This window comes from Kutzneria buriramensis (assembly GCF_003387475.1).
Taxonomy (GTDB): domain Bacteria; phylum Actinomycetota; class Actinomycetes; order Mycobacteriales; family Pseudonocardiaceae; genus Kutzneria; species Kutzneria buriramensis.
Map to the genome: position 1 here is coordinate 229729 of NZ_QUNO01000018.1, position 52956 is coordinate 282684.

The 52956-nt window shown below is 71.7% G+C and carries 38 protein-coding genes (1 of these 38 only partly in view); 23 read left to right on the forward strand and 15 right to left on the reverse strand.

All coding sequences use genetic code 11. The annotated features are described in order from the left end of the window. Together BCF44_RS42060 and BCF44_RS42065 are read right to left on the reverse strand one after the other, a co-directional pair. Nucleotides 1-4146, reverse strand: the 5' portion of a protein-coding gene (locus BCF44_RS42060; protein ID WP_116180095.1) for a type I polyketide synthase. It extends 318 nt beyond the left edge of the window; only the first 4146 of its 4464 coding nucleotides appear in the window; its start codon is at nucleotides 4144-4146; the stop codon falls past the left edge of the window. A 23-nt stretch (nucleotides 4147-4169) separates the two neighbouring features. Then, nucleotides 4170-11789, reverse strand: a complete 7620-nt coding sequence (locus tag BCF44_RS42065) for a type I polyketide synthase (RefSeq protein ID WP_116180096.1) — start codon at nucleotides 11787-11789, stop codon at nucleotides 4170-4172. Nucleotides 11790-12063: 274 nt separating this feature from the next. On the opposite strand from BCF44_RS42065, the gene BCF44_RS42070 reads away from it, so the two are divergent. Genes BCF44_RS42070 through BCF44_RS42080 form a run of 3 tightly spaced genes read left to right on the forward strand, consistent with a single transcriptional unit; the run spans nucleotide 12064 to nucleotide 16468 of the window. Further along, nucleotides 12064-13302 (forward strand): pyridoxal-dependent decarboxylase, exosortase A system-associated, encoded by a 1239-nt coding sequence (locus BCF44_RS42070; protein ID WP_116180097.1) that lies wholly within the window; start codon nucleotides 12064-12066, stop codon nucleotides 13300-13302. Between the two features lie 8 nt (nucleotides 13303-13310). Continuing rightward, nucleotides 13311-15563: an AfsR/SARP family transcriptional regulator gene (locus BCF44_RS42075; protein WP_147328838.1), complete on the forward strand. Its 2253-nt coding sequence runs from the start codon at nucleotides 13311-13313 to the stop codon at nucleotides 15561-15563. After that, nucleotides 15560-16468: a TIGR03564 family F420-dependent LLM class oxidoreductase gene (locus BCF44_RS42080; RefSeq protein ID WP_116180099.1), complete on the forward strand. Its 909-nt coding sequence runs from the start codon at nucleotides 15560-15562 to the stop codon at nucleotides 16466-16468. The genes BCF44_RS42075 and BCF44_RS42080 overlap by 4 nt, the downstream gene beginning before the upstream one ends. A 4-nt stretch (nucleotides 16469-16472) precedes the next feature. Here the strand turns inward: BCF44_RS42080 and BCF44_RS42085 are convergent, their stop codons facing one another. The 3 genes from BCF44_RS42085 to BCF44_RS42095 are packed head-to-tail and all read right to left on the reverse strand — an operon-like array spanning nucleotide 16473 to nucleotide 19228. After that, the gene (locus BCF44_RS42085; RefSeq protein ID WP_116180100.1) at nucleotides 16473-17294 is read right to left on the reverse strand and encodes an NAD(P)H-binding protein; all 822 of its coding nucleotides are present in this window, start codon (nucleotides 17292-17294) and stop codon (nucleotides 16473-16475) included. 27 nt (nucleotides 17295-17321) lie between these two features. Next, nucleotides 17322-17963 carry a response regulator gene (locus tag BCF44_RS42090; protein ID WP_116180101.1) on the reverse strand — a complete coding sequence of 214 codons (642 nt, stop codon included), beginning with the start codon at nucleotides 17961-17963 and terminating at the stop codon, nucleotides 17322-17324. Then, nucleotides 17951-19228 (reverse strand): sensor histidine kinase, encoded by a 1278-nt coding sequence (locus tag BCF44_RS42095; protein WP_116180102.1) that lies wholly within the window; start codon nucleotides 19226-19228, stop codon nucleotides 17951-17953. The genes BCF44_RS42090 and BCF44_RS42095 overlap by 13 nt, the downstream gene beginning before the upstream one ends. A gap of 161 nt (nucleotides 19229-19389) precedes the next feature. Here BCF44_RS42095 and BCF44_RS42100 point away from each other — a divergent pair, with 161 nt between their 5' ends. Beyond that, nucleotides 19390-19587, forward strand: coding sequence for a PLD nuclease N-terminal domain-containing protein (locus BCF44_RS42100; protein ID WP_116180103.1), 198 nt, complete (start codon nucleotides 19390-19392; stop codon nucleotides 19585-19587). 1 nt (nucleotide 19588) lies between these two features. Here BCF44_RS42100 and BCF44_RS42105 read toward each other — a convergent pair whose 3' ends face one another. Both BCF44_RS42105 and BCF44_RS42110 read right to left on the reverse strand, forming a co-directional pair. Then, nucleotides 19589-21250: a hypothetical protein gene (locus BCF44_RS42105; RefSeq protein ID WP_116180104.1), complete on the reverse strand. Its 1662-nt coding sequence runs from the start codon at nucleotides 21248-21250 to the stop codon at nucleotides 19589-19591. Between the two features lie 89 nt (nucleotides 21251-21339). Beyond that, nucleotides 21340-21906, reverse strand: a complete 567-nt coding sequence (locus BCF44_RS42110; protein ID WP_116180105.1) for an LOG family protein — start codon at nucleotides 21904-21906, stop codon at nucleotides 21340-21342. A 65-nt stretch (nucleotides 21907-21971) separates the two neighbouring features. Here BCF44_RS42110 and BCF44_RS42115 point away from each other — a divergent pair, with 65 nt between their 5' ends. After that, a complete protein-coding gene (locus tag BCF44_RS42115; RefSeq protein ID WP_246016121.1) occupies nucleotides 21972-23111 on the forward strand; it encodes a M48 family metallopeptidase in 1140 nt (379 codons plus the stop codon). Nucleotides 23112-23151: 40 nt separating this feature from the next. Here BCF44_RS42115 and BCF44_RS42120 read toward each other — a convergent pair whose 3' ends face one another. Next, nucleotides 23152-23688 (reverse strand): helix-turn-helix domain-containing protein, encoded by a 537-nt coding sequence (locus tag BCF44_RS42120; protein ID WP_116180106.1) that lies wholly within the window; start codon nucleotides 23686-23688, stop codon nucleotides 23152-23154. Between the two features lie 61 nt (nucleotides 23689-23749). Here BCF44_RS42120 and BCF44_RS42125 point away from each other — a divergent pair, with 61 nt between their 5' ends. Next, nucleotides 23750-24589, forward strand: coding sequence for an alpha/beta fold hydrolase (locus BCF44_RS42125; RefSeq protein ID WP_116180107.1), 840 nt, complete (start codon nucleotides 23750-23752; stop codon nucleotides 24587-24589). Nucleotides 24590-24595: 6 nt separating this feature from the next. Here BCF44_RS42125 and BCF44_RS42130 read toward each other — a convergent pair whose 3' ends face one another. Next, nucleotides 24596-25756 (reverse strand): alpha-hydroxy-acid oxidizing protein, encoded by a 1161-nt coding sequence (locus BCF44_RS42130; protein WP_116180108.1) that lies wholly within the window; start codon nucleotides 25754-25756, stop codon nucleotides 24596-24598. Between the two features lie 121 nt (nucleotides 25757-25877). Here BCF44_RS42130 and BCF44_RS42135 point away from each other — a divergent pair, with 121 nt between their 5' ends. The 4 genes from BCF44_RS42135 to BCF44_RS42150 all read left to right on the forward strand — a co-directional run bounded on the left by BCF44_RS42135 (nucleotide 25878) and on the right by BCF44_RS42150 (nucleotide 28522). Continuing rightward, the gene (locus tag BCF44_RS42135; RefSeq protein WP_116180109.1) at nucleotides 25878-27041 is read left to right on the forward strand and encodes a PucR family transcriptional regulator; all 1164 of its coding nucleotides are present in this window, start codon (nucleotides 25878-25880) and stop codon (nucleotides 27039-27041) included. Nucleotides 27042-27182: 141 nt separating this feature from the next. Further along, nucleotides 27183-27764 carry an MPN domain-containing protein gene (locus tag BCF44_RS42140; protein WP_116180110.1) on the forward strand — a complete coding sequence of 194 codons (582 nt, stop codon included), beginning with the start codon at nucleotides 27183-27185 and terminating at the stop codon, nucleotides 27762-27764. After that, on the forward strand, nucleotides 27761-28132 hold the full coding sequence (locus BCF44_RS42145) for an SgcJ/EcaC family oxidoreductase (RefSeq protein WP_116180111.1): 372 nt from the start codon (nucleotides 27761-27763) through the stop codon (nucleotides 28130-28132). The genes BCF44_RS42140 and BCF44_RS42145 overlap by 4 nt, the downstream gene beginning before the upstream one ends. A 12-nt stretch (nucleotides 28133-28144) precedes the next feature. Beyond that, nucleotides 28145-28522, forward strand: a complete 378-nt coding sequence (locus BCF44_RS42150) for a VOC family protein (RefSeq protein WP_116180112.1) — start codon at nucleotides 28145-28147, stop codon at nucleotides 28520-28522. A 39-nt stretch (nucleotides 28523-28561) separates the two neighbouring features. On the opposite strand, the gene BCF44_RS42155 is transcribed toward BCF44_RS42150, so the two are convergent. Continuing rightward, complete coding sequence (locus BCF44_RS42155; protein WP_170218045.1) at nucleotides 28562-30760, reverse strand: discoidin domain-containing protein; 2199 nt, start codon at nucleotides 30758-30760, stop codon at nucleotides 28562-28564. A 351-nt stretch (nucleotides 30761-31111) separates the two neighbouring features. Between BCF44_RS42155 and BCF44_RS42160 the strand changes: the two genes are divergently transcribed. The 5 genes from BCF44_RS42160 to BCF44_RS42180 are packed head-to-tail and all read left to right on the forward strand — an operon-like array spanning nucleotide 31112 to nucleotide 40572. Next, a complete protein-coding gene (locus BCF44_RS42160) occupies nucleotides 31112-34387 on the forward strand; it encodes a DUF4132 domain-containing protein (protein ID WP_116180114.1) in 3276 nt (1091 codons plus the stop codon). Continuing rightward, on the forward strand, nucleotides 34384-35445 hold the full coding sequence (locus tag BCF44_RS42165) for an ATP-binding protein (protein WP_116180115.1): 1062 nt from the start codon (nucleotides 34384-34386) through the stop codon (nucleotides 35443-35445). Before BCF44_RS42160 ends, BCF44_RS42165 begins: the two co-directional genes overlap by 4 nt. Then, entirely contained in the window at nucleotides 35445-37652 is a 2208-nt protein-coding gene (locus BCF44_RS42170) for a DUF5682 family protein (RefSeq protein ID WP_116180116.1), read from the forward strand. The genes BCF44_RS42165 and BCF44_RS42170 overlap by 1 nt, the downstream gene beginning before the upstream one ends. Next, nucleotides 37649-38752: a VWA domain-containing protein gene (locus tag BCF44_RS42175; protein ID WP_116180117.1), complete on the forward strand. Its 1104-nt coding sequence runs from the start codon at nucleotides 37649-37651 to the stop codon at nucleotides 38750-38752. The genes BCF44_RS42170 and BCF44_RS42175 overlap by 4 nt, the downstream gene beginning before the upstream one ends. Continuing rightward, complete coding sequence (locus tag BCF44_RS42180) at nucleotides 38749-40572, forward strand: SWIM zinc finger family protein (RefSeq protein ID WP_116180118.1); 1824 nt, start codon at nucleotides 38749-38751, stop codon at nucleotides 40570-40572. The genes BCF44_RS42175 and BCF44_RS42180 overlap by 4 nt, the downstream gene beginning before the upstream one ends. On the opposite strand, the gene BCF44_RS42185 is transcribed toward BCF44_RS42180, so the two are convergent. The 3 genes from BCF44_RS42185 to BCF44_RS42195 are packed head-to-tail and all read right to left on the reverse strand — an operon-like array spanning nucleotide 40544 to nucleotide 41938. After that, nucleotides 40544-40807, reverse strand: a complete 264-nt coding sequence (locus BCF44_RS42185) for a DUF1905 domain-containing protein (RefSeq protein ID WP_116180119.1) — start codon at nucleotides 40805-40807, stop codon at nucleotides 40544-40546. The two genes, BCF44_RS42180 and BCF44_RS42185, sit on opposite strands and share 29 nt — an antisense overlap. A 39-nt stretch (nucleotides 40808-40846) precedes the next feature. After that, nucleotides 40847-41431, reverse strand: coding sequence for a hypothetical protein (locus tag BCF44_RS42190; protein WP_116180120.1), 585 nt, complete (start codon nucleotides 41429-41431; stop codon nucleotides 40847-40849). A 15-nt stretch (nucleotides 41432-41446) separates the two neighbouring features. After that, nucleotides 41447-41938 (reverse strand): pyridoxamine 5'-phosphate oxidase family protein, encoded by a 492-nt coding sequence (locus BCF44_RS42195; protein WP_116180121.1) that lies wholly within the window; start codon nucleotides 41936-41938, stop codon nucleotides 41447-41449. 95 nt (nucleotides 41939-42033) lie between these two features. Between BCF44_RS42195 and BCF44_RS42200 the strand changes: the two genes are divergently transcribed. After that, a complete protein-coding gene (locus BCF44_RS42200; protein WP_170218046.1) occupies nucleotides 42034-42570 on the forward strand; it encodes an RNA polymerase sigma factor in 537 nt (178 codons plus the stop codon). A 13-nt stretch (nucleotides 42571-42583) separates the two neighbouring features. Then, complete coding sequence (locus tag BCF44_RS42205; RefSeq protein ID WP_116180123.1) at nucleotides 42584-43579, forward strand: CU044_5270 family protein; 996 nt, start codon at nucleotides 42584-42586, stop codon at nucleotides 43577-43579. On the opposite strand, the gene BCF44_RS42210 is transcribed toward BCF44_RS42205, so the two are convergent. After that, nucleotides 43560-44459: a hypothetical protein gene (locus BCF44_RS42210; protein ID WP_116180124.1), complete on the reverse strand. Its 900-nt coding sequence runs from the start codon at nucleotides 44457-44459 to the stop codon at nucleotides 43560-43562. The two genes, BCF44_RS42205 and BCF44_RS42210, sit on opposite strands and share 20 nt — an antisense overlap. A 170-nt stretch (nucleotides 44460-44629) precedes the next feature. Between BCF44_RS42210 and BCF44_RS42215 the strand changes: the two genes are divergently transcribed. The 4 genes from BCF44_RS42215 to BCF44_RS42230 are packed head-to-tail and all read left to right on the forward strand — an operon-like array spanning nucleotide 44630 to nucleotide 49303. Next, nucleotides 44630-46696 (forward strand): HAMP domain-containing protein, encoded by a 2067-nt coding sequence (locus BCF44_RS42215; protein ID WP_116180125.1) that lies wholly within the window; start codon nucleotides 44630-44632, stop codon nucleotides 46694-46696. 11 nt (nucleotides 46697-46707) lie between these two features. After that, nucleotides 46708-47883 carry a poly-gamma-glutamate synthase PgsB gene (gene pgsB, locus BCF44_RS42220; RefSeq protein WP_116180126.1) on the forward strand — a complete coding sequence of 392 codons (1176 nt, stop codon included), beginning with the start codon at nucleotides 46708-46710 and terminating at the stop codon, nucleotides 47881-47883. Further along, nucleotides 47880-48362 (forward strand): poly-gamma-glutamate biosynthesis protein PgsC/CapC, encoded by a 483-nt coding sequence (locus tag BCF44_RS42225; protein ID WP_116180127.1) that lies wholly within the window; start codon nucleotides 47880-47882, stop codon nucleotides 48360-48362. Before pgsB ends, BCF44_RS42225 begins: the two co-directional genes overlap by 4 nt. 35 nt (nucleotides 48363-48397) lie before the next feature. Next, nucleotides 48398-49303 (forward strand): NlpC/P60 family protein, encoded by a 906-nt coding sequence (locus tag BCF44_RS42230; protein WP_211353472.1) that lies wholly within the window; start codon nucleotides 48398-48400, stop codon nucleotides 49301-49303. 69 nt (nucleotides 49304-49372) lie between these two features. Here the strand turns inward: BCF44_RS42230 and BCF44_RS42235 are convergent, their stop codons facing one another. Next, entirely contained in the window at nucleotides 49373-50188 is an 816-nt protein-coding gene (locus tag BCF44_RS42235) for an SAM-dependent methyltransferase (RefSeq protein ID WP_116180151.1), read from the reverse strand. Between the two features lie 242 nt (nucleotides 50189-50430). On the opposite strand from BCF44_RS42235, the gene BCF44_RS42240 reads away from it, so the two are divergent. Both BCF44_RS42240 and BCF44_RS42245 read left to right on the forward strand, forming a co-directional pair. Beyond that, the gene (locus tag BCF44_RS42240; protein WP_246016128.1) at nucleotides 50431-51702 is read left to right on the forward strand and encodes a cytochrome P450; all 1272 of its coding nucleotides are present in this window, start codon (nucleotides 50431-50433) and stop codon (nucleotides 51700-51702) included. Between the two features lie 21 nt (nucleotides 51703-51723). Then, the gene (locus BCF44_RS42245) at nucleotides 51724-52776 is read left to right on the forward strand and encodes an alpha/beta hydrolase (RefSeq protein WP_116180129.1); all 1053 of its coding nucleotides are present in this window, start codon (nucleotides 51724-51726) and stop codon (nucleotides 52774-52776) included. The last annotated feature ends 180 nt before the right edge of the window (nucleotides 52777-52956 follow it).

Consider the following 52956-nt stretch of genomic DNA (forward strand, 5'->3'; position numbering starts at 1 on the left):
CGGGAAGCGGGCGGTGGTCTCGGGAGTCGCGGCGGTCTCGACGAGCTCGGCAAGGTTGCTCAGCGCGGTCCACTCCCGTTGCGCCGCCGGGAGTTCCTGGCGCATGGCCACGACGGTGCCGTGCACGCCGCCGACGATGCGGTCCAGCATGGCGAGCCCGGCGGCGTCGCTGAAGCCGTTGCGCCGGCGGTAGGCGGCGCGGTCGGCGGTGGCCTCGCTGCCGTCCTGCCACGCGTCGTACTGCCAGTGGCCCCACACGACCGTGACGACCTGGGTGTCCGAAGTGGACGCCAGCGCGGTGCCGTAGGCGTCGAGGACAGTGTTCGCGGCGCAGTAGTCGCCTTCGCCGAGGCCACCGAGCACAGTGGACACGGACGAGTAGAGGATCACCCTGCGCGGCGGGGTCTCCGACGCGATCAACTCCGCGATCGGGTCCAGGGCGCGGACCTTCGGGGCCAGCACGGCGTGCGCGTCGGCCAGGGTCTGGCGCTGGGCCAGGCCGCTGCCGGGGACGCCGGCGGCGTGCACGATGCCGTCGATGCGGCCGAACCGTTCCTGGGCCTGCGCGATCGCCGACCGGAACTGGTCCGGGTCGCCGACATCGGCCTTGATCACCAGGGCGTCGGGCAGCTCCGGGACCTCGCCGCCGCCACGGCTGACCAGCGCCAACTTGCTGACGCCCTGGCCGGCGAGGTGCTTGGCCAGTAGTAGGCCGAGGCCCCGCGTGCCGCCGGTGATCAGGTAGGTGCCGGCCCAGTCGGGCTCGCTGGCAGGGGTGATCTCGGCGTACCCCTTGAGCCAGCGGCGGCCGTTGCGCCAGCCGACCAGCGCGGGCTCGGCGGCGGCGTCCTCGTAACTCCAGGGCCCGCGCCGGAGTTCCTCCGCCAGCCGCCGCGCCGACTCGAGCGGGTCGGCGTCCGGCTGGAGGTCGACGCCCCGCCAGGTCAGGCCCGGGTACTCGGCGCGGACGCCACGGCCGAGGCCGTGCACGATCGACCGATACGGGGTGGAGGTATCGCCGCCGACGATCTCCGACGACCCGGAGCTGACGGTCAGCAGCCGCACGCCGTGCTCCTTCGCGGTGCCGGCGAGGGCCTGCACGGTCAGCAGCAGGGTGTCGAAGCCACTGGCGATGGCGGTGTCGGGGGAGTCGGCGAGCAGGCTCCACAGGTGCACGACCTGCACCGGCCCGTCGGCGGCAAGGATCTCCCGGTACAGCTCAGGCACGGTCGGGTCGATCACCACGCGCCGGCCGTCGCGCCGCCGGCCGGTGCCGGGGGCGACCTCGACGACCCGCATGCCGGCGGCCTCGGCGATGTCCGCGAGCCGGCCGCCGACGCCGCTGTCGTCCGCGAACACGACCAGCGTGCCGGCGAGTTCGCCCAGCTCGGCCCGGGTGAGGTCGGTGCGCCAGATCGGGCTGTACAGCAGGCCGCCGCTGGGAACAGCCTGGGCCTTCTCGGTCGCCTGAGGCCAGTAGCGGGTGCGCTGGAACGGGTACGGCGGCAGCGACACGAGCCGGCCGCCGCGCCGGAACGCCGACCAGTCGAGGTCGACGCCGATCTCCCACAGCCGGCCGCACGTCTCCAGCACGCTGACGTTCTCGTCCGGCCGGTCGACGGCCGGCCACGGGGCCGGCAGCGTGCCGAGGACCGTCGGGCGGCCGGTGATGTTCTGTCGCACGAGGCCGCCGAGGGTCTGACCCGGGCCGAGTTCCACGTACGTGTCGGCGGCGAAGTTCTGGACGCTCTCGGCAAAACGGACCGGCTTGCACAGGTGATCGGCCCAGTACTGGGGATCCGTGGCCTGGCCCGCAGTCAGTACCGTGCCGGTGGCGTTGGAAATGATCGAGATCCGGGGAGCACGGCGCTCGACGGTGGCGATCAAAGCCGCCAACTTGTCCTGCATCGGCTGGAGCAGAGTGGAGTGGAACGGGTGCGCGCTGCGCAGCACGCGGGCCGCGATCCCGTTGGCACGCAGGTGCTGCGAGACGACGTCGATGTCCGTCGGCGATCCACTGAGGACGGTCATCTGCGGGCCGTTCAGCGCGGCGATGTCGACCGGAACGGGCAGGTCGGTGAGCTGGTCCGGGCCGGCCGCCGCGGCGAGCATCCGCCCGGCCGGGGCGGACTCGATCAGCCGCGCCCGCTCGGTGACCACCCAGAGCGCGTCGGAGAGCGTGAACACGCCGGCGATGCAGGCCGCCACGTACTCGCCGAGGCTGTAGCCGACGAGCAGATCCGGCTTGACGCCACGGTGTTCGAGCAGCTTGGCCAGCGCGTATTCGATCGTGAACAGGAACGGGTGCGCGATCTCGGCGTGGTCCATGACGTCGTCCGAGGGGCCGCCGCCGAACAGCGACGGCACCTGCACCTCGGCCGGCGGCTCGGCGAAGAACATCTCGCGCAGGTCCACCCCGCACCGGTCGCCGGCGATCGCCAGGCACTCGTCCACGGTGGCGGCGAACACCGGTTCGTGTTGGTAGAGCGCTCTGCCCAGGCCTCGGTACTGGTCGCCGACGCCCGGCAGCAGGAACGCCACCTTCGGCTTCTCGTGCCCCGCCCGCACCGCGGGCTCGGCCATCGCGAACCGCGCCTTGGCGTCCGCCGCGTCGGTGGCCACGACCGCCCGGCGATATTCGTGATGCGTGCGGGCGACCTGGAGCGTATTCGCCAGGTCCGCCAGCTGGACGTCTTGGCCGCTCAGCGCGTCGAGGCGGTCTCGGAGGGCGTTCTCCGACGCTCCTGTCACCGGAAGCAGTTCCAGGCCCTCGACCTCGGTGCGCGCGGGTGCCTCGGCCGCTTCAAGGATCACGTGGGCGTTGGTGCCGGACCAGCCGAAGGAGCTCACCCCGGCGATCGCCTTGTCCGGCAGCTCGGTGAGAGCGGTGGCCGGCCGCACGGTCTCGCTGGCCGCCACGGCCTCCGCCGGCTCGGACATGTTGAGGTTCGGCGGCACCTGCCGGTTCTCGAGCACGAGGATGGTCTTGATCAGGCCCGCGATGCCGGCGGCGGTGTGCGTGTGGCCGACGTTGGTCTTCACCGCGCCGACCTGCACCGGGCTGGTCCGCTTGCCGAACACGTCGTTCAGCGCGCCGAGTTCGATCTCGTCGCCGAGCGCGGTGCCGGAGCCGTGCGCCTCCACGAAGGCGATGTCGTCCGCGGTGACCTGCGCGGCCGCGTGGGCCCGGCGGATCACGTCCACCTGCGCGCTGCGGTTCGGCGCGGTCAGGCCGTTGCTCCGGCCGTCCTGGTTGACCGCGGTGCCGCGGATGACCGCCCGCACCCGATGGCCGTGGCGCTCGGCGTCGGAGAGGCGGGTCAGCAGCACCATGCCGCCGCCCTCGCCCATCATGTAGCCGTTGGCGCCGGCGTCGAACGTGTTGCACCGGTCGGCGAGCAGGGCGTTCGAGCAGCTGTAGATGTACAGGAATTCGTGCAGCGCCAGGTATCCACCGCCGACCAGCACGTAGTCGCACTCGTTGTTGCGCAGCGCCTGCACCGCCAGGTGCACCGCCACCAGCGACGACGAGCAGGCGGTGTCCAGCGAGAACGTCGGCCCGTGCAGATCGAAGTGGTACGCGATGCGGCCGGCGACGACGCTGCCCAGGCTGCCCTGGCCCATGTACGGATCGGTGTAGACGGCGTCGCCCTCGCGGTCGTGCTCCAACTGTCCATATTGGAACGCGTCGGAGAAGCCCAGCAGCACACCGGTTCGGCTGCCCGCAAGCGTTTTCGGGGGCGTGCCGGCGTCCTCCATCGCCTCCCACGCCAGCTCCATCAGCATGCGCTGCTGCGGGTCCATGCGCAGCGCCTCGCGCGGCGGGAAGCCGAAGAACTCCGCGTCCCAGCCGGCGACATCGGGCAGGAACGCCCCGGTCTTCGGCGTGTAGAGCGTGTTGTCGTCGGCGCCCGGGTCGTGGTCGAACCGCCCGCGCGGGAAGTCGGTGATCTCCGCCGCCCGCCCGGCCCGCAGCATGTCCCAGTACGCGGCCACGTCCGGCGCGTCCGGGAAGCGGCAGGACATGCCGATCACGGCGACGGGCTCGTGCGCCCGCGCGTCGGCGTCCGCCATCCGGCGGCGCGCGGTCGCCAGGTCAACGGTCACCCGCTTGAGATACTCGCGGAGCTTGTCCTCGCCGGCCATGTGCCTGCAACCCCAATCCGTCTTTACAGCTGCGTGTCGATGAAGGCGAAGAGCTCGTCGTCGGAGGCCAGGTCCAGGCCGGGCGTGTCCGGGACGAGGGTGCGCAACGTGTCCTGGAGCGCGGCGGCCAGCCGGTCCCGATCGTCGGCGTCCACCGTGGACAGGTCGAGCCGGTCGAGCGTCGCCAGCAGCGCGTCCGCCGGCGACGGCTCGGCCGGCACGAGCTCACCGGCCAGGTACTCGGCGAGCCTGGTCACCGTCGGGTGGTTGAACACCAGCGACGCCGGCAGCCGCAGGCCGGTCTCCGCGCCGAGCTTGTTGCGCAGCTCGACCGAGGTGAGCGAGTCGAGCCCCTGCTCCCGGAGTGGCCTGTCCGGATCGACCGTGGCGGCCGAGCGGTGCCCGAGCGCCACCGCGACCTTGTCCCGGACCAGCCGGAAGATCGACTCGGCGTCGAACTTCGCCGGGGCTTCGGAGACCGTGACGGTCCGGCGCGGCCGGAACAGGTTGCGCAGCACGGGCGGCACGTCGTCGCCCTCGCGGTGCCAGCGTGCGGCGATGAGCTGGGCATTCGGCTCGCGGACGGCGGCGTCGAACATGTCCAGTCCCTGCTGCACGCTCAGCGGCGCGACCCAGGCGACCTTGTTGACGTGCGCGGTCATCGCCGTCGGCAGCGACCAGAGGCCCCACGCGATCGACGTCGCGGGAAGGCCCCGCGAGCGTCGGTGTTCGGCGAGCGCGTCGAGGTAGCTGTTGGCGGCGGCGTAGTTGCCCTGGCCGGGATTGCCGAGCACGCCGGCGACCGAGGAGAACAGCACGAACGCCTTGAGGTTGCCGGCGAGTTCGTTCAGCAGCCAGGCCGCCTCGGCCTTCGGCCGTAGCACCGCGTCCAGCTTCTCGGGCGTCAGCTCGGTAACGGTGGCGTCGTCGAGGATGCCGGCCGCGTGGATCACGGCGGTGACGTTCCGGCCCCGCAGCAGCTCGGTGACCTGCGTGCGGTCGGAGACGTCGCAGGCGACGACCTCGCCGGGCAGATCGGTCGACGTGGCGCCGCGTCGGGACACCAGCAGCAGGTCGCTGATGCCCTGGGAGGCCAGGTGCCGGGCGATCAGCGCGCCGAGGCCGCTTGTGCCGCCGGTGATCAGCACGGTGCCGTCGCCGAGGTCCACAGTGGACCCCGAGTTGGCGTGCTTGACCACCCGGGGCACCAGGAACCGGCCGTCGCGGACGGCGAACTGCGGCTCGTCGGTGGTCGGGACCTCGTCCTCGGCGCAGTCGGCCAGCACGAACCGCCCGGGGTGCTCGGACTGCGCCGAACGGACCAGTCCCCACACCCTCGAACCGTCCAAGGTGGACGGATCGGCGAGGAACACCAGCCGCTCGTCGGTGTCCTTCTCCACCCACTGCTGGACCTGGGCCAGCACGCTGTGGAGATCCCCCTGCCGCGCAACGGTGAGCGACGCCGTGCCGGTCGGCTCGGACTCCACCCAGTCGATCCGGTGCAACTCGGCCGTCGAAACGCCGCCCTTCGGCGCGGGCGCCAGGGTCAGCGACTCGACGCCGCCGATCTGCGTGCCCGATTCGTCGTAGATGGCCAGAGATCCGTTGCCGATGCGGACGCGGAGGCGGTCGACGCCACGGCCGTTGAACCACACGCCCGACCAGGCGAACGGCAGCTTCAGCTCGTCGGTGTCCAGGACCAGGATGTGCAGGGCGGCGTCCAGCAGCGCCGGGTGCAGCGTGAAGGCGCCGGCATCGGGGACCGCCACCTCGACCAGGAGGTCGTCGCCGTCGCGCCAGGCGCTGCGGAGGCCCTGGAACGCCGGGCCGTATTCGTAACCGCTGGTCGCGAGCCGGTCGTAGGCGTCGGTGAGGTCGATCGGCGTGCCGACCGGCCAGCTCTGGAGCCGACCCGAAACCGTCGGCGCGTCGGTGAGGAAGCCCGTCGCGTGCCGGATCCAGTCGCCGTCGGTGCGGGAGTGGATCGCCAGCGAGCGGCGGCCGTTCTCCTCGCCGCCGACCGTGACCTGGAGCTGGACCGCGCCGGTCGCCGGCAGGACGAGCGGGGCGTGCAGGGTGAGATCCTCGATCTGGTCGCCCTCGGCGGCGGTCAGCGCCAGGTCGACGAACGCCGTGCCCGGCAACAGGACCGTGCCGTTGACGGCGTGATCCACGACCCAAGGAGCGCTCAGTCGTGACACCTTGCCGGTCAGCAGCCGGCCTCCGGTGTCCGCCACCGGCACCTCCGCGCCCAGCAGCGGGTGGCTGGCGCCTTCGTTGGTGTGCAGCCAGAACCGCTGCCGGTCGAAGGCGTACGTGGGGAGGTCGACGTGGGTCGCCGCCGGGCCGACGATCTTCGTCCAGTCGACCGGCGCGCCCTGCGTGTACGCGGTCGCGGCGGCGATCAGGAACTGGTGCTGGCCACCCTCGTTGCGCCGCAAGGTGCCGACGGCGGTGCCGCCTACGCCCTCGTCGGCGAGGATCTCCCGCACCGCGCCGGCAAGGATCGGATGCGGGCTGACCTCGATGAACAGCGGGCTCGGGTGGTCGCGGAAGGCTCGCACGGCGGTGTCGAAGCTGACCTGGTCGGACAGGTTGCGGTACCAGTAGTCGGCGGTCATGGCCGTGCCCGGGATGAACTCGCCGTGGCACGAGGAGCAGATCTTGGTCGTCGCCTCGGACGGGTTCAACGAGCCGATCTGCCGCAGCAGCTCGTCGCGAACGGCCGCGACGTGCGGAGTGTGGGCGGCGTAGGCGACCGGCGTCCGGCGGAGCTGCACCTCCTCGCCGCAGGCGGCGACGAACTCGTCGATCGCGTCCAGGTCGCCGGCGATCACCGTGGCGGTCGGGCCGTTGTCCACGGCCACCCAGAGTTTGCCCGGCCAGGGCGCGATCCGCTCGCGGACCTCCGCCGCCGGCAGGCCGACCGCCAGCACGCCGCCCGTCCCGTCCAGGGCCCCGACGATCTGGCCGCGCAGTGCGCTGATCTTCGCGGCGTCGGCCAGCTGGAGCGCCCCGGCCACGGCCGCGCCGGCGATCTCGCCCTGCGAGTGGCCCACGACCGCCGCCGGCTCGACGCCGATCGACCGCCACAGCTTGGCCAGCGACACCATCAGTGCCCACAGCACCGGCTGCACCACGTCGGTGCCGTCCAGGGTCGGCTCGCCCTTGGTGAGGACGTCGATCACCGACCAGCCCGTGTGCGGTTCGAGCGCCTCCGCGCACCGCCGCAGCTCATGGGCGAAGGTCTCGTTCTCGCGCAGCAGATCCACCGCCATGCCGACCCACTGCGCGCCCTGACCGGGGAAGACGAACACCGGGGTCGCCTCACGGGGCGCCTCGCCGGTGACCAGTGCCGGGTGCGGCTCTCCGTCGGCCAAGGCCGTCAGGGCCTCGCGCAGCTCGTCACGCGAGGAGGCGACGATGACCGCGCGGTGCGGGAAGGCCGGCTTGCGGGCCAGCATCGCCGCGGCGGCGTTGAGGTCGCCGGTCTCGGCGAACGCCGCCAGACGGGATCCCTGCGCCCGCAGGGACTTCTCGCTACGGGCGGAGATCACCCAGAGCAATGGCCCAGCGGCCGCCTTCTCCTCCCGAACCCCTTCCCTTCCCTCCAGGATCACGTGCGCATTGGTGCCCGACATGCCGAAGCTGGACACCGCCGCACGCTTGGTGCCGGCCGGCCATGCCCGGTCCTCGGTCAGCACCCGGCCGTTGCCCTCCGACCAGTCCACTTTGGACGTCGGAGTGTCCACGTGCAGGGTGCGCGGCAGCACGCCGTGCCGCATCGCCTGCACCATCTTGATCACACCGGCGACGCCGGCGGCGGCCTGGGCGTGGCCGATGTTGGACTTCACGGAGCCTAGCCACACCGGCCGGTCCGCCGGGCGGTGCTGGCCGTACGTGGCGAGGATCGCGTTCGCCTCGATGGGGTCGCCGAGCGCGGTGCCGGTGCCGTGGGCCTCCACCACATCGACGTCCGCAGTGGACAGACCGGCATCGGCCAGCGCCTTGCGGATCACCTGCTGCTGGGCCAGACCGTTGGGCGCGGTGAGGCCGTTCGACGCGCCGTCCTGGTTGACGGCGATGCCACGGATCACCGCCAGCACCTGGTGGCCGTTGCGCTCGGCCTCCGACAGGCGCTCAAGCACCAGCACGCCGGCGCCCTCGGAGAACGAGGTCCCGTCGGCGCTCTCGGCGAACGCCTTCGCCCTGCCGTCGACCGAAAGCCCGTTCTGGCGGGTGAACTCGACGAGGTTGCCGGGATTGGACATCAGGGTCGCGCCGCCGGCCAGCGCCAGCGAGCACTCGCCGCGGCGCAGCGACTCCACCGCCAGCTGGATCGCCACCAGGGACGACGAGCAGGCGGTGTCGATCGTCAGCGCCGGGCCGTTGAAGCCGAAGGTGTAGGCGATGCGACCGGAGGCGACGCTCAGCGCGGTGCCGGTCATCAGGTGCCCGTCGACGACGCCGGTCGGCTGGTGCAGCCGCGGCCCGTAGTCCATGGCCATCGCGCCGACGAACACGCCGGTGGCCGAGCCGCGCAGGTCGGTGGGGTCGAGGCCGGCGCGCTCCAGCGCCTCCCACGAGATCTCCAGCAGCAGCCGCTGCTGCGGCTCCATGGCCAGCGCCTCGCGCGGGCTGAGCCCGAAGAAGGTGGCGTCGAACGTGTCGGCGTCGTGCAGGAAGCCTCCGTTGCGCGTCACGCACGCGCCGTCGAACAACGCGTCCAGATCCCAGCCGCGGTTCGACGGCAGCGGCGTGACGGCATCCTCGCCGGACGCGATGAGCCGCCAGAACTCCTCCGGCGAGTCGGCCCCGCCGGGGTAGCGGCAGCCCATCGCGATCACGGCGATCGGGTCCGAGCTCGAAACCGGCTGTGCCAGAGCGGTTTCCGGCTCGCCGTCCGCCCGCAGCGCCTCGACCACCCGCTGAGGGGTCGGATAGTCGTAGAGCAGCGAGGTCGGCAGCTTGCGCCCGCTCTGTGCCGAGAGCAGGGCGCGGAGCCGCATCAGCGAGCCCGAGTCGAACCCGAGTTCCTTGAACGGGCGCGAGGCGTCGACCGCCGTCGCGTCCCTGTGCCCCAGCACGGAGGCGACCGCGCCGAGCACCATTTCACTGAGGTCTCCGGAGTACGCAATCGCTTGCGGCGCGGCGACTTCGCCGTACCAGTGGCGCTCGCGCTGGAAGCGGTAGGTCGGCAGGTCCACCCGGTGGCCGGTGATCGCCCAGTCGACCGGCGCGCCGCCGACGTACGCCTCGGCGAGCGCCCGGCGGATCCGCTCGGTGCCGCCCTCGTCGCGGCGGAGCGTGCCGCTCACGGCGATCTCGCGGCCGGCCTCGTCGGCGGTCTCGTCGATGCTGTTGAGCAGCAACGGGTGCGGGCTGCACTCGATGAACCGGCCGACGCCGTCGGCCAGCGCCCGACGCGTGCCGTCGATGAACCGGACCGGCTGGCGCAGGTTGGCGAACCAGTATTCGGCGTCCAGCTCGCGGGTGTCCAGCGGCTGGCCGGTGACGGTGGAGATGAACGTCACGTCCGTCGCTTGTGGACGGACCGGCGCGAACAGCGGCAGCAGCTCGTCGCGCAGCACCTCCACGGCCGGCGAGTGGGAGGCGTAGGCCGCCGGTACGATCTTCGTCCGGACATCGGCCAGCTTCTCCTGCAACTGGGCCAGTTCCTCCGCCGGACCGGCCAACACCACCGACCGCGGCCCGTTCACGGCGGCGATCGACACGCCCGGCGGCAGCATCTCGCCGACGACCGACGCCGGCGCGCCAACGGACATCATGCCGCCGCCGGTCAGCCGGCCGGCGATCTTGCTCCGCAGCGCGATCACCCGCGCGCCGTCGGCCAGCGACAGCGCGCCGATCGCCGTCGCGGCGGCGACCTCGCCCTGAGAGTGGCCGAGTACCACGTCCGGGGTGACGCCGTGGGATCGCCACACCTCGGCCAGCGACACCATCACCGCCCACAGCGCCGGCTGCACCACGTCGACCCGGCTGAGGTCGCCGGCGGTGCGCAGCAGCTCCAGCACGTCGAAGTCGACGAACGGCTCCAGCGCCTCCGAGCAGGCGGCCAGCTTTTGTGCGAACACCGGCGACTCGTCGAGCAGCGCCTGTGCCATCTCCGCCCACTGGCCGCCCTGGCCGGGGAAGACGAAGGCCGTCGAGCCGGGGGAGACCTTGCCCACCACAACGGAATCCGAGGGCCGGCCGGTGGCCAGCGCGTCGAGGTCGTCGAAGACGACGGCCCGGTGCTCGAACTGGGTCCGGGTGTGGAGCAGGGAGTACGCGATGTCCTCAGTGGACGAAAGCGCTTGCGCCTGGGCCTTCAGGGCCTGCGGCGAACGGGCGGTGATGATCAAAGGGGCGTTCGTGCCGGTCGAGGAAACTCTTTCCTCCTCCGGACCGGCCGTCACGACCAGGTGGCAGTTCGTCCCGCCCACGCCGAACGAGCTCACGCCCGCGACCCGCCGACCGGTCGGCCAGGTCTGCCGCTCCCGCACCACGTCCAGGTTCAGCTCGGCGAACGGGATGTCCGGGTTGGGCGTCTCGAAGTTCAGGCTGGCCGGCAGGATCCCGTTGCGCACGCTCAGGATCACCTTGAGCAGCCCGGCGATGCCGGCGGCGCCCTCCAGGTGCCCGATGTTGGTCTTCACCGACCCGACGAGCAGCGTCCGGTCCGCCCGCAGCGTCGCGCCGAGGGCCCGCGCCTCGATGGGGTCGCCGACGCGGGTGCCGGTGCCGTGCAGCTCCACGTACGCGACCTCGTCCGGCGCGATGCCGGCCTGCGCGTGCGCCAGGCGGATGACCTCCTGCTGCGCCTCCCCGTGCGGCACGGTCAGACCCTCGCCGCCGCCGTCGTTGTTGACGGCCCCGCCGAGGATCACCGCGTGCACCCGGTCGCCGTCGGCCAGGGCGTCGGCCAGGGGCTTCAGCACGATCACCGCGCCGCCCTCGCCGCGGACGTAGCCGTTGGCGCGGGCGTCGAACGTGTGGCAGCGGCCGTCCGGCGACAGCGCCCCGAACTCGGCGATGACCTCGGTGGTCTCCGGCAGCAGGTTCAGGTTCACGCCGCCGGCCAGCGCCACCGAGCACTCGCCGCGGCGCAGCTGCTCGCACGCCGTCTGCACGGCCACGAGCGACGACGACTGGCCGCTGTCCACGGCGAGGCTGGGCCCGGTCAGACCGAGCAGGTACGACACGCGGTTGGCGATCAGGCTGCGGTGCGTGCCGGTGAGGGAATGGGGGCCGGCGCCGAGCTGCGAGTGCAGCAGCGCATAGTCGCCGTTGATCGCGCCGATCACCACGCCGGCGTTCGAGCCGCGCAGCGAATCCGGCGCGACACGCGCGTTCTCCAGCGCCTCCCACGACAGTTCCAGCACGAGGCGCTGCTGCGGATCCATGGCCGCGGCCTCGTTCGGCGAGATGTCGAAGAATGCGGCGTCGAAACGGTCCACGTCCGCGAGGAATCCGCCGCGGCGGAACTCCGTCAGCCCCGGCCAGCGGCCATCGGGGGCATCGGTGATGGCGTCGCGACCGGCGTCGAGCAGGCGCCAGAACTGCTCGGGGTTCTCGGCCCCGGGCAGCCGGCACGCGATTCCGACCACGGCGATCGGCTCGTTCGCACCCTTGCCAGACATTCGCTCACCGCCGTCACGAGAAGGGAAATTCGCTGCCGATCGTGCGGTGTGCGGAATGGGCCGGGCAAGGCGGCGACGGTGGCAGGAATTGCTCGGCAACAACCGGACACCGACGGCTCACGCGCGAAATAACGCACCGCCCCCGCCGGCGTCAACACCCCGCCCCACCCCCTACGGGTCCGGCGAATATGGGGGACCGGCACCCATGTGGGTAGTGGGGGGCGCTTGACAGAGTTCGGCGGGAAGTTGAGGGGGCAAGTGATCGAGGGGTGCCATGTCGAACACGACGGAGCCGTTCCCCCGGGTGAACGGCGTGCTGACGGTGGGTGGTGTGCCGGTGGACCGGCTGGCGGCCCGCGTCGGCGGCACGCCGTTCTTCGCCTACGACCGCGACCTGCTCAGCCGGCGGGTCGCGGCGGTGCGGGCCGCGCTGCCGGCGGAGATCTCGCTGAGCTACGCGGTCAAGGCCAACCCGATGCCGGCGGTGCTGCACCACATGAGCGGCGAGGTGGACGGCTTCGACGTCGCCTCGGCCGGGGAGTTGCAGAAGGCCCTGGACACGACGATGCCGGCCGACCGGATCAGCTTCGCCGGCCCCGGCAAGACCACCGACGAGCTGGTCCAGGCCGTCGCGGCGGGCGTCACCGTGGAGCTGGAGTCGGCGGGTGAGCTGACTCGCGTGCGGGAAGTGGGGGAGCGGCTGGGTATCCGGCCGCGGGTGGCCCTGCGCGTGAACCCGGATTTTTCGGTGCGCGGCTCGGGCATGACGCTCGGCGGCGGCGCGCAGCAGTTCGGCATCGACGCCGAGCAGGTGCCGGCGGTGCTGGCGCGGCTCGGTGACCTGGACTTTCACGGCTTCCACGTGTTCGCCGGCTCGCAGAACCTGCGTGCCGACAGCATCTGCGAGGCCCAGCGGGCGACCGTCGACCTGGTGCTCAAGCTCGCGGAGCTGGTGCCCGTCCGGTACGTCAATCTGGGCGGCGGCTTCGGCATCCCGTACTCGGCCCGGGACGCCGCCCTGGACCTCGGGCCGATCGGCGAGAACCTGGCCAAGCTCGTCGACACGCAGTTGCGCCAGCTGGACGCCCGCGTGGTGATCGAGCTCGGCCGCTACCTCGTCGGGGAGGCGGGGATCTACGTGACGCGGGTGGTGGACCGCAAGCACTCGCGAGGCACGACGTTCCTCGTCGTGGACGGGGGCCTGCACCACCAGCTCGCGGCGTCCGGCAACTTCGGCCAGAAGATCCGCCGCAACTACCCGCTGACGGTGGCCACGTCGGAGTCCGCAGTGGAGACCGTGACCGTCGTCGGCTGCCTGTGCACGCCGTTGGACCTGTTGGGCGACAAGGTCGAGCTGGCCCGCGCGGACGTCGGCGACCTGATCGCGATCTTCCAGGCCGGCGCGTACGGGCTGACCGCCAGCCCCACCGCGTTCCTCGGCCATCCGTCGCCGCGCGAGGTGCTCGTCGGCGGCACCGCACCAGTCTCGGGGGAGAACCAGTGCAGACAATAGCTTTCCGAGTGTTAGGCCTACTTCAGGTCAACGCCGTGCCGGTCACCGCCCGCCGACAGCAGGTGGTGCTGGCCATGCTGCTGCTCAACGCGAACCGGGTGGTGCCGCTGGACGGCCTGGTCGACGCGCTGTGGGGCAGCAACCCGCCGGCCACCGCGCGGGCCCAGATCCAGACCAGCATCTCCGCGCTGCGCCGGCTGCTGGTCACCGCCGGCGTCGGCGAGCGGATCCGGGTGCGTGGCCTCGGGTACACGATCGAGCTGGCCCCTGCCGAGCTCGATCTGCACGTGTTCGAGGACCTCGTCGGCCGGGGCCGGGCGGCGCAGCGGCCGGACTGCGCGCGGGAGGCCTTCCGGACGGCGCTGGAGCTGTGGCGTGGGGAGCCGCTGACCGGCGTGGACAGCACGGTCGTGCGGGCCAACCAGGTTCGCATCGCCGAGCGCCGGGTGGAGGCGTTCGAGGAGTGCTTCGACGCCGAGCTGCGGCTCGGCCTGCACCGCGAGATCGTCGGCGAGATCTCCAGGCTGGTGGAGGAATTCCCGCTGCGGGAGCGGTTCGTGGGCCAGCTGATGACCGCGCTGCACCGGTGCGGGCGGCGCGTCGAGGCGCTGTCGGCGTACCGGGACGTGCGGCAGACGCTGGTGGACGAACTCGGTCTGGAACCGGGCCCCGACCTCCAGCGGCTGCACCAGGACATCCTCAACGGCCAGGTCGTGAAGCCGGTGGCCGCAAGCGTTTCCGCGCCGCGCATGCTGCCGGCGCGGGTGCCGTACTTCACCGGGAACGGTTCGTTGCTGGACGCCGTGCGCGCGCAGCTGACCGACGACAACGGGCCGTTGGTCGCCGTGATCACCGGCCGTGGCGGCGTCGGCAAGTCCACTGTGGCCATTGAAGCCGCGCACCGGCTCGCGTCCGAATTCCCGGACGGCCAGCTGTACGCGCGGATGACCGAGGACACCGCGGATGTGCTGGAGCGGTTCCTGCTGGCGCTGGGCTTCACGGCGATCCCCGCCGACGTCGAGGGTCGGGCGGCCCTGTACCGCAGCGCGATCGCCGGCCGGCGGGTGCTGACTATCGTCGAGGACGCCGCCGATCTCGCGCAGATCCGGTCGCTGGTGCCGGGCACCGCGTCCAGCCGGCTGATCATGACCACCCGGGCGCGGACCGCGCCGCTGCCCGGCTCGACCGTGTTCGAGCTGGACGCGTTGGACGGTCAGGACGGCATCGAGCTGCTGTCGGCGATGGTCGGCGGCGAGCGGGTATGGGCGGAGCTGCCCGCCGCGGGTGAGCTCGTCGAGCTGTGCGGCGGGTTGCCGCTGGCGTTGAGCGCGGCGGCGTCGATGCTCGCTGCGCGTCCACATTGGACGTTCACCACCGTGGTGTGTCGGCTTCGCAACTCCCTCGACCACCAGGTGCGGGCCAGCTTCGAGCGAACCGTGCGCGCGTTGCCGCCGGTGTCGCGGAAGTTGTTCGCACGGCTGGGTTCGCTGGAGACCGTCAGCTTCGCCTCCTGGGTGGCCGCGCCACTGCTGGACATGGACGCCGCCACGGCCGCCGACGCGTTGGAGGGGCTCGTCGACGCCCGGCTGGTGGACGTGGCCGGCGCCGGTATGGCCGCGCGCTACCGCATGGACAAGCTGGCGCGGGTCTACGCCCGGGAACTCCTTGCCACGCAGGACTATGACGGCTTCCTGACCAGGCTTTTCGGCGCCTGGCTGCGGCTGGCCGACGAGGCCAGGCTGCGGCAGGGCTTCGGCACCCGCGGCGACGCCTCGCGCTGGCCGCTCGCTGACGTCGACGAGCTGCTGGCCGACCCGGCCGCCTGGTACAAGCAGGAATCCGGCGCGCTGCTCGCGACCGTGCGGCACGCCGCTTCCATTGACGCCGTGGAACATTGCTGGAATCTCGCCGTCGCTGTCGCCGATCTCGCCGGCGCTCAGGGGAAGTTCGCCGACTGGCGGGAGAGCGTCGAGTGCGCCCTGCGGGCCGCGCTGCGCGCGGGCGACCGGCTCGGCGAGGCGGCCATGCAGTACCTGTTGGGGGAGTTGGACGTTCGGGAGCACCGCTACTCCCAGGCGTCTGCCCGGATCCGGCTGGCGCTGGGCATGTTCGACCGCCTCGACCAGCCCGGCTGGCAGGGGCTGGCGGAGCGCTCCCTCGCCGTCGTCGAATGGTCCACCCGGTCGCGGCGGCAGGTCGCCCTCGTCGGCGCGCCCCGGCTGCCGCGGCCCGCGCCGCTGAAGTACCTGGAGGAACGATGACCATCGGAGCCGCGCTGCCCGCCGGGGATGCCGGGCACGCCAAGAACATCGTCGACGAGCTGGTCGCCCAGACGCGACAGGCCGCCGACGCGGGCCTGTCGTCCGTCTGGTTCACCCAGCTGTTCGACCACGACGCCATCAGCCTCGCCGCGCTGGCCGGGCGAGCCGTGCCCGGCATCGAGGTCGGCACCGCCGCGGTGCCGCTCTACTCGCGGCACCCGCTCGTCATCGCCTCGCTGGCGCAGACCGCCCAGGCCGCGACCGACGGCCGGTTCACGCTCGGCGTCGGCCTCGGCGTGCGCGGCCTGCTCGAACCGGCGTACGGGCTGCCGTATCCGCCGCCGATCCGCCTGCTGCGGGAGTCCCTGGAGGTGCTCAACCAGGCCCTCGACGGTGACCGGGTCTCCTTCACGGGGTCATCCGTCGTCGCCCGGCCGTCGCTGTCCACCACCGTCGCCGGCGGGGAAGGCGTGCAGCTGCTCGTCGCGGCGATGGGGCCGCAAGCCCTGCGCGCCACCGCCGAGTTCGCAGACGGCACCATTCCCTTCCTCGCCGGCCCCCGCGCCCTCGAACGCCAGATCGTCCCCGCCTTCGCCGGCTCCTTCGAACCCCGCATCGTGGCGGCCGTGCCGGCTGTGGTCACCGACGACGTCGATGCCGTCCGCGCCATCGCCACCGTCAACCTCGGCTACTACGCCGACATCCCCTCCTACCGTCAGATCCTCGACGTCGAGGGCGTCACCCACCCCGCCGACCTCGCGCTGATCGGATCCGAAGCGGAGGTGGCGAAAGGCATCCGGCGCTACTTCGACGCCGGCGCCACCGACGTCGTGCTGATCCAGTCCGGCATGCGCTCGACCGCGGACCGCCTCCGCACGTGGCAGCTGGCGGGCTCCCTGATGTGAGGAATCACCGGAACCGTTCCGCATTGGCGATCGCCCAGTCCGCGAACGTCCGCGGCGGGCGGCCGGTGATCTCCGCGACCGTCGGGTGGACCGTCGCCTCGTCGAGCGTTCCGTCGGAGTAGAAGCTGAAGAACGCGTCGACGTACTCGGCCGGCATCTGCGCTTGCATCTCGGCGCGGGCCTCGTCGTCGGGCTGGGCCTCGTACCGCAGTTCCCGGCCCAGCGCCGCGCCGAGGATGCGTACGCGGTCGCTCGGCCGCAGCGCCTCGGGCCCGGTCACCGGGTACTCGCGACCCTCGTGCTCGGCCGACACCAGCGCCTGCACCGCGACGGCCGCGATATCGGCCGGGTCGACGACCGCCGACGGCACGTCCGCCCACGGCGCCCGCACCACGCCCGCCCTGATCTGCGCTGCCCACTGCAACGCGTTGGTCATGAACATCCGTGGCCGCACCATCGTCCACGCGAGCCCTGACGCCCGCAGCGCCTCCTCGGTGTCGATCATGTAGCGGGCGACGGCGTTGGTGCGGTCGCCCGTCTCGGCCGAGCCGCCGGACAGCAGCACGACCCGCCGCACCCCGGCCTTCTCCGCCTCGCTGAAGACGTCCGGCGAGTAGCCGCTGAGCAGGAACAATGCGCCGGCGCCGGTCAGCGCCGGGCCCAGCGTCGACGGGTTTGTCAGGTCAGCGGCCACGGCGGTCGCGCCGGCCGGCACCGCTGATTTCGCCGGATCCCGCGTCAGAGCGGTCACGGCTTCGCCCACTTCGAGCAGTTGGCGAACGACTTCACGGCCCACGTTGCCGGTCCCCCCGGCCACAACGATCATGCGCCCATGCTAGCCAGTCGCGCGCGGCTAGCCCTTGAGAAATCGGAGAACTGCCAGCACTCGGCGGTGGTCGCTGTCGGCCGGCGGCAGGTCGAGCTTGCTGAAGATGTTGTTGACGTGCTTGGCGACCGCGCTCTCGGAGACGACGAGGGCGTCGGCGACGCCGGCGTTGGAGCGGCCCTCCGCCATCAAGCCCAGGACCTGTCGCTCACGGGGGCTGAGGCGTGTGAGCGGATCGCTGCGCTTGCGGAGCAGGAGCTGGGAGACGGCCTCGGGATCGAGGGCGGTGCCGCCGTCGGCGACACGGCGCAAGGCCGCGAGGAACTCGCCGACGTCGGCGACGCGATCCTTCAGCAGGTAGCCGATGCCGCTGGTCTCGGTGGCGAGCAGCTCGCTGGCGTAGCGCTCCTCGACGTACTGGGAGAGCACGAGAACCGCCATGGTGGGCCACTGGCGGCGGATGACCAGCGCGGCCCGGAGGCCCTCGTCGGTGTGGGTGGGCGGCATGCGGACGTCCAGCAGCACCAGGTCGGGCTCGTGGTCGGCGACGGCGCGGAGCAACTCGTCGGCGTCGCCGACAGCCTCGACGACCTGGATGCCGGCGCCGTCGAGCAGCCGGACGAGGCCCTCGCGCAGCAGGACGGAGTCCTCGGCGATCACGACACGCATGGCAACTCCGCGGTGAGAACGGTGGGACCGCCGACGGGGCTCTCGACGTGCAGCGTGCCGTCGATGGAGCCGACGCGCTGCGCGAGCCCGAGCAGGCCGGCGCCGGCGACCTCGGCCCCGCCGCGGCCGTCGTCGGCGACGACAACGGTGATCATGTTGTCACGGCGGCTGACCCGCACGTCGACGCGGGACGCCCCCGAGTGCTTGGCGACGTTGGCCAGCGCCTCGGACACCACGAAGTAGGCGACGGCCTCGGTGGTCCGGGACGCGCGGCCCGACAGGTCGACGGTGAGCGTCACCGGAACGGGCGACCGCGCGGAGATGCCGGACAGGGCGGCGTCGAGACCCCGTTCGTCCAGGACGGCCGGATAGAGCCCGCGCACGAGGTCCCGGAGCTCGGTCAGCGCCTGCTTGGCCTCCTCGTGGGCCTCCTCGATGGCCCGGCGCGCATGGTCGGGCACGTCGTCGAGGTCGAGGCGGGCCATGCCGAGGTTCATGGCCAGCGACACCAGCCGCTGCTGGGCGCCGTCGTGCAGGTCCCGCTCGATACGCCGGCGTTCGGCGTCGGCCGCGGCGATCACGTCGGCCCGGCTGTGCACCACGGTCTCCACCTGCGCGGACAGCGCGGCGAGCTGGTGTCGGCGGCTCGGCCCGAGCAGGGTGACGGCCCGCGCCAGGTCCAGCCGGACGGTCCCGACGGCCACCCACGGCGCCAGGTGGAACGCCACCACGCCAAGGAGCATGAGCAGCGGCACCTCCGGCCACGGCGCCCAGAACACGGACAGCAGCAGCGCCGGCCCGCCCAGCCACAACCCGACCGTCACGGTGAAGCCGACCGCGGCGAAGAAGCCCTCGAAGAGGTGATAGACCAGCTGCCGCCAGGTGGATTCCCGGCCGGCGAGGCCGAACACGAGCGTGGGCCGGCTCCACGGCGGGCTCGGCACGCTCGTGCCGAGCAGCACCCGCACCCGCCACCGCTGCACGGCCGTGCACGGCACGGTGCACCACAGCAACGCGCTGAACAGCGGAATCGTCAGCACGAGGGTCCAGCCGCGCAGCGGACCCGTGAGGTTCAGGGCGGGGATCAGCAGGCCGAGGAAACTCGAGCCGGCCAGCGTCGAGAAGATGGCCATCAGGGCGACGAGCCCGAGCACGACGGCCGAGGCGACCAGCCCGATGAGCACGTCCACCGCCAGGTTGGTGGTGGCCCGCCACGGGCGAGCCGTCCACGGTTCCCGCAGCACCCGGCTGACCAGCGTCGACATGCGGACAACGGTAGTGATCGCCGGCGGGCCCGGCCATGTCGCCAGCATCCGGCCGGACCTGTACCTAGCACCACCCCAAAGACGGATGTCCGCGCCACCGACGCGGGCCGCCCGATGGGGCATGCTTGCACTGTCCACTCCGGACGAAGGAGCTGAGCAAGATGACGTTCACTCACCTGCTGATCGTGCTGCCGCTGTTCGTGCTGGACGTCGCGGCGATCGTCGACGTGCTCCGCCGCGACTTGCCCGGCGGCACCAAGTACGGCTGGGTCGTCGTCGACCTGTGCCTGCCGTATGTCGGCGCGCTGGCCTGGTTCGTGTACGGGCGGCGGTCCAAGGCCGTGCGGGCCTCGGCCTGAGTCACTCCTTGCCGGCGATGACCTCCAGGTCGGCGTTGAGGCCGGTGCACGACTGGCGGGCGGAGTTGAGCATGGACTCCAGCAGGTGCAGGCGCATCAGCTCGGGGGAGCCGCGACCGGCGGGACCGCGCAGGGTCTCGTAGGTGCGCTGCGTGACGTGCGGCTGGAGGATCACCACGCGCATGTCGTCGGTGGCCACCCGCGCGTCGAGCTGGCGCAGGAACTCCCGCCGACCCCGCACCCGCTGGCCGTCGATCCACGACGCGGGGCTGCGCACGGGCGGGCGGGACAGCTGGGGCCGGAGGTGGCCGCGGCTGATGTAGATGAGGTTCTTCACGGCCTGGCTGACGACGACCTCGTACGCGGCGGCCGAGACGTCCCGGTCCCGGGAGTCGCTCTTGGCCGCCTTCACGTGGATCAGGCTCAGCACCCGGCTCGCGGAGACGTGCAGGAAGTCGGCGACCTCGCCGGGGCCGTCGTCGCAGATCAGCCAGCCGTGCGCATAGTGGCGGGCGACCCAGTCGAACAGGGACGTGTCGCTGCCGATGTGGTCGTGGATCTGCTGCGGGCTGTCGGCGCGGGGCTTCTCGCGGCGGATGTCCCAGCCCCGGAAGTCCTCGAACCGCCAGTTGCGAAAGGGGTATTCGGGGGCCCGTGCCTGCCAGAAGCGGCCGCGGCTGTAGGAGTGGCCGGACTGGTAGTACACGGTGACCAGGTCGGTCTCCAGCAGCGGGGAGTCGCCGTCGAGCCGGACCTTGTCGCCGGCGAGCTCGGGGGTGACCTCGGCGCCGTCGAGCAGGAACGCCGCCGAGTCGGGGAATCCGGTGACCGGCAAGGGATTGTCGCGTGCGGACAGCGCGAGGTCGCGGAGCTCGTCGCTGAGCGCGCCGGCCGGCAGGGTGTCGGGGTCCTCCACGATCACCTCGAACGCGTCGCGCACCTCGGCGATGTCGGCGGGACTGGCCAGCATGGCGAGGAAGTCGGGCCGCTCGGCGCCCTGCGCGCGGGCGTCCTCCAGCAGGTCGAGCAGTTCCGTCGCCATCGCCGTGAACGTCTCGAAGTCGGCCCGCTGGCTCAGCCACACCAACGCGTTACGCGGCGTTGTCCCGGCGTTTCCCTTGAGCAGCAGCAGATCCGGCCGCAGCGGCAGCGCCGCGCGGGCGGAGCCGGCGACGTAGGAGCCGTCCTCGTGCGGGCTGAGCGTCTGTTCCACGCTGCTGCCGCTGAGCACCTTGCCGTCGGCCTTGACGCTGGTGCGCCGGTGAATTCCCCGTAGCCACAGGTTTTTCACCTCGCCCCGGATCAGCGCGCTCTCCAGCACCTCGGACGGGTACCGGCGCAGCGCCGGCTGCCGGTCCAGCCAGGTCTGGAGCCGCTCCTGGCCGGGCCGGTCGGTGCACACGACGATGAAACCGCCGCGCCGCAGGGCGATCGTCAGCTGATGGGTGACGTCGGTGAAGCCGGCGTCGGGGCCGGCCCAGGTCGGCGGGTCCTCGCGCCGCCGCACGAAGGCCAGCACGCCGTCGGACTCGTGCCGCGCGACGACGTCGCCGCGCCCGGAGGTGAGCAGGAACTCGGTGAGGGAGCCGAAATCCTCGCCTTCGAGGACCACGACGGAGAAGTAGGGGCGGACCGACGCCAGCGGCAGCTCAGGGGTGTTCATGGTGACGCACCTCCCGACCACAAGTGTCGCAGGTGGACGCCGCCGGGCCGACCGAAGTCACCCGGATGCTGCCGGCTACGGCAGGCCGCTCAGCCTTCCCTGGACCACCTGTAGGTCGGCGGGGTGTACGTGGCGAACCGGTCGAGCAGCGCCGCCAGGTCGGTGTCCACGAGCAGCACGTCCCGGTACGGCTTGCGCAGGAAACCGGTCTCGACCATGGTGTCGGTGAAGCGGATCAGGTGCTCGAAGAAGCCGTCGACGTCGAGCAGGCCGACCGGCTTGTCGTGCAGGCCCAGCTGGGCCCACGTCCACACCTCGAACAGCTCCTCCATGGTTCCGACGCCGCCGGGCAGCGCGATGAAGCCGTCGGACAGCTCCGCCATCAGCGCCTTGCGGGCGTGCAGGCCGTCCACGATGTGCTGCTCGGTGAGGCCGTCGTGGGCGACCTCCCACTTCACCAGGCTCTCCGGGATCACGCCGACCACCTCGCCGCCGGCAGCCAGCGCAGCGTCGGCCACCGCACCCATCGTGCCGGCCTTGGCGCCGCCGTACACCACGCCGATGCCGCGCTCGGCCAGCGTCCGGCCGACCATCCGGGCGGCGGCCAGGTGCACGTCGCCGCCGTTGGACGAGCCGCAGAACACGCAAATCCGCATGGGCCGGATCCTATCGATCGGCCGATTCCGCCACGCCCGTCGGTGGCCGTGGCTACTCTGGAGCGGTGACTTCTGCGGACGACTCGACCGGTGGTGTGGCCCTCAGCGAGGGACGGGTGCGCTTCCCGGGCATCAGCCCGCGCGCGTACGAGCACCCGGCGGACCGCGGCGCGCTGGCCTCGCTGCGCATGGTGCCGGGCTTCGCCCAGGTGCTGCGGGCGGTCAACGGGGCGTTCTCCGAGCGCAGCGAGCGGCTGGCCTCGCTGGCGACCTCGATCCGGGTGGGGCCGCAGGCGTATCCGGCGCTGGACCGGATCCGCAACGAGTGCGCCGAGATCCTCGACGTCGACCCGGCGCCGGAGCTGTTCATCGAGCGCAACCCCGAGGCCAACGCCATGACCATCGGCCTCGACCAGCCGTTCATCATCGTCACCACCGGGCTGGTGGAGGCGCTGGACACCGAGAGCCTGCGGTTCACCATCGGGCACGAGATCGGGCACGCGCTGTCCGGGCACGCGCTGTACCGGACCATGCTGCTGCGTCTGATCCGGCTGCTGGCCAGCATGTCGTGGATGCCCGTGGGCTACTGGGGCCTGCGCGCGATCATCGCCGCGCTCAAGGAGTGGTACCGCAAGGCCGAGCTGTCCGCCGACCGCGCGGGGCTGCTGTGCGTGCAGAACCCGGAGACGGCGCTGCGCTTCCACGTGCTGCTGGCCGGCGCTGTCGACGCGTCCGAAGTGGACACCGAGGCGTTCCTCGCCCAGGCCAGTGACTACGAGTCCGAGGGCGATGTCCGCGACAGCGTGCTCAAGCTGCTCAACGTGATGAAGGGGACCCACCCGCTGGCCGCGGTGCGCGCCGCCGAGATCAAGAAGTGGGCGGAGAGCGACGAGTACCGGGACATCCTGGCCGGCACCTATCCGCTGCGCACCGAGGACCCGCACAACCAGTGGGCCGACGACGTGAAGTCGGCGGCCAGGTCGTACCGGGACGCGTTCGTGGAGACCACGGACCCGCTGGCCAAGGTGCTCAACGAGGTCGGCGGCGTGGTGTCGGAGGCGGCCGGCAAGCTGTGGGCGAAGTTCACGGCCCGTCCGGAGCAGCCCCCGGCCGACCAGCCTCCCGCCGACCAGCCTCCCGCCGATGAGCCCCCCACCGACGAGGCTCCCACCGACGGCGAAGCCCCTCAGGACAAGCGCCCCTAACCCCCGCGAGTCGCGCCCACAGACACACCGAAATGCGGTTTCAGGCAGACGGCGGCGCGGTAGGGAACAGGATCGGGCTGAGCAGGTACGGCGCCCGGCCGGGCGCCGGCTCGTTGGCGACCGACTCCCGCAGCACCTCGCGCATCCTGCCCGTCATCGCCGCGAGTTCCTCGGGACTGAGCCAGAGCGTGCCCTGTCGGTAGGACACGCCGTCGGCGGCCGGGTCGGCCCCGTCACGGTCGAGGTACGCGTTGAACTCGGCGATCAGCACGGCCATGGCGACGGCGAATCCCCGGCGGTGCTCCTCCGTGGTCATCGCGGCGGCCGCGTCGGCGTCGATCACGGGCCGGTCCTGGCGTAGCCGGTAACGGCGCTCGACCGCCCCGCGCACCCGCTGCTCGCCGGCCACCTCCAGGAAACCCGCCTCGACCAGCGGCGCGACCTGCCGGTACACGGTCACCTTCGACACGTCGGGCAGGCGCGCGCACAGCTGCGTGGTAGTGAGCTCCGCCCCGCCGGTGAGGGCGTGCACGATGCGCAGGCGGACGGGGTGCAGGAGCAGGTCGACCGTGTTCACCCCCGAACTATTTCACATGCGATACCATTATCGAAGTTGAAATCGTTCCTGAGGGGGAGCCATGCGAGACGTCTCCGGACGGCCGGTGTCGGTGAACGGCCGAACCGTCCACGTCGAGGAGTCCGGCCGGGGGTCGGACTGGGTGGTCTTCGAGGCGGGTGGCGGCTGCGGCCGCACCTGCTGGGATCCGGTGCCGCCGCTGCTGGCGGAGTCGGCTCGCCTTGTGGCGTACGACCGGGCCGGCCGCGCGCTCAGCGGGCCCACGCCCCGGCAGCTCGACATCGACGACTTGACCGATGATCTGGTCGCGATGACCGAGGCGGTCGTCCCGGGCGACTTCGTGCTCGTCGCGCACAGCATGGGCGGGCTGGTCGCCCGCCGCGCCGCCGAACGCCTGGGATCACGGCTGCGCGGGCTGCTGCTGGTCGACCCCACGCCGGAGACCTCCCCGATCTACGACACCTGGGACCAGACCACCGCGAAGATCGACCGCATGCTGGCCGTGACGCAGGCGCTCAGCCGTTTCCGGCCGCTGGCGCGGCTGTTCGGCGGCAACGTCCGACACCTGTTCTCCGCCGACACCTTCGAGGCCATGCTCGCCGAGAACTTCACCCCGGCCGGGATCGCCCAGACCCGTGCGGAAATGCGGGCGGTGGCCGCGGCCATCCCGCAGTTCCGCGCCCAGCCGCCCCAACTGCCGAAGTGCCCGACGATCGTGCTGTCCGCGGCCCGCGCCGCCAAGGGACGGGAACCGCAGAACGCGTCCATGAACGAACACCAGCGCCGCTACGCCGACAGCCTGCCGGACGGGCGCCACGAGAGCGTCGACTCGGCGCACCTCATCCAGGCCGAGCAACCACAACTCGTCGTCGCGCGCATCCAGCAACTCCTGGGCACGTAACGGGAATCAGGAGATTCGGCGCAGCGAGTCCGGGGTGAGATCGGCCAGCGTCGGGTAGCCGTCGACGGCCATCAGAAGATCCGCCTCGGCCAGCAGCGACCTCAGGACGTGCACCACGCCGTCGGCGCCGCCGAGGGCCATGCCGTACGCGTACGGCCGGCCGACGCCGACGGCGGTCGCGCCCAGGGCCAGGGCCTTCACGACGTCGGTGCCGGACCGGACGCCGGAGTCGAACAGGACCGGCAGCCCGCCGGCGGCGGCGACCACGCCGGGCAGGCAGTCCAGCGCCGGGATGCCGCCGTTGGCCTGCCGGCCGCCGTGGTTGGAGCAGTAGATGCCGTCCACGCCGCCGTCGCGCGCCCGCCGGGCGTCGTCGGGGTGCTGGATCCCCTTCACGATCAGCGGCAGCGACGTGATGGACCGCAGCCACGGCAGGTCGTCCCAGGTCAGGGGGTTGCCGAAGAGCTGCGCCCAGAGCCCGACGGTCGCCATCACGTCCTCGGCGGGGTTCTTGCCCAGCCGCGTCCGGAACACCGGATCCGAGGTGTAGTTGGCCAGGCACCGACCCCGCAGCTGCGGGAAGTTGCCGGTGGACAGGTCCCGCGGCCGCCACCCCGGGATCCACGTGTCGAGGGTGACGACGATGGCCTTGAACCCGGCGGCCTCGGCCCGGCGCACCAGGCTCTCCGCCAGCTCACGGTCGGTCGGCGTGTAGAGCTGGAAGAAGCCGGGGGTGTCGCCCAGCCGTGGCGCGACGTCCTCCAGCGGGTCCTCGGTCAGCGTCGACAGCACCAGCGGCACCCCGGTCCGCGCGGCGGCCTCGGCCCCGGCCAGGTCGCCGTGGCCGTCCTGCGCGCACAGCCCGAGCACGCCGATCGGGGCCATGAACAGCGGCGACGGCAACGTCAGCCCGAACATCGACACCGACAGGTCGCGCTCCCTGGCACCGACGAACATCCGGGGCATCAGCCCCCAGTTCTGGAACGCCGTGGCGTTGCTCCGCTGGGTGTGCTCGTCGCCGGCGCCACCGGCCACGTAGGACAGCAGCGACGGCGGCAGCGCCTGCGCGGCCCGCGCCTCCAGTTCGTCGAAGGCCATCGGCAGGGCCGGCGCGATCCCGCGCAGGCCGCCGAAGTAGATCTCGTACTGGAAGTCGCCGAAGGCCATCGAATCCCTCCCGGTTGGCGGCCGTCACAATCCTGCGCCAGAAGTTGCCGGCAGCGTACTGCGAATCCACCCAGCTCGCCGGCATGATGATTGTGACGGGTCACAACCGAGGGGGCGACGAATGCTCGACGACGCACACGTGCCGCTGCTGGTCGACCGCGTGCTCGACCGCCTCGTGGAGCGGCTGCCGAGCTACGGCTCGCTGCCTGTGGAGGCGCTGACCACCGACGTCCGGCCGATGGCGGAGCGGGCGCTGCGCGGCTTCGTCGAGTCGCTGCCCGACGGCGGCGTGCCCGATCCGGACCTGGTCCGGCAGGCCCGCGAGTCGGCGATCGCCCGCGGCGAGGAGGGCGTCCCGATGGCGGCCATCCTCGACGCCTACCTGCTGGGCCTCCAGGAGAGCGTCACCCAGCTGCGGCCGGAGCTGGAGCGGGCCGGCAGCGCCGAGCTGATCGACTTCTTCGGCGCGGTGCTCACGTTCCAACACGTTGTGCACCAGGCGATCGCGGCCGGCTTCCTCGAACATCGCGAGAGCACGGTCGGCGAGACGCAGGCGGCCAGGGGAGCGCTGCTCGCGGCGCTGGTCGACGGCGGCGACGCCACCGACGCCGCCTACCGCGCCGGGATCCGGCTGCCCGAGCGGTACGTCGTGGCCGCGCTGGCCATCGGGCCGCACCCGGACGAGCACCAGGCCGGCGTCGACAACGTCGTGGCCGCGCGGAGGAAAGTACGGCGGCTCAAGGTGGAACTCGAACGCCTCGGCCGCGACGACGTCCTGACAGCGCTTTCCCCGACCGGCGGCCTCGCGCTGTTGCCGGCCGGCGACGACCATCTGCACGCCAGGCTCACCGCGGCCGCCGGCGCCGACGTCACCGTGGCGCTCGAGACGGCGACGCCGGGAGCAGTGCCGAAGGCGGTGCGGCTGGCGCGTGAAGTCCTTGAGGTGGCGGTGAAAACCCGCCGCGAGCCGGGCGCCTACCGCCTCGACGACGTGCTCCTCGAATACCAGCTGACCCGCCCCACCGAGGCGTCGGCACGGCTGCGAGCCGCGCTGGATCCGGTCGACGGCGACCTGATCCACACCCTCGATGCCTACCTGGACAGCGGATTGCGGCGCAACGCCACCGCCGCCGCGCTCGGCGTGCACGCCAACACCGTGGACAACCGCCTGCGCCGGATCGGGCGGCTCACCGGCCTCGATCCGACCCGCCCGGCGGACCTGCCGATGCTGCGCGCCGCCGTCGCCGTGCGGCGGATGTCCGCCGAACCTGGGCCGATCGGGTGATCAAGCCCGCCGGCAAACTCGTACAACTGTCAACTGTTTGAAAGCAAACGTTTGAGTGCGAACCTTTCTGAGCCAACTCTGAACCGATATGCGGCATCGTCGGTGGGGCCCACGAGGTCCACTCAGAAAGACAACGCCCGCATGCCCACACATCCCACCCCTGCCGTGGTGATCTGTCCCGACGTCGTCGAGCGGTTCCTGGCCGCCGCGCTGCCGGTGTACGAGTCGCTCACGCCCGAGCGCCCCCTGCCCTGCTTCGCCGTGCTGCTGGGGGAGTCCACGCCGGCGACCACGCACGTCCGCCGCCTCGCCTTCGGCGCCAACGCCCGCACCACCTCGCCGGCCGCGGTCGAGGAGTTCGCCACCACCATCGTGCCGAGATTCGGCAGCGCCTACGAGAACACCGACCGCGGCTACTGGCTGGACCCCGCCGACCTGCTGCACATCAGCCTCGCGGGGCAGCGGGAGGGCCTGGAGATACTGGGATCCATCCACATGCACCCGGACTGGCACCGCATCGCCCGGACGCCGGCCGAGCGCTCCTGCACGCTGTCGTCCCGGCCCACCCCGATGGACGAGCACGTGTTCGCCGCCACCGGCTGGCCCGTCAACGTCATCTGCTACCTGGAGCGGATCAACGGCCTGACCAGCTACAACGTCGAGGCGTGGAGCCCGGGCGGCGCGGCTGTGCCGGTACGGACCACAGTGAGGGCGGCGGCATGAGCAACGAGATCACCAGGCTCTGGGACCGGATGGCCGACGGCTGGGCCGCCGGATCGGGCGAGCAGTTCGCGGCGGTCTTCAGCCAGGACACCGAATTCGTGAACGTCCGCGGCGAGGAGCAGCGCGGCCGCGACACCGTCGCCGCCGGCCACCGGGCCCTGTTCGAGACCCACTACCGCGGCAGCACGCTCACCGCGGACGTCCGCTCGATCCGGTTCATCACCGAGCACGCGGCCGTGGTGCACGTGGCGTCGACCGTGCACACCGCCGACGGCGAGGCGATCGGCACCCACGCGCAGGCCGTCGTCGAGCGCCGCGACGGCGAGTGGCTGATCAGCGCCTTCCACAACATGATCCCCGCGAACTGACCAGGAGTTCCCATGCCCACGGCCAAACTGCGCCACCTCGCCTTCACCGCCCGCGACGCCGTCGGGCTCGCGCACTTCTACCGCGACCAGTTCGGGATGCGGATCTTCCACACCGACCCCGACGGCAGCCAGTTCCTCACCGACGGCGTGATCAACCTGGCGATCATCCAGCAGGCGCTCGACGGCGACGTGCCCACCGGCTTCAACCACTTCGGCTTCCACGTCGACGACGTCGACACCGTCGCCAAGAACCTCGTCGACGCCGGCCTGCCCGAGCCGGCCGTCCGGCACACCACCCGGCCGTTCGCCGAGTACCGCGCCATCGACCCCGAGGGCAACTGGTTCGACCTGTCCGCGCACGGCTACCTCCCGCCCGGCGAACAGGAGTAGGCCCGAGGGGCCACGGCAAGGCTGTGGCCCCTCGGTTTTTCACGCCATGTCCACCTCGAACTCGGACACCTGGCCCGCCGGCCAGCCCGTGTTCCCGGTGAACGTCAGCCGCACGAACCGCTGCGAGGCCGCGCCGAACGACACCGACGCCGTGTTGCCCGACGCGGGATCGAAGGTGTAGCCACGCGATCCGACCAGCGTCGACCACGAGGTGCCGTCGGTGCTGCCCTGGATGGTCAGGGTCTGCGTCCGCGCTCCCCACGCCGAGGACGGCGGCAGCTTCAGCACCACCTTGTCGACCGAGTACGCCTGGCCGAGGTCGACGGTCAACGACTGCGGGAACGCGTTGTTCGTGCTCTCCCAATAGGTGTTGGCGTCGCCGTCGTTGGCGTTGCCCGGCGGGAAGCCGCCCTGCGAGCCGCTGGCGGAGATCGCCTTACCCTTGGCGAGGTTCGTGCCGGAGCTCGGCGGCGCGGGCGGCCCCGAGTTCGGCGGCGGCCAGGTCGAGCAGTCGCCCCAGGTGCCGGAGTAGCCGCTGTCGCCGGAGCCGTTGAAGGTCATCTTCGGGATGGACGTCGGGTAGGGGCAGTTGTACGTGCCGACCACGCCGACGCCGCTCGCGTTGAGGTTGCTGACCGACACCGTGCCCTGGGTCTGCGACTGGAGCACGAAGGTGCCCACGCCCTGGACGGTCGCGCCGTTGACGGTGATGCCCTGGATGGACTTGCCGGCGCCGTTGCCGTCGATGAACTGGATCGCCTCGTACGGGCTGTCGATCGCCTTGAACCCGGTGACGTTGATGGTCACCCCGGTGATCGCCTCGTCGCGGGCGTCGAACCAGAGCGCGCCGACCCCGAACTGCCAGTTGGGATCCAGCGCCCCGGCGCGCAGGGTCGTGTTGTCGGACAACGTGATCGTTCCGCTCAGCGGGACGCTGCTGAACCGGTTGGCCACCAGGATGCCGCCGCCCAGCGCGTTGGTGTCCTGCACCAGGTTGCCGCTCACGGAGTTGTCGGAGCCGCCGTAGAGCGCGATGCCGTTGGCCAGATTCGGCTGCACGACGGTGTTGTCGGTCAGCGAGTTGCCGGAGTCGGCCTGCCCGTTGGACCACAGCGCCAGGCCGTCGTCGCCGTTGTTGCGCAGATAGTTGTTGCTGAGCGTGGAATTCGTGACGGCGCCGTCGAAGTTGATGCCGTCGGCCATGGTGTCGATGATCCGGTTGCCGGTGATCGTGAGGTTGCTCGACGCCCCGTTCATCAGCCACAGGCCGCACTTGGTGTCCTGGATCCACAGGTTCTGCACGACGGACCCGGTGCCCAGCACGCCGTGGAAGCCGTTGTCCGGGCTGCCGTCGTTGCGCTCGGTGACGTCGCCGAAGATGGCGAAGTCGTAGAGCCTGATGTTGCCGGATGCCGAGCCGTTGTTGAAGATGTTGTTGCCGTGCAACGTGGTGTACCACGGACCGGCGCCGCGAATGGTCACCTGGTCGACCTGCAACGCGGACGGGATCTCGAACCGCCCGGCCGGGATCCACACCGTCTTGCCCTGCGACTTCGCCGCCGCGATCGCGTTGCGGAAGGCCTGCGAGTCGTCGGACGAGTCGTTGGCGGTGGCCCCGTAGTCGGTCACCGACAACGAGTTCGCCGGCTGCGTCGCCGCGCCGCCGACCTGCTCGAAGTCGGCCAGGTCGATGGTGGCCTGGCCGACGTCGCCGCCGTCGGCCTGCACCCGGACCTTGGCCCCGGCGCTCAGGTTCTGGCCCAGCAGCAGCCGCGAGTCGTCGAAGAAGTGGTGGTTCTTCGCGCCCGGGATCCAGCCGGTGTCGATGTACATGTACCGCGAGGTCACGGAGAGCCCGGTGGACAGCTTCGTTCCGTTGACGTACACGGAAAGCTGGCCGGCGCTGCCGTCGGGCAGGCTGTAGTGGACGTTGATCGAGTTCGCCGCGGCCGGCAGCGTGAACTCGACGTACTGGCCCTGGCCGATGCGCACGGCCTGCCGGCCGGACGCCTCCGAGGCCAGGCTGGCCTGGGTGTAGTCGGGGCCGACGGGTGAGCCGTTGGTGGCCGAGCACTCGGCCTCCACGGTCCGGAACGGCACGCTCGCGCCGCCCGAGGCGGTGGTCGGACAGGTGGCCGCCGCGGCGGGAGTCGTCCCGGACAACAGGGTGACGCCCGAGACCACCAGCGCCGCGGCCAGCACCAAGGGCATGCCAAAGGCAGGGTTGGCAGGCTTCATCGACTGCTCGCTTCCTGGTCCCGCGAGGCAGGGTGCGGAACCACGTGCCGCCGACTCTACGAATTCCGACACATGGCCGCAAGAGTTCAACCGAAAGCCGCAAGAAGGCGACAGGCGTCGTTGTCGGTTCCGGCCGAGTGCGAGGCCCCGCCACCGCTTCGCCCGGTTGCCGGATTTCGGGGGCCGCCACGCACGCGCCCACGATGGCAGCCGACGCGGCGCCCGAAATCCAGCAAGGGCGAGGCGGTGGCCCCGAGGGGGCCGAGCCCCGCGCGGGACGCGCGGCGTGAAACTGTCAGACCCCCTGAATAGGGTTTCGCCGCAGTTGATCGCTCGGGAGGAAAGAGCACGGTGGAGCACGAGGACTCGCTGGTCATCCCCGACCATTGGCGGCGCAACATCCACTACCGCCGGGACCGGCCGGTGCTGCGGGCGTTCAAGGTGGACGAGGGGCGGGCGGAGTCCGCCCGCAAGCAGTTGGAACTCCGCCGGGAGTGGATCGTCGCGGCGTTCGACAACCCGCGCACGATGCCGGCGCTGGGCCGGGCCGGCCACGCGTACCTCGCGGGGGAGCGCACCGCGCTCGGGGCGGCGGCGCTGATGATCACCGGGCAGGCGCACGAGCCGTATCTGCTGCAGGACTGGCTCCAGCGGCAGGGGCCGGCGTTCGCGGCGGAGGCGCTGCTCGAGTACTGCCGGCTGATCGTGTCCTTCGACGACGCGTCCAAGAAGGACCAGGACGCCCCGCGCTACATCCGCTACCTGCAGGCGGACGAGCGGGTGCCGTGGCAATGGCCGGGCGTCGCGTACCTGGAGACGGTGCGGTTCGCGCTGGCCTGCGCCGACGACGAGGAGTACGCGCGGGCGGTCGAGGCGCTCGCCGACAAGCGCGACACCGAGATGGCCCGGCTGGTCGCGGCGTTCCTGCTGCCGACGGAGTCGGCGTGGGTCGACGAGCTGTACGAGAAGCTGGAGCAGTGGGGGCCGGCCCGCTATCTGGGCACTCTCGCCGCGTGCACGCCCGGCACCGTCGAGCAGCTGCGGACGCTGGACCGGATCGTGGCGGCCACGGCCGCCATCTACACCCTGGTGCACACCATCGGCACGGACATCGCGCCCTACCTGATCAAGCGCCTCGACGAGGAGCGGTCCGGCGGCGACACCCGCAAGCTGCTCGTCACGGTGATCGCCGCGCTGCCGACCGACGAGGCCTTCGGCGCGCTGGTGTCGCGGTCGGGGCAGAAGCACATCCAGAGTGGACTGGTCGCCGCAATGCGGCAGTTTCCGTTACGGGCCTTGCGAATGCTCGCCGCGGCGGCCGGCCGTGACGCAACGGCCGCGCACCTGCTCGCCGGCCACTTGCAGGCCAATCCGGAGCTGCTGGACGTGGAGCTGCCGGCCAACCTGAAGGCGGTTGTGGAGCGGGTCGCCGCCAGCTCGGCCCGCGTGCCGGACGCGCCGCCGGAGGCGCTGCCGAAGCTGCTGGTCAGTCCACCGTGGACGGTGAAGAAGGCCAAGGCCAAGGCGATCGTGCTCCGGCTGGAGCCGCCGAGCGGCATGACCGTGCGCTGGGAGCCGGGGGAGCGCGCGGACTGGCAGTCCCGGGCGGAGGAGCACCGCTGGCTGCTGGACCGGATGCCGAAGAACCCGGACGGGCAGATCGAGTGGGAGCACATCGCGGGCCAGGTGCGATCCGGCCAGGCCAGTCGTCAGATGGTGTGGGCGATGTGCCAGTTCGGGCCGGAAGACCTGATGCGGCCCCTGCTCGACCACCGGCTGGAGCGGCCGTGGTCGGGCGAGTCGTACACCGCGCCGATCCTCGCGCGCTTCGAGACGGACGCGCTGCCGATGGTGTACGCGGGGCTCGACGACCACCCTGCCAGCTACTGGGACCTGTTGCTGCCCTTCGCCGACGCGGACATCGCGCTGCGGATGGCCGGCTGGTACGCCCGCCTCAAGTCCGCCCGCGAGACGGCGACCGCCTGGTTCGCGCGGCACGGCGTGTCCACGGTCCGGCTGCTGGTGCCGGCCGCGGTGGGCAAGGTCGGGGCCGGCCGCCGCGCCGCCGAGGCAGCGCTGCGGCTCGTGATCTCCCAGACGTCGCTTGAGGCAGTGCTGGCCGAGGCCGAGACGTACGGACCGGAGGCGCGCACGGCGATCGAGGCGCTGGCCGCGACCGACCCGTTCGACATGCTGCCGGCGAAGGTCCCGGCGATCGAGTGGGTCACTGTCGACCAGCTGCCGCAGGTCAAGCTGCGTGACGGGTCGGGGCTGCCGCGCGAGGCGACCGAGCACGTGTTGACCATGCTCGCGATGTCCCGCCTGGACGAGCCGTACGCGGGCGTCGACGTGGTGCGGGACCTGTGCGATCCGGAGTCGCTGGCCGAGTTCGCGTGGGCGCTGTTCGAGTTCTGGCGGACGTGCGGCGAGAACCCCAAGGACGGCTGGGCGTTGGCCGCGCTGGGCCTGATCGGCAACGACGACACCGTGCGCCGGCTGTCGCCGATCGTGCGGGCCTGGCCCGGCGAGGGCGGCCACAGCAAGGCCGTGACCGGCCTGGACGTCCTGTCGGCGCTCGGCAGCGAGGTCGCGCTGATGCACCTGAGCTCCATCGCGCAGAAGGTCAAGTTCAAGGCGTTGAAGCAGCGGGCCCAGGACAAGATCGCCGCCGTCGCCCGCGACCTGAACCTGAGCCCCGAGCAGCTGGCCGACCGGCTCGTGCCGAATTTCGGCCTGGACGACGCGGCAACCATGCGTATCGACTACGGCCCGCGGTCGTTCACCGTCGGCTTCGACGAGCAGCTCAAGCCGTACGTGATGGACCAGGACGGCAAGCGCCGCAAGGACCTGCCCAAGCCCGCCGGCAAGGACGACCAGGAGCTCGCGCCGGCCGAGCACGCGCGGTTCGCCGCGCTGCGCAAGGACGTCCGCACCGTCGCCGCCGACCAGATCCTCCGCCTGGAGCAGGCGATGGTGGTCCGGCGAGACTGGTCCGCCGAGGAGTTCTCGACGCTGCTCGCCGGGCATCCGCTGCTGTGGCACATCGTGCGCCGGCTGGTGTGGATCACCGATGCCGGCGTCGGCTTCCGGGTCGCCGAGGACCGCACGCTGGCCGACGTCAACGACGACACCTTCACGCTGCCCGAGGACGGTAGGGTCCGGCTCGCGCATCCACTCGACCTCGGCGACGACCTCGGCACGTGGTCCGAGCTGTTCGCGGACTACGAGATCCTGCAACCGTTCCCGCAGCTGGGGCGGCTCACGTACACGCTGTCCGACGACGAGCGGACCGCCACCGCCCTCAAGCGGTTCGAGGGCGCGACGGTGCCGATCGGCAAGGTGCTGGGGCTGACCAAGCGGAGCTGGCGGCGGACCCAGCCGCAGGACGCCGGCGTGGAGTGGGGGATCGTGCGGCCCTCGCCCGGCGGCGTGGTGGTGATCGACCTCGACCCGGGCATCGCCGTCGGTGCGATGGACGTGTTCCCGGAGCAGACGCTCTCCGCGATCCGGCTGGAGGCCGAGGGCTCCGACGGCTGGCGCTACCACGCCCAGCCGCGCGAGTTCGGCGAGCTGGACCCGATCACGGCGTCCGAGCTGCTGGCCGAGCTGACCGAGGTGACGGCGTGAGCAAGGACCTCCAGCGGCCGCCTGCCGAGCTCCGCTACGCCGACGAGCTGGCCGCACTGCGCGCCGAGGACACCGATCCGCGGCCGCCGGGCTGGGCGCTGAGCCTGGCCGCGGCGCGACGGTTCATCGTCGGCGACGACCGCGGCGTGAGCCGCAAGTTCGTCGGCGATCCGTCCCTTGTGGACCGTGCGCTGGTCACCCTGGCCACCAGTCGCGGCCTGATGCTGGTCGGCGAGCCGGGCACGGCCAAGTCGCTGCTGTCCGAGCTGATCGCGGCGGCGGTGTCCGGCGAGTCCACGCTCACCATCCAGGGCGGCGCGGCCACCACCGAGGACCAGATCAAGTACTCCTGGAACTACGCGCTGCTGGTCGCCGAGGGGCCGACGCCGCGGTCGCTGGTGCCGGCGCCGATGCTGCGCGGCATGGCCGAGGGCAAGCTGGTGCGGTTCGAGGAGATCACCCGCTGCCCGCTGGAGGTCCAGGACTGCATGCTGTCGCTGCTGTCCGAGCGGGTGCTGGCGATTCCCGAGCTGACCGGCCCGGACGGCATGGTGTTCGCCCAGGCCGGCTTCAACGTGATCGCCACCGCGAACACGCGGGACCGCGGCGTGAACGAGATGAGCGCCGCGCTCAAGCGGCGGTTCAACTTCGAGACGGTCTTCCCGATCGGCAGCTACGACACCGAGCTCGGGCTGGTCGAACGGGAGGCGGCCCGGCTGCTGGAGCAGTCGGGGGTGGCCGTCGCGCCGCGCCGGGACGTGCTGGAGGTGCTGGTCACGGCGTTCCGCGACCTGCGCGACCAGCCCGAACGCCTGTCCACGGTGATGAGCACCGCCGAGGCGGTGTCCGTCGCGCACGCCGTCGGCCTGCGCGGCTGGTACTTACGCGGCGAGGCCGGCACGGCGGCGGACATCGTGGAGTGCCTGGCCGGCACGGCGGCGAAGGACAACGCCGACGACCTGGCCCGGCTGCGGCGGTACCTGGAGCAGCAAGCCCCGCGCCGGCACGGCGAGCAGTGGCAGGCGCTGCACGCCGCCCGACACCTGCTGCCCGGCTGATGACCGTCACCTACATCGGGGTCCGGCACCACAGTCCCGCGTGCAGCCGGCTGGTCGCCGCGACCATCGAGGCGATCCGGCCGGCCCACGTGCTGATCGAGGGGCCGGCCGACCTCAACCACCGGCTGGACGAGCTGCTGCTGGGCCACCGGCTGCCGATCGCCGTCTACACGTACTACCGCGACGACGAGCGGGTGCACGGCTCGTGGACGCCGTTCTGCGACTACTCGCCGGAGTGGGTGGCGCTGACGGTCGGCCGCTCGGTGGGGGCGGAGGTGCGGTTCATCGACCTGCCGGCCTGGCATCCGGCGTTCGCCGACCGCCGCAACCGGTACGCCGACGCCGATCACCGGTACCGGGCGGTGACCGAGCGGCTGTGCCGGGAGTTCGCCGTCGACAACGTGGACACGCTGTGGGATCACCTGGTCGAGGCGGTGCCGGACGATGAGCTGGCCGAGCGGTTGACCACGTATTTCGACCTGGTGCGCGGGGAAACCGTTGCGGGGGAGGACGATCGGGCCCGCGAGGAGTACATGGCGTCGTGGGTGCGGGCCGCCGGCGGTCCGGTTGTTGTTGTCACGGGCGGGTTTCACACGCCGGCGATCCGCGCTTTGGCGGTGGGTAAGGGTCCTTGGCCGGAGGTCCCACAGCCACCGGCGGATGCCGTCGGCGGCAGCTACCTGGTGCCGTACTCGCACAAGCGGCTGGACGCGTTCACCGGCTACCAGTCGGGGATGCCGTCGCCGGAGTACTACCAGCGGCTGTGGGAGGACGGGGTCGGTGGCGCCGCCGACGCCATGGTGGAGGAGGTGGTGGTGCGGCTGCGGAAACGCCGGCAGTTGGTGTCGACCGCCGACCTGATCGCCGCCCGTACGCTGACCTCCGGCCTGGCGCGGCTGCGTGGCCACGAGTTTCCGTCCCGCACCGACGTGCTGGACGGGCTGGTCAGCGCGTTGGTGCACGACGATCTGCCGCAGCCGCCGCCGTGGAGCACGCGTGGGACTCTCGCGCCCGGCACGCATCCGGCCATCGTGGAGATGGTCGCTGCGTTCAGCGGCGAGCGGCTCGGGCGGCTGCACGCGGCGACGCCGCTGCCGCCGCTGGTCGCGGACGTCACCGCCGAGCTGGAGCGGCTGGGCCTCGACGGCGAAGGCCCGGTGACGTTGGATCTGACCGCCGAACTCGCGCGGAGTCGGACGTTGCACCGGCTCAGGGTGCTGGGGGTGCCGGGGTTCGAGCGGCGGTCCGGGCCGTCGAGCGGGGCGGATCCGGTGCTGGACGAGCAGTGGCAGCTCACGCCCGACGACGGCCGGCTGCCGGCCCTGATCGAGGCCGCCGGGCACGGCGCGACCCTCGCCTCGTGTGCGGCGTCCATGTTGCGCTCGCAGATACCCCAGGCAGGTATCGCCGACCTGGCGACGCTGCTGTTCGACGGGGCGCTGTGCGGCATCGACATGGAGGTCACGGCCGCCCTCGCCGACGGCATCGCGACCGCCGGCGAGCTGGACGCCCTCGGGCACGTGCTGGCCACTGTGCTCGGATTGTGGCGGCACGACCGGATTTTCGGCACCGCCGGCAGTCCCGCGTTCGAGCCGCTGATCGCCGCCGCGGTCGACCGGTCGCTGTGGATCATGGAGGGTGTGCGGGGCGGTCCCGCGCCGGCCGAGCCGGCGCGGCTGCGCGCCGTCGTCGCGACCCGGGATGCCTTGCGGCACGCCGGATCCGTGCTCGACATCTCCCGGTCGACCGCGCTGGACGTCGTCGCCCGGATCGCCGCCAACGCCGACGCGCCGCCCGATCTCCGCGGCGCCGCCTGCGGTTTCGGCTGGTCGCTGGACGCCGAGGTGGACGCCGTCGGGGCGTTGGCCGGGGTCTCCGGGCCGCGGATCGTCGGCGACTGGCTGGCCGGCCTCTTCGCTGTCGCCCGCGACCGGGTGCTGTCCGACGACCGGGTCATCGCGGTCCTGGACGACGTCGTCAGCGGAATGTCCGAAGAGGACTTCCTCATCGCGCTACCCGCACTGCGGCAGGGCTTTTCCTTCTTTCCTCCCGCCGAGCGGGAGACCGTCGCCCGGATGGTGGTCGACCTGGGCGGCGGCTCGGCGCGGTCGCTGCTGCGGGCCGAGGTCGACCCGCTCGTGGTCGCCCGGGGCATGGCGTTGGAGGCCACCGTGGACAGAGTGCTGGCGGAACAGGGGTTGCTGTGACGGATCTGCAACGGTGGCGACTCATCCTCGGGCAGCCCGCCGACCGGCACACCGGCTGCCTCGTCGGTGAACCGCTCCGCCGGGATGCCGCCCTGGATTGGCTCTACGGCAGGGATCCCGAGCTGCAACGGCAGGGCGTGCGGCGGGGCGGGAGCGGCGATTCGGTGGTGCGGACCGTCGACTGGCTCGACGACGTGCACCGGCTGTTCCCCAAGGAGACCATCGAGCGGCTGGAGCGGGACGCCGTCGAGCGGTACGACATCACCGAGGTCGTCACCAACCCCGAGGTGCTGTCGAGGGCCGAGCCCAACCCCGCGCTGCTGCGGGCCGTGCTGCGCACCAAGCACCTGATGAACCCCGAGGTGCTGCGGCTGGCCCGGCGGATCGTCGCCGCCGTCGTCGAGGAGCTCATGCGCAAGCTCGCGCGGGAGGTGCAGCAGCCCTTCTCCGGCACGCGGAACCGGCGGCCCAGCAACGTCAAGAACTCGCGGAACTTCGACTTCCACGCCACCGTTCGCGCCAATCTCGCCCACTACCAACCGGAGCAGCGGCGGCTGCTGATCGAGCGGCCCCGGTTCGTCAGCCGCACGCGGCGGCGCGTCGACCAGTGGCAGCTCGTCCTCATCGTCGACCAGTCCGGGTCCATGACCAGCTCCGTGATCCACTCCGCGGTCACCGCCGCGTGCCTGTGGAGGCTGCCCGGGCTGCGCACCCACCTCATCGCCTTCGACACCAACGTCGTCGACCTGACCTCCGACGTCACCGATCCCGTCGAGCTGCTGATGAAGGTCCAGCTCGGCGGCGGCACCGACATCGCCAAGGCCGTGGCCTACGGCGCCGGCCTGATCGACAACCCGCGGCGGGCGATTCTCGCCGTGGTGACGGACTTCTACGAGGGTGGCGACGAGAACCGGCTCGTGCGGACCGTGCGCGGGCTGGTGGAGCAGGGCACGCAGGTGCTGGGTCTCGCGGCGCTGGACGAGGACGCCAACCCCAGCTACGACCGGCACCTGGCGCAGCGCCTGGCCGATGTCGGGGCGCACGTCGGCGCGATGACGCCCGGAGAGTTGGCGGAGTTCGTGGCGGAGAGGCTGGGATGAACAGGCACGATCTCCTCTCCCTCAACGAGGATTCCCTTGTCGCCCTGGCCAACCGCGGCCTGGTCAAGCGCGCCGGCCGCGAGACCGACGTCATCGTCGAGGTCGATGGCGACGTGGTGCGCGGCACCTTCCCCGACGGTGTTGTCACGGTGTTGCCGCCCGGGGTCGGGTTGGACGGTGCCTCGTGCACCTGCGGCGCGAGTGGCGTGTGCCGGCACCGCATCGCGGTGGTGCTTGCGTACCAACGGGAACAGACGGTGCCGACCTTCGAGCCGTGGTCGCCGGGGGAGCTCACCGACGAGCTGCTGACGGCGGCCTTCGGCGAGCGGGTGGTGGCGGCGGCGCGCAAGGCGTATCGGGCGTTGCCGGTGCGGCTGCGGCGTCCGACGGCCGAGGATCCGGTGGCGAGCGCGGAGTTGCCGCTGTGCACGGTCCGGTTCCTGGTCCCGGGCGAGCTCGGATACGTGCACACGGACGTGACGGCCGACAGGCGCGACGAGTTCGTGGTGCTGGCGGTGTGGGCGTTCCGCGAGGCGGACGAGCGCGGGGTGCTGGAGTTCGAGGCGGGCGCGGGGACGTCGACGGATGCGGACTTCGGGGCGGTGCCGGAGCTGATCGAGCAGCTGGTGGCCGACGGCGCGGTGAACGCGACTCCCGTGCAGGAGGCGGCGCTCCGGCGCGCGCAGCGGGACCTGGCTGAGCGAAACCTGCACTGGCCGGCGGCCGCGATGGCGGATCTGGTCGATCAGGTCGCCGCCTACCGAGCGAGAAGCGCATCCTACGACCCGACCCGGTTCGCGGCGTTGGTCGCCGAACTACACGCCCGGCAGCACTCCACCGGGCCCCGGTCGCAGGTCCTCGGCACCGACGAACGGGCCGAGACGCCACTGTCCCGGGTGCGGCTGACGGCCCTGGGCTGCCGGGTCCTCGACGAGCACACCGCCGAGGTGTACTTCGCCGGCCCGACCACGGTGTTCGTGCTGCGCAACCGGTGGGACAGGGTCGACGCATCGCGACGCGTCGCCGGCACGACGCTGGGACGGCTGGCCGCGTCGAACGTCGTGTCGGAGTCGGCGGTGCGCAGCGCCAGCCGGGTCGTCAGGCTGACCACCGGCCGGGTCGCCAAGACGTCGATCACGCCGGTGGGGGAGGCCTGGGCCGAACTTCCCGTGCTGGTCAGGGACTTCGCGGCGTTGGAGGCGGAGCTCGCCGCCCTGCCGCCGGCGTTCGTGCGCCCCCGCGTCGAGGCCGAGCTCGTGCGGGTGCTGGCCGTCGCCGAGGTCCGCCACGTCGGCTACGACCCCGGCGCGCAGCGCCTCGACGCCGTCATCGCCGACGCCGACGGCGTCACCGCCACGGTGTCCGCCCAGCACAACCCGCACTGCCCGGCGGCGCTCGACGTACTGGCCAAGTCCCTCAGCGACGGCCCCCGCATGATCAGCGGCACCGTCCGCCGCGCCGGCGGCCTCGTGCTCGACCCCTGCGCGGTCCTCACCAGGGACGGCGTCGTCGTCCCCGACCTGGCCGATGGCGAACCGACCGCGCTTCCGGCGGGTTCCTGGACCCCGTCGGAGCCGCTCGCGGCGGCGATCGCCGCCGCACTGGAGGCCACGGCCGAGGCGGCGCATCGGGGCCTGCGGCATGCCACCGCTGGCGTCCGCACCCGGCTCGAACAGGCTGCCCAAAGCCTGCGCAGTGTCGGCCTCGGCCGGACGGCCGACCTGCTGGCCGCCGCCGAGAAACCGGAAGGCTGGTGCGCCGCGCACCTGAGGCTGCTCGTCCTGGCGGAGCTCAGAGGCGTTCATCCAGCCGGATCGTGACGTCGTCGCCGACGTCCTTGCCGATGGCCTTGCGCACGGACGCCTTCACGGGGAGCTTGTGCGTGCCGTCGCCGAGCGCCATGAACGAGCTCTCGAAGGGCACGCCGTCCACGCTGCCGCGCACCTTGACCAGGCCGTGGGTGCCGAAGAACTCGGCGGACCGCGGCCACACCACGTACGTCCACCCGCCCTTGGCGGGGCTGCGAACCAGCGTTGCGGTGAATTCAGTCAGCATGCCCCAGTATCGAGACCGCCGACGGAATTTCGACACCGGTCAGCTCTCCTCCTCCGCGGGCTCCTCCTCCACGCGGTACGCCACGGTCTCCTCGGCCGGGGGAACGACCGGCAGGGTTTCCTCACGAGGCGGCGAGGACACGGCGACCAGCGCGCAGGCGGCGCCGAGCAGGGCGAGATAGAGGCCGGGGCCGATGACGGGGGTCAGCGCCTGCCCGGTGGCCCCGGCGAGCTGGGACAGGAAGGTGGCGGTGCTGAAGCCGGATGCGGCCAGGTAGAGGCCGCTGGCGACGCCGATGCCGCCGGCGACCAGCGAGGCGTTGCGGGTCCACCGGAACTCGGCCCGCAGCGACGCGGCGGCGACCAGCAGCAGGGCGACACCGGCGATCATCGTCACGACGCCGACGTACTGCGGGATGTCGTGGCCGATGCCGAGGTCGAGGCCCCAGGCGTTGACGGCGGCCTGCGCCTGGTCGCCGTCGCCGGGCAGGGGCAGCGTCACCAGGTTCAGGAAGGTGCTGCCGACCAGCAGGATGCCGCTGGCGAACAGGAATGCGACGGCGCGGGTGCCGGGCCGCGCCGTGGACGTGACGACGGGAATGGGCGCGGTGTCCTCGTTGGGCATCGGCCCACCGTACGTTCAGTGCTTGCGGACCACCCGCTCGGGGGAGCCGGGTTGCCAGACCGTGACGTCCATGTGGCCGCCGTCCACCTCCACCGCCGACGCGCTGGTGATGTCGGCGGCGTAGAACGGGCTGAACACCTGTCCGCGCAGGTCGAAGCCACTTTCTTGATACAGGTCCTCGGCGTAGCGGGCGTGCAGGTCGAGGTCCTGGACGTCGTGCACGGTGCCCCACAGCTTGGCGTCGCCGTCGGCGACGTGGGTGTCGACGGTGGCGGTGTGCAGGCAGAACCGCGGGTCGCGGCCCAGGTCACGGAACTTGGTGGTGCCGGGCATGCCGGACAGCCACAGCTGGCCCTCGAACAGCCGCGGCTCCATCGGGCTGATCCGCGGCGAGCCGTCGGCGCGCAGCGTGGCCAGGAAGCACAGGTTGCCGGTGGCGGCGTGCCGACGCCGGAAGACGGCGGCGATGCGCGGCGCGAGGTCGGTGAATTCCTGCCAGGACGTCACACCACAGCAGCGTATGGGAACGAAGGGGGTGTCACCGGCCAAAAGGCGTGGTGCGGAGTGAGACGGCGCCGCTGGCGCGAACAGGAGGTCCGGGGGTGACTGGGCTACGCGACGCCGCCGAGCTGGTCGAGCTGTACGACAACCAGGCCCGTTCGCTGCACCGCTACCTGGCGGTCAGGGTGGACGTCCAGGTCGCCGACGACCTGGTGCACGAGGCGTTCCTGACGGCGTGGGAGCGCCGGGCCGACTTCGACCCGAGCCGGGCCGGCCTGAAGGCGTGGGTGTACGGGATCGCCACGAACCTGCTGCGCCAGCACGTGCGCACCGAGGGCCGGCGGCTACGGGCGCTGGCCCGCGAACACGGCCGGCGGGTCGTCACCGACCGGGTGGACGAGCGGATGGCGGCCGTCATCGACGCCGAGACGCTGGCCGCCGACCTCGCGGAGACGCTGGCCGAGCTGCGGCCGGAGGAGCGGGACGTGCTGCTGCTGGTGGCCTGGGCTGACCTGACGCCGGCCGAGATCGCCGAGGTCACCGACACCCCCGTGGCGACGGTCCGGACGCGCCTGTTCCGGGCCCGGGCGCGGCTGCGCGCGCGGATGGGCGGACTGGAGGGTGACGGCGATGCTTGATGGACTGCGTCCCATGGAGGACGACGTGGTCAAGGCGGCGGTGTCGGAACTGCCCGAGATGTCCGACGAGGCGGTCGCCGCCGGCCGCGCCAAGCTGCTGGCCGCGATGCGCCCCGCAACTCCGGTCGCACCTCTCCGGCGGCGCCGGGCCTGGTTGGTGGCCACCGCGGTGGTGGTCGGCGTGCTGGTGCTGACCCTGGTCGGACCGGCCCTCGTGCCCGACGACTCCCCGAAGGTCGGCACCGCCACGGCCGCCGAGGCGCTGAGCCAGGCCGCCACCGAGACCGGCGACGTCGTCCTGCGGCCGGGGCAGTTCCTGTACGTCCACAACAGCACCCGCGTGATGTCCTCGGCGAACCGAGACCAGGACGACATCGCCTGGGCGTACATCGCCGACGAGACCTACGAGACCTGGGTGCCGGCGGACCAGGGGCAGACGTGGGAACTGCGGCGGACCAGCACGGGCGCCAAGACCTGGGTGAAGGGCTCGCCGGCGGACGTGCCGAAGGACCTGCCGCCGCTGATGGAACTGGGCGATTGGAAGGCGAGGAACGGCGAGTTCTGGGGGCGTTCGGAGCAACCGTCGTTTTTCCACCCGACCCCGGCGTATTTGGCGGCGCTGCCGCGCGACCCGCGCCAGTTGTTTCAGAAACTCAGCGCCGAAGAGCACGGCGATCAGGGCGCCGATCTGTTGCGGGTCATCGGATTGGGCCTGGACACCGGCCTGATTCCGGCGGAGCTGCGCAAGTCGGTGTACGAGGCGCTGGCCTACGTGCCGGCGCTGCAGATCGTGGACGACACGGCCGACCTCGACGGCCGGCGGGGCACGGCGTTCGGCGTCACCCAGGGCCGGGACAGCGTCCAGCTCGTCATCGACACCAGAACCGGTGCATACCTCGGTTCTCGGGAACTGTTGGCGCGGGACTGGGCCGGTGTCAAGGCGGGCACCGTGACGAGCAGCTCCTCGCTGACGTCCAGGGTGGTCGGCGCTATGGGATCGACGAGTTGAGCGCGCCGACCAGCGCCGCCACCAGCTGGGCCCGCAGCGCGGGATCCGAGCGGATCTCGCTGTCCGACTCGATGTGCGCGAACACCGCGCCGATCGAGTCGGCGTCCTGTCCCTGCACGTTGGTGGTGCCTTCGAGGTTGCCGCAGCTTTCGCGCCAGGCCCGGCAGACGACGGTGCCGCCGGCGGCGACGCGGTCGGCGATCTGCTCGTGCAGCGAGGTGTGCTCGGTCGCGCCCGCGGACACCACGACACCGGTGCCGGGCAGGCTGCGGTCCTCGTACCCGTGCAGTTGCACCTGCGGCAGGCCCTTGCGGGCCAATGCATCGGCGACGAGGTTGAACAGCGAGTTCGCGTTGTGCGCGACGTCGGCGAGCCCGCCGGCGGCCCGGCGGTGCGCGCCGGCGATGAGCACCGCGGATCCGGGTAGCGCCTGGTACAACTGGACACCGACCTGTTCGGTGTCCAGATCGAAATTCGGGTGCGGCACCTCGATGACCCGCCGCGGGGCCACCCCGTAGTCGGCGATGTACATGCCCCAGCCCCGCTCCACGTCCGGCTCGGTGGCGGCCAGCAGGAAGTGCCGCCCGGACACGGTGTCCCGGCCGTCGGTCAGCGTGAACCCCAGCGGTGTAAGCGTTTGCACGTAACTTTGGGTGTTCTTCCCGCCGGTGAGCAGGGGAATCAAGCCGGACAAGGCGTCTTTTCCCTCACGGACCGTGGGCGGCCGGTACGGCGCGTCCGCGCTGAGCGCCGCGGCGAACTGCGAGGCCCGCTCGGCCAGATCGGTGTCCGGCGAGCGGTCCGGAATGTTGATCAACACCAGTGCCGCCACGCAGGCCAGGCCGAGCGCGATGACCAGCGCGTTCCGTGCAGAAGCCAAGGATTTCTCCGGGTTCCAAGCCGCCCGGCGGTGGCCGCTCTCGGTTGTTCGGTTGCGAATCGTGCTTGCCTTGTGACTCGAATCATACTCTAATAGGCAATGAAGTAGACAGTACGCGTGGAACGCAGCAACTCCGCCGCCGCGTTTGACCGTCCTCTGTGGACCGATACATGGAGAGCGCGTTGGTGGCGATTGTGCCCGGCCACAGGCCGGTGGAAAGCGGGTTTCCGGACGGGCTGCGGACGCCGGTCGCGGTCGTCGGCGCCGCGTTGGCCCTGCTGATCGCGTGGTGCATGATCGAATTACCCGCCGCCGGGGCCCGCGGCGGCGCGCAAGTCGTTGCGCAGTCCCAGGAACTGCTCGTGAACGATTTAGCTCGGGCCACCGCCGACTCGATCAGCGACGTCGCCGGCGACCTGAGCACGGCCGGCGCGCTGTACACGGTCCATCCCGACAAGACGCCCGCCGCGACCCTCACGGCGTTCACCCGCGCCTGCCCGCAGGCCCGCGGTTTGGCCCTGGTCCGACGGTCCACCGGCACCCTGTTGGCCGGCACCGGCGAGCCGGTGCCGATGGAGTCCTTGCCGAACAAGGACGTCGACCGCATCACCGTCAACCTGGTGCAGGACCAGTCCGGCGCGACGGTGGTGCTGACCGCGGCCCCGCTGGCCGGCACCGACTGGTTGGTGCTGGTCACGACCGGTCTGAAGATCGCCGCCGCGACGCTGTCCGGCGAGCCGGCGGAGGCGTTGTTGCTGACCACGAACGACGGCCAGGTGGTCAAGTCGCGCGGCGACTTCGACCCCTCGTACCAGCAGTTGGTCAACACTGCCAGCGCGAACGCGACCGCCGTCGGCAGCGTGACCGGCGAGGCCGGCAAGGGACCGGTGGTCAATGGCGTCCGGACGACGCCGATTGCCGTCTACGCCCCGATTCTGACGGGTGATCCGGCTAGGCCACTCGGGCTCAACCTGGTGCTCGTCGGCTCCGCGCCGGGCCAGGGCGCGCCGCAGACGCCGGTGGAGACCGCCTGGGCCACCGTGGCGTTGGCGGCCGCCGCGGCGACCACGTTGCTGCTGCTGGTGTTCGGCCTGGTGCGGCCGCTGCGCCGGTTGCGCGCCGCCGCGCTCGGCGGCCACCACAAGCGCAGACACCGGCTGCGCGAGGCGCGGATCGTGGCCGGCGCGCTGGTCGGCGACGCGGTAGTGGACAAACGGGGCCGGATTTCCGCCCGCACCCTGGTGTTCGCCGCGGTTGCTCCACTGCTGGCCTGTTCCGTCGCGGTCGGAGTCGTTGCGTGGGAAACAGTTCCGACCGTGCCGGAGCTGGTCGTGCAGGGGGAGCGCGGCCTCGCCGACGTCACCGCCGGCGCGCTGCGTGACCAGCTTTCCGCAAGCCTGACCGACCTGCGCTCGTTCGCCACCCACGCGACCGGCGACGTCGGCTCGCTGAAACCGGCGCTGGGCAACCTGATCGCGCAGAACAGCCGCTACCGCAGCGTCTACGTGACGGACGCGAACGGCGCCGTTGAGGTGACGGCCGGCCGGACGCCGCTGCGCACGGTCGAGCGGCCGCCGGCGGGATCCGGCCTGCACCAACAGAACACAGCTGGGCGTATTCCGGTGCTCTACGCGAGCACGCCTCTGCCGGATCACTCGCACGTGCTGATCGGCGAGCTCGATGTGACCAAGCTGTCGTCGATCCTGCGGCGCAGCGCCGGCAACGGCAAGCTCGTCGACGCCGGACTGCGCACCCTCGCCTCTGCCGACGGCTACCGCGCCTTCGACCCGCTCACCGACCAGTCCCTGCGGCAGAGCGTCACCGACGCGCTCGGCGGCGTCGGCCGGCCCGGCACCGACGAGATCGACGGCCAGTGGTACGTGATCGCGGCGACCACCGTGCACGGCGGCCAGAGCGTCGACCCGCTGCGCTGGACCGTCGTGCTGCAACAACCGCTGACCACGCTTCCCCTGCCGGACAACGTGGTCCGCCGCCACGTCCTGGCCGCGGCGCTGGCCGCGGGCACCGCCGCGCTGCTGCTGCTCGGCTGGTACCACCTGTGCTTCGTGCGGCCGCTGCGGCGGCTGGCGACCGCCGCGGACCGACTCGCCCGCGGCGACCTGAAGACCGTGATCTACCCGGAGCGGCTGAACGAAATCGGGACCATCACCCAGTGTCTCGACGCCACGCGCAGACAACGCGCCGACACCACCGCCCCTGTCCCCCTGCTGGTCTAGGAGCACCCCGAATGCGTTTCCTCTACACCGTCTATGCCCTGTCCTGCCTGGTGCTGCTGGTGTGCGGGATCGTCGAACAGCGCAGACACAACAGGAATCTCGCTCGGATCAACCACCGCGTGCTGGTCAACGGCATCCGCGGCAAGTCCTCCATCACGCGGCTGTGCGCGGGCGCACTGCGCGGCGGGGGACTGGTCACGGTGGCCAAGACCACCGGCACCGCCGCGCGCTTCATCCACCCGGACGCGCGCGAGGAGCCTGTGCACCGCAAGTTCGACATCGCCAACGTGGTGGAGCAGATCGCCATCGTGCGCCGTGCCGCCGGCTACGACCCGGACGCCCTGGTGATGGAGTGCATGGCGGTCGCCCCGCCGCTGCAGGAGATCAACCAGACCAAGCTGATCCGGTCGGACATCGGCGTGCTGTGCAACGTCCGCGAGGACCATCTGGCGGAGATGGGGCCGACGCTGGACGACGTGGCCCGGTCGCTGTGCCGGTCCATGCCGGTCGGCGGCGTGTGCGTGACGGCCGAGAAGGAGCGGCTGCACATCCTCGAGGAGGAGGCGGCCAGGCGGAACTGCCGGCTGATCTCGGTCGACCCCGAGTCGGTCGGCGACGCCGAGCTGGCCGCCTTCGACTGGATCACGTTCAAGGAGAACGTGGCGATCGCGCTGGCCGTGGCCGAGCTGCTCGGCATCGGCCGGGCCGACGCGATGGCCGGCATGTGGGAGGCGCCGCCGGACCCCGGCGTGCTGCGGGTGGACCGCTATGCGGCGCACGGCAAGCGGCTGTCGTTCGCGAACGTGTTCGCGGCCAACGACCCCGAGTCGACGGTGATGAACATCGAGCACCTGCTCGACCACGGCGCGATCGGCCGGCCGCTGCACATCGTGATCAACTGCCGGCCGGACCGGATCGAGCGCAACGGCCAGATGGGAGCGCTCATCCCGCGGCTGCAACCGGAACGCGTGCTGCTGATCGGCGAGCCGACCCGCAGCGCGTTCACCGCGATCCCGTCGGACTGGCGACACCGCGTGGTCGACCTCGGCGGCCGGCGCAGCGCGCCGGAGATGCTGGACGCGGTCGTCGCCGGCATCGACGGGCACGCCTCGCTGGCCGCCATCGGCAACATTCACGGCCAGGGCGAAATCCTGCTCGCCCAACTGGAAACCCTGGAGCGGCTATGATCAGCCAGGAGCTGTCGCCGGAGGTGGCCACCCTCGGGCTGGCCATCGGGCTGTTGTTCTCCCTGCTGTGTTATCTGACGACCAACCTGTCCCCGGGCGGCATGATCACCCCCGGCTGGCTGGCGCTGACCCTGGTCGAGGACTACCGGCGCGCGGCGGTGGTGGTGCTCACGACGGTGCTGACCTATCTGGCCACGCTCGGCCTGAGCAAGGTCGTGATCCTGTACGGCAAACGGCAGTTCGCGGCCGTGGTGCTGCTCGGGGTGTTGTTGCAGACAACGGTGTTCGTGCTGATCCAGGACCACTACCCGCTGCTGTACGTGCACGAGACGCTGGGCTTCGTGGTGCCCGGGCTGATCGCGTACCAGCTGGTCCGCCAGCCGCCCGCGGTGACCGTGCTGGCCACCGGGTCGGTCGCCCTCGCCTCGTACGGAGTGCTGGCCAGCGGGGTGCTGGTCGGCCTGGTCCCGACGTCGTAGGAGTCACGGCCGTGGAAACACACCGAAGGAAGTTGATGCGCACAGCAGTGTTGCTGTCGACGGTGCTCGCCTCGGGCGCGGCCGTGGTGCATCTGGCGCAGGCGCAGGACATTCCGGCGCGGGCGCGGGACAACTCGGCGATCGTGGCCATCGGCCAGGCGCATCCCGTCAGCACCACCTACAGTTTCGTCCGGCTGGACGGCCCGGCGCGCACCGCCGTGCTCGACGAGCACGACCGCCTGGTCGCGACGTTCACCGACGGCGCGCGCTCGGCCGTCCTCAGTGGACCGAGCCGGACCTTCGCCGATCCGCGGCGCACCAGTGCCGTGGTCACCACGACGAACTGGGTGCGGTTCGCGCCGCAGGCGTGGACCGCCGGCGCGGAGCAGGCGGCGTGGTTCCGGCCGTGGCTGGCCCAGGCGCTGGCCGACCGCAGCCCGGACGTCCTCGCCGTGGCCACGCAGTACGTCACCTTCGCGCACTACGCCGACGACGCCGACTACAACGATTTCCTCGGCATAGCGGCGAAAGGCGTGAGGGCGCGGAAGGACCGGCTCGGGGACGTGGACTCCGCCGGCTACGCGCGGCTCGTCTACGGCTACCGGCTCGGCTATCCGCTCGGCGCCGGCGGCATCCCGCGCACGCCGCCGGAGATGCAGTCCGCCCCGCTCGGCGCCGCCATCGCCAGCAACGCGCTCGGCTCGGCGCAGACCCGCTTCCTGGCCCAGCCGGGGGATCTGCTGCTGTTCAGCACCGACGGCAACAAGACCGCCGTCGACCACGTCGGCATCTACCTGGGTGTCGACGACGCCGGCCAGCAGCGGTTCATCGCCTCCCGTGGCACCCCCAACGGCCCCAGCTTCGGCGACTCCAGCGGCCGCAGCGTCCTGGACGACGACGGCCCCTACGCCGCCGGCCTCTGGGGCATCCGCCGCCTATAGAACCCTCATGCAGGGAAGGACGCCTTACCCTCGTTCAACGCGGGTAAGGCGTCCTTCCCTGCATTACTCTCAGGGTTTGCGGGCTACGCCGGCGTAGGGGAGGGAGTTGATGCCGGGATCGTCGGAGATGCCGCCCATGCCGTCGGGGCGCCACATGGGACAGCCGACCAGACCCGGTTCGACGATGTCGAAGCCGGCGAAGAAGGACAGCACCTCGTCGTGGGTCCGCGGGAACGGCTGGTTGTGCGTGTTCTGGTCGTACACCTGCACCGCCGCGCCGAGGTTCTTGGCGTCGCCGTCGGCGGCGACGTGCGAGACGGCCAGGTAGCTGCCGGACGGCAGCACGTCCCGGTAGCCGGCGACGATGCCGGCGGGATCCCACGCGTCGGGCATGAAGTGCAGCAGCAGCAACATGAACAGCCCGACCGGCTGGGAGAGGTCCAGCAGCCGCTTGGCCTCCGGCGACGTGAGGATCGTGCCGCGCTCGCGGGCGTCGGCGAACACGATGGCGGCTCGGTCGTTGCCGCGCAGCAGCAGCTCGCTGTGCGCGACCGCGATGGGGTCCCGGTCGACGTACACCACGCGGGCGGACGGTTCGAGCTGCTGCACGATCTCGTGCAGGTTGCCGGCGGTGGGCAGGCCGGACCCGATGTCCAGGAACTGCCGGATGCCGGCGTCCAGCATGAAGATCGCCGCCCGCCGCAGGAAGGCCCGGTTGAACCGGCACGCCTCCCGCACCCCCGGCATCAGCTTGTTGATCTGTTCGGCGAGCGCGCGGTCGGCGGCGAAGTTGGACGCGCCGCCCAGCCAGTAGTCGTACACGCGCGCCGGGTGCGCCACGCTGGGGTCGACCTCCGGCGGCACCCAGCTCAGGTCTCCGACCATCTCGTCCACCCCGTTCCGCGCCGCCCGACCGCGCGAGCGTAGACGCGCCCGGTACGCCCGTGCCAGTCGCAACCCGATCGGGTGGTCCTGGGCGCGGCCACTCGCAGTAGCACGTTGGTACCCCTATCGTGAACCGGCCGCGCACCGATATGGGGTGGGAAGGGTTGTCCGACAACCAGAACGTCACCAGTGACGCGCCGGTCGTCCCCGGCCGTCGCCCCGTGATCGGCCATACCGCCGCCATGCTGCGACGACCGCTGAACTTCCTGTCCTCGCTGCCCGCCTACGGCGAGGTCGTCAAGATCTACCTCGGCCCGCTGCCGGTCTACATGGCGACCACCCCGGAACTGGCGCTGCGACTGCTCGCCGCGGACGCCGACAGCTACGACAAGGGCATCGTCTTCGACAAGATGCGGCCCCTGTTCGGCAACGGCCTGGCCACCTCCAACGGCGACTTCAACAAGCGCCAGCGCCGCCTGGTCTTACCGGCCTTCCACCGCACGCGGATCGCCTCGTACGCCGAGAGCACGATGAGCCGGCTGGCCCAGGATTCGATCCGGGACTGGAAGGCCGGCCAGGTCGTCGCCGTCGACGAGCACATGCAGAACCTGGTGCTCAGCATCGCCGGCCGCACGCTGTTCGCCACCGAACTCGGCCAGGACGTGCTCGACGAGATCCAGCGCAGCGTGCCCGACCTGCTGGACAACGTGCTGGTGAGGGCGTTCTCGCCGAAGGTCGTGGAGCGCCTGCCCATCCCCGGCAACCGCCGCTTCGACGCCGCCGCCGCGCGGCTGCGCGAGACCATCCCCCGGGTCGTGCTGGCCGCCCGCGAGGACGGGACCGATCACGGCGACCTCGTCTCGATGCTGCTGCTGGCCCGCGACGAGGACACCGGCGAGGGCATGACCGACGAGCAGGTGCACGACGAGGTCGTCACCATCCTCACCACCGGCGCGGAGACCACGGCCGTGGCGCTGGCCTGGTTCTTCCACGAGATCGCCGCGCAGCCCGACATCGAGCGCAGGTTCCACGCCGAGCTCGACCGGGTCCTGGAGGGCCGGCCGGTGACGTTCGCCGACCTGCCCCGGCTGGAGTACACCCAGCGGATCACCAACGAGATCCTGCGCCGCAACCCGCCGCTGATCCTGATGCGCCGCACCAGGACCGACACCACGCTCGGCGGCGTGCCCATCCCCGCCGGCACCGAGGTCGCGGTCAGCCAGCACACGCTGCACCGGGATCCGCGCTGGTTCCCCGATCCCGACCGGTTCGACCCGGACCGCTGGCTGCCGTCGCGGGCGGAGAAGCTGCCGCGCGGCGCGTTCATCCCGTTCGGCGCCGGGCCGCGGCTGTGCCCCGGCCACCTGTTCGCCCAGACCGAGATCGCGATGGTCGCCGCGACGGTCGCCGCGCGGTGGCGGCTCGTGCCGGTGCCCGGCGTGCGGGTCAAGCCGCGGCTGGCCGCGACCATGCAGCCCAACCGGCTGCCGATGACCGTTCTGCCCCGTCACTGAGAGAGATCCCCAGGGAGAGAGATGCTTGTCCGCAAGCTCGCCGTGCTGTTGCTTGCCTGCGTCGCGGGGCTGACGGGGGCGGTGGCCCCGCCGGTGGCCAGCGCGTCCGCGGCGAACTGCTCGATGGCGACGCTGCCGGTGACCGCGCCGTCCGTGGTGCCGCTGTTCGACACACCGGCGGTGATCAGCGGTCAGCTGTGCCTGCCGGACGGCCCCGCGCCGACGGCCGTGCAGCTCCTCGTGCACGGCGGCACGTACAACCGCACGTACTGGGATCTGCCCTATCTGCCGGACCAGTACTCGTACCAGCGCGACATGGCCAAGCACGGTTACGCCACGTTCGCGGTGGACGTGCTCGGCGCCGGGCAGAGCAGCCACCCGCTCAGCCTGCCGCTGACGGTCTGGGCCGAAGCCGAGGCGATGCACGAGGTCGTGGGGCAGCTGCGCACCGGCGCGGTGGGCGGCATCCCCTTCGGCAAGGTGGTGATCGTCGGGCACTCCGTCGGTTCCGGCATCGTCGCGTCGGAAGCCTCGACGTACAAGGACGTCGACGGCGTGGTCCTCACCGGCGTCACGCACATCCCGTCCGTGCCGGCGCTGGGACTCGGCGCGGCGCTCGGGCTGGTGCCGGCGTTCCTGTCGTCGGTGCAGAACCCCGGCGACCCGCTGTACTTCACCACCAGGCCCGGCGCGCGGGGCCCGCTGTTCTACAACTCGGCCGACGCCGATCCCAGCGTGATCGCCGCCGACGAGGCGACCAAGGACCAGGTTTCCGTGCCGGGCATGGGAACCGTGGCGGTGTTCGGCATCGTGGTGCCGGTGACACTGGGCATCGACGTGCCCGTTCTCCAGGCCGTCGGCCAGGACGACATCCTGTTCTGCGGCCTGCTCGCGCTGCGGGACTGCTCGTCCGCGTCGGCGCTGCGCGCGCAGGAGCTGCCGTTCTACTCGTCGGCGGCCTGGCTCTCCGTGTACGTGCTGCCCAACGCCGGGCATTCCATTGCCCTGCACGAGAACGCGGGTGACTATCGGGACGCCACCCGCGCCTGGCTGGGGTCGATGCTCGGGTTCTAGTCCCAATGCCGTTCAGTTAGCCGTGACACGTAGCTGTCAAGGTTCGGGCGAGGCCAGGACATCGATGCTGATGGTGGCCTTGTAAGTAGTCCGGTCGACGGTGCCTTTGGCGTTGTACTTGGAGATCGCTCGTTTGACCACGCGTGGTGCGGTTCGTACGCGTCGGTCGGGCATGAGGTT

Bases quoted from the DNA above. Each gene is read 5' to 3' on its own strand.
- BCF44_RS42065 (WP_116180096.1), bottom strand. From the start codon at position 11,789: ATGTCTGGCAAGGGTGCGAACGAGCCGATCGCCGTGGTCGGAATCGCG.
- BCF44_RS42070 (WP_116180097.1), top strand. From the start codon at position 12,064: ATGTCGAACACGACGGAGCCGTTCCCCCGGGTGAACGGCGTGCTGACG.
- BCF44_RS42080 (WP_116180099.1), top strand. From the start codon at position 15,560: ATGACCATCGGAGCCGCGCTGCCCGCCGGGGATGCCGGGCACGCCAAG.
- BCF44_RS42085 (WP_116180100.1), bottom strand. From the start codon at position 17,294: ATGATCGTTGTGGCCGGGGGGACCGGCAACGTGGGCCGTGAAGTCGTT.
- BCF44_RS42090 (WP_116180101.1), bottom strand. From the start codon at position 17,963: ATGCGTGTCGTGATCGCCGAGGACTCCGTCCTGCTGCGCGAGGGCCTC.
- BCF44_RS42095 (WP_116180102.1), bottom strand. From the start codon at position 19,228: ATGTCGACGCTGGTCAGCCGGGTGCTGCGGGAACCGTGGACGGCTCGC.
- BCF44_RS42100 (WP_116180103.1), top strand. From the start codon at position 19,390: ATGACGTTCACTCACCTGCTGATCGTGCTGCCGCTGTTCGTGCTGGAC.
- BCF44_RS42105 (WP_116180104.1), bottom strand. From the start codon at position 21,250: ATGAACACCCCTGAGCTGCCGCTGGCGTCGGTCCGCCCCTACTTCTCC.
- BCF44_RS42110 (WP_116180105.1), bottom strand. From the start codon at position 21,906: ATGCGGATTTGCGTGTTCTGCGGCTCGTCCAACGGCGGCGACGTGCAC.
- BCF44_RS42125 (WP_116180107.1), top strand. From the start codon at position 23,750: ATGCGAGACGTCTCCGGACGGCCGGTGTCGGTGAACGGCCGAACCGTC.
- BCF44_RS42130 (WP_116180108.1), bottom strand. From the start codon at position 25,756: ATGGCCTTCGGCGACTTCCAGTACGAGATCTACTTCGGCGGCCTGCGC.
- BCF44_RS42135 (WP_116180109.1), top strand. From the start codon at position 25,878: ATGCTCGACGACGCACACGTGCCGCTGCTGGTCGACCGCGTGCTCGAC.
- BCF44_RS42140 (WP_116180110.1), top strand. From the start codon at position 27,183: ATGCCCACACATCCCACCCCTGCCGTGGTGATCTGTCCCGACGTCGTC.
- BCF44_RS42145 (WP_116180111.1), top strand. From the start codon at position 27,761: ATGAGCAACGAGATCACCAGGCTCTGGGACCGGATGGCCGACGGCTGG.
- BCF44_RS42150 (WP_116180112.1), top strand. From the start codon at position 28,145: ATGCCCACGGCCAAACTGCGCCACCTCGCCTTCACCGCCCGCGACGCC.
- BCF44_RS42155 (WP_170218045.1), bottom strand. From the start codon at position 30,760: ATGAAGCCTGCCAACCCTGCCTTTGGCATGCCCTTGGTGCTGGCCGCG.
- BCF44_RS42170 (WP_116180116.1), top strand. From the start codon at position 35,445: ATGACCGTCACCTACATCGGGGTCCGGCACCACAGTCCCGCGTGCAGC.
- BCF44_RS42180 (WP_116180118.1), top strand. From the start codon at position 38,749: ATGAACAGGCACGATCTCCTCTCCCTCAACGAGGATTCCCTTGTCGCC.
- BCF44_RS42185 (WP_116180119.1), bottom strand. From the start codon at position 40,807: ATGCTGACTGAATTCACCGCAACGCTGGTTCGCAGCCCCGCCAAGGGC.
- BCF44_RS42190 (WP_116180120.1), bottom strand. From the start codon at position 41,431: ATGCCCAACGAGGACACCGCGCCCATTCCCGTCGTCACGTCCACGGCG.
- BCF44_RS42205 (WP_116180123.1), top strand. From the start codon at position 42,584: ATGGAGGACGACGTGGTCAAGGCGGCGGTGTCGGAACTGCCCGAGATG.
- BCF44_RS42215 (WP_116180125.1), top strand. From the start codon at position 44,630: ATGGAGAGCGCGTTGGTGGCGATTGTGCCCGGCCACAGGCCGGTGGAA.
- pgsB (WP_116180126.1), top strand. From the start codon at position 46,708: ATGCGTTTCCTCTACACCGTCTATGCCCTGTCCTGCCTGGTGCTGCTG.
- BCF44_RS42225 (WP_116180127.1), top strand. From the start codon at position 47,880: ATGATCAGCCAGGAGCTGTCGCCGGAGGTGGCCACCCTCGGGCTGGCC.
- BCF44_RS42230 (WP_211353472.1), top strand. From the start codon at position 48,398: ATGCGCACAGCAGTGTTGCTGTCGACGGTGCTCGCCTCGGGCGCGGCC.
- BCF44_RS42235 (WP_116180151.1), bottom strand. From the start codon at position 50,188: ATGGTCGGAGACCTGAGCTGGGTGCCGCCGGAGGTCGACCCCAGCGTG.
- BCF44_RS42240 (WP_246016128.1), top strand. From the start codon at position 50,431: ATGCTGCGACGACCGCTGAACTTCCTGTCCTCGCTGCCCGCCTACGGC.
- BCF44_RS42245 (WP_116180129.1), top strand. From the start codon at position 51,724: ATGCTTGTCCGCAAGCTCGCCGTGCTGTTGCTTGCCTGCGTCGCGGGG.